Below are 55406 nucleotides of genomic sequence, written 5' to 3' on the forward strand. Positions count from 1 at the left end.
AACAACGACTCCTGAGTGACGTCTGCACCACGCATCCCACACCCTCACTATGGCTGAGGTCGATATCGCAAACAGAGGGCTTGAAAGCAAGCTCTGGCGCGGGAGAATTTCAACAAGCTGCTAGGCGAAAAACACCGCACAAAGCAGACCGAGCGTCCTCCGGGGCGAACTGCCCTCAGGCCGCCTGGCCGAGCGCGTCCCGGATCAGCAGTTCGATGCTGTCGAGGTCGGGGATCAGCACCGGCTCGTCCTTGTACAACGCGCGCATGCGCACGCCCAGTGGCGGCGACTTGCCGTCGTCGCTGAGCAGCAGCCCGCTTTCGGGCACCGTGACCAGACGCGGAAAGCCCTGGGTCAGCAGGGCGAAGTAAGGCAGCTTGGGATGGCCGCCGAGGGCCTTGATCACCACCACCTTGGCACCGAACTCGCGCTCCTGTCCGGCCAGCCCGGCCAGGCGCGCGAACGACAGCACCGGCAGCCGCCAGCCCTGCCATGGAATGCGGCCGAGCAGCCAGTCGGGCGCGCCGGGCACGGCCTCGGGCTCGGCATAGGTGATCACCTCGGCCACCGAGGCGTTCGGCAGCAACAGGCGGCCCTCGGTGACTGCGATCAGGACGCCACGGATGTCGGCTTGGGTAGCACTCATCGGATTCTCATGCGGACCAATGCTGCACTGCGCGCATGGCCAGCTCGGCCGGCGCGGCGATGACGAAGCCTTGCTGATGCAGCGCCGAGGCGGCCTTGCCGTCGAAGCAGGTGGCCGGGTCCTGCGCCAGCGCCAGCGCGCCGTTCGCGGCCAGTGCAGCGATGGGCCCGACCACGTCCGGGTCGGCGCCGCTGAGCACCACCACCACCACGTCGCGTCCGAACACGGCCAAGGTCTCGACCAGCGAGACCGGCGTCGCCTCGCCCTCGACGAAGGCCGGCGGGTCGCCGTCGACCGCCTCCAGCGCCACCCGCGAAGGCAGGATCGCCACCTCGCCGACCCTCGCCTGCGCACCGGGCTCGGCCAGGTAGACGGGCAGTCGGCTGGCACGCGCCATCTGCGGCGCGAGACGGTCGTGGTTGCCGGCTTCCAGCTGCTGATGCACCAGCACCGGCACCGGCAGGCGCTCGGGCAGGGCGCCGAGGAACTGGCGTACGCCGTCCGGCCCGCCCACCCCCGACACCAGCAGGATGGCGCCGCGCGCCTCGCCGGCGACCACGGGTCCATCGGTGAGGCCAAAGCCGCTGAGCATGTCCTCGAAACTCAGGGCTGGTGCTGGTGCTGGCGCGGCGGCCGGCGCCGAAGCCGACGCCGTACCGGCGGCTGCCGGCGCAGACGTCCCGTTTCCGGCCGGTCGCGCCTGCGTCATCGATTCGCTCTCATCGTCCAGCGGCACCAGTTCGAGCGCGCCGAACAGCGAGGCGCCGTTGCCTGCGCCCGCTGTGTCGCCCGAGGCAGGCGCCGCCTCAGCCTCGCGGGAGGGCGACGGCTCGTCATCGCCGGCAGCGGAGGGATGGCCGCTCGCCGACTGCGCCTCGTCGGCGCCGGGCATGGCGGAAAAATCGACCCGCTCGCCGCTCGCGCCCAGCTCGAGCGCGCGCTCCAGCGCCTGCAGGTCGGCATCAAGCTCGAACGTGGCGGCATCCGCTTCGGCCGACGGTGCCGGCATCGACGCACGCCAGGTCCCGACGCCGACATCGCGACCGAAGGCGCTGTCGATTTCGTCCAGATCGAGCCCGAGCGCCTCGGCGTCCAGCGTCTCGACTTCGAGCCCGGCATCGTCGGGCATCGATCCGTCGCCGTCGTCGCCCAGCTCGGTCAACAGCGGCCCGGACGGCACATCGGCGGCCATCTCGGCGGTGTCGCGGGTGTAGTCCTCCAGGCGCGCATCGGCCATCAGTTCGGCCGGTGTCGGCGGCGCGCCGGGCTGCGGCAGCGGGTAGCGATCCGGTACGCGCTCGGCTTCGGCCGGCGGTGGCGGCAGCAGGTCGCCGGCGCGCATCACCTTGCTGGCGAGGTGTCGCGCCCAGCGTGCCAGATCCCAGCCGGACAGCCGGCGGGTGACCTCGGCCTCGTCGAACACGACGTTGATCGACGGATCGTCGAGCAACCCGTCCCAGCGATCGAGCTGTTCCTCCATCGCCGAGTCGAGGCTGATCACCAGTACGCCGGGGCGGGTGTCTCCCACCGTCCCGGGATCCAGTTCGACCGGATCGCCTTCGACGACGATATCGGCGCCCAGATCGGCCAGCGCTCGGCGGAGATGATCGCGGGCCTCGCCCGCGCGCCCCAGCAGGGCGATCCGCAGACCCTCAGGCATGACCGCGCACCGGTCCGACCAGATCGAACACGTTGCTCATCAGTTCCGCCTCCTGATAGGGCTTGCCGAGGTAACGGTTGACGCCGATCTCGAAGGCGCGCTGACGATGCTTCTCGCCGCTGCGCGAGGTGATCATGACGATCGGCACGGCACGCAACCGCGCGTCGTTGCGCATATGAGTGGCCAGTTCGTAGCCGTCCATGCGCGGCATCTCGATGTCGAGCAGCATCAGGTCGGGCACGCGCTCGGCCATCTTCTCGATCGCGTCGACGCCGTCCTTCGCGGTGACCACCTCGAAGTTGTGGCGTTCGAGCACGCGGCTGGTGACCTTGCGCATGGTGATGGAGTCATCGACCACCATGACCAGGGGCACGCGGCGCACATCGGCCATCGACACCGGTGCCTCGCCGACCGGCGCCAACGCCTGCCGGCGCACCAGCGGCGCGATGTCGAGGATCACCACCACGCTGCCGTCGCCCATCACGGTGGCGCCGAAGATGCCCGGAATCGAGCTGACCTGCGGGCCGACCGGCTTGACCACGATCTCGCGGCTGCCGATCACCTGATCGATGCAGATCGCGGTGCGCACGTCGCCGGAGCGGGTGAGGAGCAGCGGCATCTGCAGGCTCTCCTGCGCCTTGGCGCTGGCGTGGCCGAGCAGACGGCCGAGGTCGTGGATCGCGTAGTCCTCGCCGGCGTAGCGGTACACCGGGCGCTCCTGCACCAGCTGGGCTTCCAGCTCCTGGCGGGAGATGCGGCCGACGCCCTGCACCGAGGCGATCGGCACCGCATAGCTGGTCTCGCCGATGCGCACGAACACGGCCTGGGTGACCGCCAGCGTGAACGGCAGCCGGATCGTGAAGGTGCTGCCCTGCCCCGGCTTGGAGGCGATCTGCAACGAGCCGCCGAGCTGGCGGATCTCGCTGTGCACCACGTCCATGCCGACGCCGCGACCGGCCAGGCGATTGACCGTCTCGGCAGTGGAGAAACCGGTCTCCAGAATGAAGCCGTACAGCTGCTGCTCGCCGACCTGCGCCTCCGGATCGAGCAGACCGCGCTCGACGGCCTTGCGACGGATCGCCTCCGCATCGAGGCCGCGACCGTCGTCGCTGACGCTGATGACGACTTCAGAGCCCTCGCGCGCGACCGTGACCCTGACCGTCCCCTCCTCCGGCTTGCCGGCGCGCCGGCGCTCATTCGGCGACTCCAGGCCATGGGCGACGGCGTTGCGCAGCATGTGCTCCAGCGGCGCGGTCATGCGCTCGAGCACGTTGCGGTCCATTTCGCCCTGCGCGCCCTCGACACGCAGCTGCACCTGCTTGCCGGTCTCGGCGGCGGCCTGGCGCAGCACGCGGCGCAGGCGCGGCACCAGCGCGTCGAACGGCACCATGCGCGTGCGCATGAGGCCTTCCTGCAGGTCGGAGCTGACCCGCGACTGCTGCAGCAGCAGGGTTTCGTGCTGGCGGGTGAGATCGTCGAGCACGTCCTGCAGGCTGGCCAGGTCGGCGGCCGACTCGGCCAGCGCGCGGGTGAGCTGCTGCAGGGTCGAGAAGCGGTCGAGCTCGAGCGGGTCGAAGCTTTCGTCGGTGTCGTCGTGCTCGCGCTGGTAGCGGGCGATGATCTGCGCCTCGGTCTCGATCTCGAGCTTGCGCAGCTGGTCGCGCAGGCGGCCGGTGGTCTGGTCGAGTTCACCGAGGTTGCTGCGGAAGGCGCCGAGCTGCTGCTCCAGCCGGGCGCGGTAGATCGCCACCTCGCCGGCGTAGTTGACCAGGCGGTCGAGCAGGTCGGCGCGGATGCGCACCAGCTCCTGGGGCGCACGGGTGCCGCCGATGTCGTCCTCGTCCGGCAGCGCATCGGCGTGCAGCGGCGCCGACAGCGGCGGCAAGGGCCTGGCCGCCCCGCCCGGCGTCGACAGCGGCGCGGTCGCGGCCGCCGGCGGACGGGCGTGAACCAGGGCCTCGACCTGTCCGATCAGGGTGGCCGGCAGCGCCACGGCCAGGCGGCGGGCGACTCGCTGGACCATGCCGTGAAGCCGGTCGAAGCCGCGCTCGAGCAGGTTCAAGCCATCCTTGTCCAGCTCGCGGCGATTCTCGGCCACGGCCTCCAGCAGCGACTCCATGGCGTGACCGAGCTCGCCGACCGCCTGGATGCCGGCCATGCGCGCACCGCCCTTGAGCGTGTGCAGGTCGCGCTGCAGGGCGATGACCGGCTCGCGCTCGGACGGGTTCTCGCGCAGCAGGGCGAGCTGGCCGTCGGCATGGTCGAGCAGGTCGGCGGACTCCTCCAGGAAGATGTCGAGCAGATCCGGATCGATGTCGCTCATGTCGAGCGGCGCGTCCGGATCCGGGTCGTCGGCATGCACGGCCAGTGCGACGTCCCCCAATGCACTAGCAGCGCGTGCGGGCTCGACCGCTTCGGCTTCGACCGCCTCGGCTTCGACCGCTTCGGCTTCGACCGGCTCGGTTTCGACCGCCTCGGTTTCGACCGCCTCGGTTTCGACCGCCTCGGTTTCGGCCGGCTCGACTTCGGCCGGCTCGACTTCGGCCGGCTCGACTTCGGCCGGCTCGGCTTCGACCGCCTCGGCTTCGACCGCCTCGGCTTCGGCCGCCTCGGCTTCGACCGCTTCGGCTTCGACCGCCTCGGCTTCGGCCGCCTCGGCTTCGACCGCCTCGGCTTCGACCGCCTCGGCTTCGGCCGCCTCGGCTTCGGCCGCCTCGGCTTCGACCGGCTTGGTTTCGACCGCTTCGACTTCGGCCGGCTCGACTTCGGCCGGCTCGGTTTCGACCGCTGCGGTCTCGACGGTCTCGGCCTCGGCCGGCGCTCCGCCGGAAGCGGTGTTCCCGCGCGCCTCCGCAGCGAACAGCGCCGCCAGCTCGGCCGCCTCTTCCTCCGTGTAGCCGGCGAAGGGGTCCGCCTCCGACATCGGCGGCCGGGCCGGCTCGTCGGCTTCGGGCGGCGAACCGGCAAGCTCTTCGCCGGCGCTCATGGCCTCGATCGCGCGCTCGAGATCCTCGTCGCGCGTGGCGCTGTCGTCCGGGGTTTCCGCGACGGCGGCGGTCGATCCGGCGTGCGTCGCGGACCCGGCGCCGGCTTCCGCGGCGACTCCGGAGGCGGCGTCCGGCTCGGCGGCGACCGGCTCCGTCGCAGCCGTGGCCGGCGGCGACATGTCGTCCGCGGGCAGTTCGGGCAAGGCGGAGGTGTCCGGGGCTTCCAGGTCGACCACGCGCGGCAGCAGCGCTTCGGCCTCTTCGTGCTCCTCCGGCTCCCAGCCGGGCAGCGTCGGGCGTTGCGGCTCGGGCAGGGTGTCGCGCTCGGCGGCCATGCGCGCCGGCAGATCGCCCAGTGCCGGCAGTACCGGCCGGGTGCGCTCCAGGGCCGCGATGACCCGCCGGATCGCGTCCGCCGCCTCGGCCACCAGCGCCACCCCCCGCGGCGAGGGCAGGCTGGAATGCGCGAGCAGCCGCTTGATATAGCTCTCCAGCGGCGCGGTGACTTCGGTGATCAGCGGCACCTCGGTCATGGCGAAGGCGCCGTTGGTCGTATGCACGGCGCGCAACAGCGCGTCGCTGGCCGCGACCGGGCCACTCGCGCATTGGTCCAGCCAGCCCTGGATGGTCTGCAGGTGGCCGGCGACCTCGACCTTCAGTATCTCCAGCAGCACCGGATCGACCGCAGCCACGACCCCGCTGGACTCGTCCTCGGCGGCCGCCTCGGGCGCGGGCTCTGCCGCCGCCGTGGCGGGCGACGCCGGCTCGGCGAGCGGCGGCTCGTCGTCCGCGGCGACCTCGACCGGCGGCACCACCATGCCCTCGGGCAGCACTTCTTCACCGGCGACGAAGCGGTCGGCGGCGTCCTGGATGGCGGCGAGGTCGGCAACGAGCGCCTGCTCGCCACGCAGCGCGGCGTGCAGCTGCGGCAGCGCGCGGTGGGCGGCATCCAGCAGCGCGACCATCGCCGGGCTGGCCTGGCGGGTGCCGTCGAGCACCCGGTTGAGCATGTTCTCGATCTTCCAGCTGAATTCGCCCAGGGTGAGCGCGCCGACCAGGCGGCCGCTGCCCTTGAGGGTGTGGAACACGCGCCGGATCGAGCGCAGCAGCTCCAGGTTCTCCGGCTGGCTGCGCCAGGACGGCAGCAGGCGGTCGAGGTTGGCGATCTCCTCCTGGAACTCCTCCAGGAAGACCTCGCGGATCTCGTCGTCGATGTCCTCGATGGCGCTGTCGAAGCCACCGGTGACCGGTGCCGGCACGGGTGTGGCGGGCGGAGCTTCCGCAGAGGCCGCTCGCGTCGGCGCCGCCTGGCTGGATTCGATGGCGGCCGGAGCGGCTTCGCCGGCGACCTCGGCGGCCTCGGCGACCTCGGTGGCCTGGGCGGCCTCGGCGGGCCGATCGGGGACCGCTGCGGCGTCCGCGTCGGCGGCAGGTGCGGGCGCCTCGCGCAGGGCATCATCCGCGGCGGTCGGCGGCGTGAACGTCGCGACCGGCCCGTCGGTCGTCGTCGCGCTCGTCCCATCGGGTGCGGACGCAGCCGGCGACGGCGCAACCGTCGGCGTGGCGGCGCTGGCGGGTGGCGGCGCCTCGGCCCTGGCGGACGCGGGAAGCGGCCAGTAGCCCAGCGAAGCCAGGCTGTCGCGGGCGATCGTCAGGATGCTGTCGCGGCGGGCGCGGTGGTCGCGCAGCGCCTCCAGGTAGTACTCGATGCTGGTCAGCGCATCGGCCAGCGTGTCGAGCTGTCGCGCGTCGGGGACGCGCCTGTGGTCGAGCAGCTCGATGCGGGTGAAACGCTCGATGCCACGCAGGTAGGCCGGCGCCTCTTCCAGCTCGAGGATGCGCAGCGCGCCGGCCACTTCGTCGAGCAGCCGCGGCACGTCGGCCAGCTGGTTGGCATCCCAGCTGGTTTCGACATAGGCGACGAAGGCCTGGCGGACCAGCGAGAAGTCGGAGATGGCCTCCTTGATGACCGCGTCGAGCAGACGCTGCGCCTCCGCGCCCGGCAACGGCGCGCCGGGACCGACGTGGATGTCGGATTCCGGCTGGCCCAGCCGGGCCACCTGGTCGTCCAGCGAGGCCTCGACGTAGAGCAGGGCGCCGGCGATGTCGAGCAGGGTGGTCTCGTCGGCCGGGCGTGATCCGCCCGCGACTGCGGCGATGGCGTCGCGCTGTTCCTGCACCACCCGGCGCGGCACGCCCAGGCCGAGCATGCCGAGGGTGTCGGCCACGCGATCGAGCACCTCGGTCTGGGCGGAAAGGTCGGTATCGGAGCCGCCGCCGCGCAGGTGCAGGTCGAGCACGTCCTTGACCCGCAGCAAATCTTCCTTGATCGCGGCCGACACCGTGTCGAGCAGCTCGCGGTTGTGGCCGGTCATGCTGCTCTGCGCATGCTCCAGTTCGGACTGGCTGGGCACGTAGCGGTTGAGCTGGAATACCTCGCGCATCTCGCCGATGCGGCCGTGGTCGGTCGGGGCGTGGGCGACGAAGTAGAGCAGCTGGCGGGTCAGTTCCAGCGGCGGGTCGCTGCGGAAGGCCGCCTCGCCGCCGTCGGCAAGCCGCTTGATCTCGCGCTCGACACGGGCCAGCGCCTGTTTCAGCGGCTTGGAGGCTTCGAAGGCGCCCGCCTGCAGCGCCTCGAGCGTGCCGGCCGCAACCCAGAACAGCCGGCGCGCGGATTCGGCGCGAACCACGCCGACCAGTCGGTCGCACACGGCGGCCAGGGCGGAGATGGTGTCCGGGTTCTCGCCGTTCTTCAGCCAGCGCAGCAGCGCAGACTGGAACTGCACGCGCAGCACCTCGGCCTGGTCGCGCAGCACCGCCTCGGGCAGCGGCGCATCCGGGCCGCGCGCACTGGCGGGCAGCTCGGCATCCAGCACGGGCGAGAACAGCACGCTTTCCGGGACGCCCTGTTCGCCGCGTGCGGCGCGCAATTCGTTGAGCAGCGGCAGCAGGACGATCGGGACGTCCTTGTGCCCGCTCTGCAGGCGTTCCAGGTAGTCGGGCAGCTGCACGATGCCGCGCATCAGCACGGTGTAGGCCTCATCGCGGTCGGCCACCGCCCCGGCGGCCAGGGCACGGGCGAGATGCTCCATCTCCTCGGCGACCATCGCGGCGCCGTAGAGCTCGACCATGCGCAAGGTGCCGCTGACCTGATGCAGGAAGCCGGCGCAGGCGCGGATCCAGTTCGGATCGCCCGGCGTCTCGACGTGCGCCTCCAGGGCATGCCTGGCCTGGCGCAACGTCTCGTCCAGCTCGGGCTTGACCCAGCCGAGGGTGATGTGATCGATGTCGTCGTGCAGCCTCATGCCAGGATTCCGTCAGCGCACGGTGCCGTACCAGCGGCGCGATCCCGTGCCATGCCCGCCTCCGAAGGTTCCGGTCAGCCCGGCAGTTTGAAGTCGGCCACCGAGCGGCGCAGATCGGCCGCCAGCTGGGCGAGGTTGCCGATCGACTCGGCGGTCTGACTCGCGCCCTGCGAGGTCTGGGTGGTGATCTCCTGGATGACGTTCATCGTCGCGGTGATGTTGGTCGCCGCGGCGGACTGCTGGCGCGCCGCCTCGGAAATGTTCTGGATGAGCTCGGCGAGGTCGTTCGACACTTTCTCGATCTCGCCGAGCGCCAGGCCCGCGTCCTCCGCCAGACGGGCGCCGGCGACCACCTCGGCGGTGGTCTGCTCCATCGAGCTGACCGCTTCGTTGGTATCGGCCTGGATCGTCTGCACCAGCGTCTCGATGCGCTTGGTGGCGTTGGATGCACGCTCGGCGAGCCGCTGCACTTCGTCGGCCACGACCGCGAAGCCGCGGCCCGCCTCGCCCGCCGAGGCCGCCTGGATGGCGGCGTTCAGCGCGAGGATGTTGGTCTGCTCGGAGATGTCGTTGATGAGTTCGACGATCGAGCCGATCTCCTGCGAGCTCTCGCCGAGCCGCTTGATGCGCTTGGATGTCTCCTGGATCTGGTCGCGGATGTTGTCCATGCCCTGGATCGTCTGCCGCACCACCTCGGCACCCTTGGCGGCGATCTGCACCGAGCGCTGCGCCACGTCGGCCGACTCGGCGGAGTTCTTCGACACCTGGTCGATGCTGACCGCGATCTCGTTGATCTTGGCGGAGGCGGAAGAAATCTCCTGCGCCTGGTGCTCGGCCGCCTCGGCGAGGTGCATCGAGGTCGCCTGCGTCTCCTGTGCCGCCGCGGCGACCTGCACCGCGGTCTGGTTGATCGTCTCGACCAGGCTGCGCAGCGCCTCGACGGTGAAGTTGATCGAGTCCGCGATCGCGCCGGTGATGTCTTCGGTGACGGTCGCCTTGACGGTCAGGTCGCCTTCGGCGAGCGAGCCCATTTCGTCCAGCAGGCGCAGGATCGCCTCCTGGTTGCGCTGGTTCAGCTCCTGGGTGGTCTGGTAGCGGCGACTCTGGTCGCGCCACAGGGTGAACAGCAGGCCGACGATGCCGAGGATGGCCAGGGCGCCCGAGACCAGCCCCACCCACAGGCTCGGGAACACGCGCCGCTCCGGCAGCGCGTTGAAGGCGGTCGCCAGGTTGCGCGCACCGTCCAGCAGCAGGGTCGAGTCCTGGAAGATCTGGCCGGAGGCTTCCTTCACCTCGAACAGATCGGTGGAGGCGCCGAGGATGGCGTCCACGTCCTGCTGCACTTCCTGATAGAGCGCATCGACCTCGGCCAGGGCACGCTGGCCGGCGGGGCTGTCGACCCGGCGGATGCCGAGCTCGTTGTTGCCGTTGCGCAGACCGGCGAGCACCTGGGCGAACACCGCCGCGTCGCGCGAGAAGCGGTCGGCCGCGGACACCGCGCCGGCGCCACCCTGCAGGATCTGCGTGACGTAACGCACCATGCGGTCGGCGAGCACGATCTGGCGCACCGCGATGTAGATCTGCGAGCTGGGCGCACCGGCCTCGGACATGAAGCGCACCACCTCGTCCATGCGCGCCTGCAGCTGCGGCACACGGGTCGAGAAGGCGGCGGCCGTCTCGGCCAGGTCCAGGACCAGCTCCTCGCGCTCGAGGATGCGCTGCGCGTTGTCGTTGATCGGCGTCCAGGTCTGGCTCAGCCGGGCCAGCGGTTCGCCGACCACCGCGTCGTCCCGGTAACCGGGCACGCCCTCGGCCGCATTGCCCTCGCGCAGATCGTTCAGGATGGTGTCGATGCGGGTCCGGGTCGCCTGCAGTTCGGCGAAGGCCTCGAAGCCGCCGGCGACCGCCTCGGCCGCGAACTTGGCGATCTGCTGCGACAGCACCTGGACTTCCGCGATCAGCTCGCGCGCCTTGTTCTCCTCGGCGTTGCGCTGGGTCGAGAGATAGAAGTTCAGGGCGAAGACGATCAGCGCGGCCGTCAGGACCAGCACCCAGAAGTTGATCGCCGCGCTGCGTTCCTTGCCGGCGATTGCGCCCAATGCAGTACTCATGACTCGACCTCTGTCCCCAGTGGAAATACCGGCCGCATCACGCCGCGGCCTGGCGGAATTCCGGCGTACGCGTGAGCAGCTCCATGCTGAACACGCCCCAGGTGTCGTCGCCCTGGCGGTAGGCCCGCTGGACGAAGTTGGCGTAGCGACCGGACGCGATCTCCCCCGGCTCGGCGCGCTGCGCGTCGTTGAAGGTGCGCTGCCCGTACAGCTCGTCGATCAGCACGGCGACGTTGCCACCGGTCTGCCGCACCACCAGCACACGGCGCGATTCGAGCAGCGCGGTGCGCTCGCCTTCGAGAAACTGCTTCAGATCCACCACCGGCAGCAGGTTGCCGCGCACGTTGGCGATGCCCAGCATCCATGGCGCGGCGCCAGGCACCGGCGTGACCGTCGGCAGCGGAACGATCTCGATCACCTCGTCGAAGGGGGCCACCAGCCGGCGGGCGCCGAGCCGGAAGCCGACACCTCGCCAATGCCCCGGCGTGTCGACCTGTTCGGGCCGTCCGGCCCGGTGGGCCAGCGAGCGCCGCTCGTAATCGACCAGTACCGCGAAGGGCGAGCGTTCGTCGGACCTCTCCATTCCAGCCCTCAGGCCTGCCCCAGCAGGGCGCCGATCCGGCCGACCAGATCCTTCTCGCTGGGCGGCTTGACGATGTAGTCCTTGGCGCCCTGGCGCAGCCCCCAGACGCGATCGGTCTCCATGCCCTTGGTGCTGACGATGATGACCGGGATGCCGCTGGTGTCCGGGTCCTTGCTGAGCGCGCGGGTGGCCTGGAAGCCGTTCATGCCCGGCAGGATCACGTCCATCAGCACCAGGTCGGGCTTCTCGCGGCGGGCGATCTCCAGCCCGTCCTCGGCATTGCCCGTCGCGATCACCGCATGCCCGTTCTTCTCGAGCATGGTGGTGAAGACCTTGGTGTCGGTCGGCGAGTCTTCGATGATGAGTATGCGTGCCATGTGGATCCCCCCAGGAAAGTGTGCCCGTGCTCAGGCGGCCGGAACGTAGCTCCGGATGGCCGACAGCAGCTCTTCGCGCGTGAACGGTTTGGTGAGGTACTGCTCGGAACCGACGATGCGGCCGCGCGCCTTGTCGAACAGGCCGTCCTTGGAAGACAACATGATCACCGGAGTGGTCTTGAACTGCTGGTTGTTCTTGATCAGCGCGCAGGTCTGGTAGCCGTCCAGGCGCGGCATCATGATGTCGACGAAGATGATCTGGGGCTGGTGGTCCGCGATCTTGGCGAGCGCCTCGAAGCCGTCGGTGGCGGTGACGACATCGCAGCCCTCCTTCCTGAGAAGGGTTTCCGCCGTGCGGCGGATGGTCCTGGAATCGTCGATGACCATGACCCTGAGGCCGGCAAGGCTGCCGGTCCGATTCGCGTCGTCCATCTGCTTCCCCGTAATCCCGTTGCTCTGTGCCGCGGCGCGGCTGCCGCCCGGGCGCATCGCTGCTTATATCCCAGCCCGCCGAAACCATGTCAAGCGCACATTCGTGCGGAAGATCGTTAGCGTGAACCGGTCCACGAAGCCAAGGACGCGCCTGCTACGATAACCGGCCCCGATTGCGGATGCTCGCGCATGCCCCTGGACGTCGCCGTGGTCATGGACCCGATCGGCTCGATCAAGATCGGCAAGGATTCCACTTTCGCCATGCTGCTGGAAGCGCAGCGGCGCGGCCACCGGCTGCACTACGTCCTTCCCGGCGGCCTGGCGGTCCGGGACGGGCGCCCGTTCGCGCGGATGGCGCCGCTCACCGTCCGCGACGACCCGGCCGGCTGGTACAGCCTGGGCGAGCCGGTACGGCGCCCGCTGAACACGGTTCAGGTAGTGCTGATGCGCACCGATCCGCCGGTGGACGCCAATTACCTCCACGACACCCAGATACTCGGGCTGGCCCAGGCCGAAGGCGTGCTGATCGTCAACGATCCGCAGGGCCTGCGCGACCTCAACGAGAAGCTGGCCGCCCTGCTGTTCCCGCAATGCTGCCCGCCCACCCTGGTCAGCCGCAGCGCGGCGGAGCTGCGCGCCTTCATCGCCGAGCACGGCGACACCGTGCTCAAGACGCTCGACGGCATGGGCGGCCGCTCGATCTTCCGCGCCCGCGCCGGCGACCCGAACATCAACGTGATCCTGGAGACCCTCACCCAGGGCGATCGCCACCTGGCGATGGCGCAGCGCTTCATCCCCGAGATCGCCGCCGGCGACAAGCGCATCCTGCTGATCGATGGCGTGCCGGTGGACTATTGCCTGGCGAGGGTACCGCAGGGCGACGAGTTCCGCGGCAACCTGGCCGCCGGCGGCCGCGGCGAGGGGCGCCCGCTGAGCGAGCGCGACCGCTGGATCGCCGCCCAGGTCGGCCCGGAAATGAAACGCCGCGGGATGCTCTTCGTCGGACTGGACGTGATCGGCGACTGGCTGACCGAAGTCAATGTCACCAGCCCGACCTGCATCCGCGAGCTGGACAGGCAGTTCGGCCTGAACATCGCCGGGAGTCTGTTCGATGCCATCGAGGCGCGCCTCGGCAGCCGGGACTGACGTGGCGTCCACGCCGCGCATCACCCCGGACGACCGTTTCGGCGCCACCCTGGCGCTGGCGCTGATCGTCCACGGCATCGTCATCCTCGGCATCGGCTTCAGCGTCGACGACCCGGCGCCGGTGACCCCGACGCTGGACGTGATCCTGGTCCAGACCCACAGCGAAACCCCGCCCGAGCAGGCCGACTTCCTGGCCCAGGCCAGCCAGCAGGGCGGCGGCGAGGCCGAACGCACCGAACGCCCACGCGAGCCGCAGCCGGCGCAGGTGCCCAAACCCGAGCCAGGCATCGCCCCGCGGCCGCTCGACGCCCAGACGCCGCCGCCGCAGCCGGCCGCCCAGGCGCGAGTGCTGACCGGCGCCGACCGCGAGCACCCGGTCCGGTCGCCCGAGGACACGCCGCCCGACGCGCCCCTGCCGTTGCCCACCGGCCGCGAGCTGATCCAGCAGAGCCTGGAAATGGCCCGCCTGAGCGCCGAGATCGAGCGCCAGGCCCAGCTGATAGCCAAGCGCCCCAGACGCAAGTTCGTCTCCGCCAGCACCCGCGAGTACGAATACGCCGCCTACCTGCGTGCCTGGGTGGCGCGGGTCGAGCGGGTCGGCAACCTGAACTACCCGGAGGAGGCGCGCCGTCGCCAGCTCAGCGGGCGGCTGGTGATGACCGTGGCGGTGCGTCGCGACGGCACGGTCGAGGACATCACCATCGTCCAGCCCAGCGGTCACAGCGTGCTCGACCAGGCCGCGATCCGCATCGTCCGCCTCGCCGAGCCCTTCCCCGCCCTGCCGCAGACGCAGGAAAACATCGATGTGCTGCACATCACGCGGACATGGCAGTTCCTGCAGGGCGGCACGCTGAGCGGGGAGTGAGAGAGGCCGGGAACCGGGAAGAGCCTCGCGGAGCGGGTCGCGCATGGCAAAGCCGCCCGCCCGGGCGTGATGGCTAGCGCCCCAGCAGCTCCAGCATCACCGCCATCCGCACCGCCACGCCGTTGGCCACCTGGCGCAGGATCGCCGAGCGCGGGCCATCGGCCAGCGCGGCCTCGATCTCGACACCCCGGTTCATCGGCCCCGGATGCATCACGATCGCGTCGGGCTTCGCCCGTGCCAGCCGTGCGCCGGTCAGGCCGTAGTCGCGGTAGTACGCCTCCAGCGACGGCACCAGCCCGTCCTCCATGCGCTCGCGCTGCAGGCGCAGGGTCATCGCCACGTCGACGCCGTCCAGCGCCGCGTCGAGGTCGTCGGTGACCGTGCAGCCTCGCAGGGTGTCGTCCTGCGGCAGCAGGTTGGCCGGCCCGCAGACGCGGATCTCGCCGCAGCCGAGCGCACGCAGGGCATGCAGGTCGGAGCGGGCGACACGCGAATGCCTGACGTCGCCGACGATGGCGACCTTCAGCCGGGAGAAGTCCGTCCCCTTGTGCTGGCGGATGGTCAGCATGTCCAGCAGCCCCTGCGTGGGATGGGCGCTGCGGCCATCGCCACCGTTGATCAGCACCGTCTGCCCGGCCGCTCCGGCCGCCAGGGCCGCCACCGCGCCGTCCTCGTGATGGCGCACCACGAAGCAATGCACGCCCATGGCCTCGATGGTGCGCAGGGTATCGAGCGCGGTCTCGCCCTTCCTGGTCGACGAGGTGCTGGCGTCGAAGTTCAGCACGTCCATGCCCAGCCGCTGCGCGGCCAGCTGGAAACTGCTGCGGGTGCGGGTCGAAGCCTCGAAAAACAGCGTGCAGAACGCCTGGCCGGCCAGCGCCGCGCGCATCCCGCTGCCACCGTGCGCGTGCGGGACGAGCGCCTCGGCGCGCTCCAGCAGGCGGACCAGCACCGGCGCCGGCAGGCCATCGAGTGTGAGCAGGTGGCGCAGGCGGCCGTCGGAGGCAAGCTGGAGATCGCTCATCGGGGAGAGGCGTCGGGATCGGTGGAGGATGGGATGGGGTCGGTCGGTGCCGCCAGCCAGCGCTCGACGATCACGGCGGCGGCGAGGGCATCGAGCCGGTCGGCATCGCCACGCCGGCGGGTGCCGGCGGCGCGTCCGGCGGCGAAGCGGCGCGCCGCCTCGACCGAACTGGAGCGCTCGTCGACCAGGTGCACGGGCAGGGCGAAACGCTGCCGCAGGCTGTCGGCGAAGCGGCGGGCACGCCGGCGCGCCGGCTGGTCGCCGCCGTCGAGCGTCCGCGGGTCGCCGACCAGCAGCGCATCCGGGCGCCATTCGGCCAGCAGGCGCTGTACCGCCGGCCAGTCCGGCTGGCCGCCGCGCACGTCCAGCACGCTCAGGTCGCGGGCGGTCCCGGACAGGGCGTTGCCGACCGCCACACCGATGCGCTTCGCGCCGACGTCGAAGCCGAGCACGCAGCCGATCGCCATCTCAGGCGCGTCCGGAATAGTCGGCGAGCCGGCCCAGGTCGACGCCGAGCCGCTCGGCCGCAGCCTGCCAGCGCCGCTCCAGCGGCAACGAGAACAGGATGTCGCGGTCGGCCGGAACGGTCAGCCAGACGTTCTCGGCCAGTTCTGCTTCGAGCTGCCCGGCGGTCCAGCCGGCGTAGCCGAGCGCGACCAGCGCGTGTTCCGGCCCTTCGCCGCGCGCCATGGCTTCGAGGATGTCGCGCGAGGTGGTCACTGCCAGGCGGTCGTTGATCCGCAGGGTCGAAACCCAGTCGCGGCCGTCGTCATGCAGCACGAAGCCGCGCTCGGGCTGTACCGGGCCGCCGATCAGCACCGGTTGCGCGGCCAGCGCGGCGTCGTCCGTTTCGATCTTCATCTGCCGCAGCACGTCGCCCAGGCAGTAGTCGGACACCCGGTTCACCAGCAGCCCCATCGCCCCCGCCTCGTCATGCTGGCAGAGCAGGGTGAGCCCCCTGGCGAAATTCGGATCGTCCATCGCCGGCACGGCAATGAGGAAGTGATCGGCCAGGAAGCGGGGAGCGTGCATGCGCCCATTGTAGCCGCTCGTCCGGCGCACCGGCCTGCCGGCGGTGCCCGCCGGCAGGGGCCGGATACCGCCGGCCACGGCCGGTCAAACGCCGGCCGCCACGACACCGGCGCGATCCTGCGACTGACCGGGTCGCGCGGCTCCTCCGCCGCCTGGCTCGACGCCCGCCATCCGCGCGGCGGGGCCGCCATGGCTGCGCTGGTGCCGTGCGCCGGACGCCGGCGCCACACGAAACGAAGGCCGGGCGAACCCGGCCTTCGCGCCCCGCCCCGGATGGGAGCGATCAGCGGTTCTCGACCAGCTCCACGCCATCCAGGCCCTGCGACAGCGTGTGTGCGTCGCCGCCCTGGCTGAGCTTGATCTTCAGCCGCACCTCGTTGCTGGAGTCGGCGTAGCGCAGCGCGTCCTCGTAACTGATCTCGCCGGCCATGTAGAGCTCGACCAGGCTCTGGTCGAAGGTCTTCATGCCCAGGTTGGTGGACTCCTTCATCACGTCCTTGAGCTTGTGGATCTCGCCCTCGCGGATGTAGTCGGAGACCAGCGGCGTGCCGAGCAGGATCTCGACTGCCACCCGCCGCCCCTTGCCGTCCGGGGTCGGCACCAGCTGCTGGGCGACCACGCCCTTGAGGTTCAGCGACAGGTCCATCAGCAGCTGGCTGCGCCGGTCCTCGGGGAAGAAGTTGATGATGCGGTCCATCGCCTGGTTGGCGTTGTTGGCGTGCAGGGTGCACAACACCAGGTGGCCGGTTTCGGCGAAGGCGATGGCATGATCCATGCCCTCGCGGGTGCGCACCTCGCCGATCATGATCACGTCCGGCGCCTGGCGCAGCGTGTTCTTCAGCGCGCTCTCCCAGCTGTCGGTGTCGATGCCGACCTCGCGCTGGGTGATGATGCAGCCCTCGTGCTTGTGCACGAATTCGATCGGGTCCTCGATGGTGATGATGTGGCCGGTCGAGTTCTGGTTGCGGTAGCCGATCATCGCCGCCAGTGAGGTCGTCTTGCCGGTGCCGGTGGCGCCGACGAAGATGATGATGCCGCGCTTGGTCATCGCCAGCGTCTTGATGATCGGCGGCAGATTCAGCTCCTCGATGGTCGGGATGCGCGTCTCGATGCGGCGCAGCACCATGCCGACCTGATTGCGCTGGTAGAAGCACGACACGCGGAAGCGGCCGACGCCGGACACGCCGATGGCGAAGTTGCACTCGTGCGTCTTCTCGAACTCCTCGCGCTGCGCCGGCGTCATCACGTTGAGCACCAGATCGCGGCTCTGCTGCGGCGTGAGCGGATTCTGGGTGATCGGTGCGATCTTGCCGTTGACCTTTATCGACGGTGGCACGCCGGCGGTGATGAACAGGTCCGAGGCCTTCTTGTGGGCCATCAGCTTGAGGTAGCTGGTGAAGTCGATGCTGCTCATGGCTTGACTCCGGTGAGCGGTGAGCGGTGAGTGATGAGCGGTCGAAAATGGGGAGCTCCAGCCGCTCACCGCTGACTGCTCACCGCTGACCCGTCAGTCGAACAACCGCTTGTCCTTCGCGTATTCGCGGGCGCTGACGCGGGTGATCAGGCCGCGCTTGACCAGATCCTGCAGGCACTGGTCGAGCGTCTGCATGCCGTACTGCTGGCCGGTCTGGATGGCGCTGTACATCTGCGCAACCTTGTCCTCGCGGATCAGGTTGCGCACTGCCGGGATGCCGACCATGATCTCGTGCGCGGCGATGCGGCCGCCGCCGACCTTCTTCAGCAGCGACTGCGAGATCACCGCGCGCAGGCTTTCGGACAGCATCGAGCGGACCATCGGCTTCTCGCCGGCCGGGAACACGTCGATGATGCGGTCGATCGTCTTGGCCGCCGAGCTGGTGTGCAGGGTGGCGAACACCAGGTGACCGGTCTCGGCCGCGGTCAGCGCCAGCCGGATGGTCTCGATGTCGCGCATCTCGCCGACCAGGATGTAGTCGGGATCCTCGCGCAACGCCGAACGCAGCGCCTCGTTGAAGCCGTGGGTGTCGCGGTGCACCTCGCGCTGGTTGATCAGGCACTTCTGCGAGGTGTGGACGAACTCGATCGGGTCCTCGATGGTGAGGATGTGCCCGTACTGGTTCTTGTTGATGTGGTCGACCATCGCCGCCAGCGTGGTCGACTTGCCCGAACCGGTCGGTCCGGTGACCAGGATCAGCCCCTGCGGCTGGTCGATCAGTTCACGGAAGACCTTGGGCGCGCCCAGATCGTCCAGGGTCAGCACCTCGGACGGGATGGTGCGGAACACGGCGCCGGCGCCGCGGTTCTGGTTGAAGGCGTTGACGCGGAAGCGCGCCAGGCCGGGGATCTCGAAGGAGAAGTCGACTTCGAGGAATTCCTCGTAATCGCGGCGCTGCTTGTCCGACATGATGTCGTAGACCAGCGCGTGCACCTGCTTGTGGTCGAGCGCGGGGATGTTGATGCGGCGCACGTCGCCGTCGACGCGGATCATCGGCGGCAGGCCGGCCGACAGGTGCAGGTCGGAGGCCTTGTTCTTGACCGAGAAGGCAAGCAGTTCCGCGATGTCCATGCGCGTTCCCCTTGGCGCTGCGACTACAATCCGGGATGTAGCGTTCCCGGGCAGTATAGCCCTAATGCACAGCCGTCAAAGCCCGACATGGACGTGACATGGACGCCTTGAGACAGGCCTTTCGCGACATCGTTCATAGGATAGCCAACGCGAGCCGGGCAGCCGGTCGGCCACAGCCCGCCGGCCTGCTTGCGGTTTCCAAGGCCCAGCCGGCCGGACGGATCCGCGCCCTGGCCGCCTGCGGGCAGCGCGCCTTCGGCGAGAACTACGTCCAGGAGGCGCTGGCCAAGCAGGATGCGCTGGCCGACCTGACCCTGGAATGGCATCTGATCGGCCACCTGCAGTCGAACAAGGCGCGCGAGGCGGCGACCCGCTTCGACTGGGTGCAGACGCTGGACCGGACCAAGCTGGTCGCCGCGCTCGACCGCCACCGTCCGCCCGACCGGCCGCCGCTGAACGTGCTGATCCAGGTCAACATCGACGACGAGGCCAGCAAGTCCGGCTGCCGTCCCGAGGACGTGCTGCCGCTGGCCGAGGCCATCGCCGCCGCGCCGCGGCTGCGCCTGCGCGGACTGATGGCGATCCCCGCGCCGCACCCGGACGCCGGCGCCCGGCGCGCCAGTTTCCGTAAGGTCAAGGCGCTGTACGACCGGCTGGCCACGCGCCATCCGCACATCGACACGCTGTCGATGGGCATGAGCGAGGACTTCGAGCTGGCCATCGCCGAGGGCGCGACGCTGGTGCGGGTGGGGTCGGCCCTGTTCGGGCCGCGGCAACCCCGGGAACCGGAAATCGGCAATCGGAATCCGTAGATGCAGGCGTCCGCCTGCTTGTCCCCTTGGCGAGTGCGACTATGCTTGCCGTCACCTCCCCCGCTCCATCGCTCACCATGCCGGCTCCCGACTCCCGACTCCCGATTCCCGCAAGGATCACCTTCATCGGCGGCGGCAACATGGCCCGCGCACTGATCGGCGGGCTGATCGCGCGCGGCATCCCGGCCGACCGGATCGCGGTGTCCGACCCCAGCGGCGAGGCGCGCGCCGCGCTGGCGCGCGATTTCGGCGTCCCTGTGCATGCGGACAATCTCGCCGCCGCCACGGCGGCGGACGTGTGGCTGCTGGCGGTCAAGCCGCAGGCGATGCGTGCGGTCTGCGAGAGCCTGGCGCCGGCCGCGCAAACGCATGCGCCGCTGATCGTCTCGATCGCCGCCGGCATCGCCACCGCCCAGCTCGACCGCTGGCTGGGCGGAGGGCAGGCGATCGTGCGCTGCATGCCCAACACGCCCGCCCTGCTCGGCGCCGGCGTCACCGGCCTGCATGCCAACGAGCGCGTCGACGCGACGCGACGCGCGCTGACCGAGTCGCTGCTCGGCGCGGTCGGCGCCACCGTGTGGATCCCCGACGAGACGCGGATGGACGCCGTCACCGCCGTTTCCGGCAGCGGCCCGGCCTATGTCTTCCTGCTCGCCGAAGCGATGCAGGCGGCCGGCGTCGCGCAGGGCCTGGCCCCGGACGCGGCACGCACGCTGACGCTGCAGACCGTTCTCGGCGCGGCCAGGATGCTGGTCGAATCGGGCGAGCCGGCCGAGGTCCTGCGCCAGCGCGTCACCTCACCCGGCGGGACCACCCAGGCGGCGCTGGAAACCCTCGAGGCCGGTGGCTTCCGTACGCTGGTCGGCGCGGCCATCGCCGCCGCCACCCGCCGCGGCAGGGAATTGTCAGCCGCCCACGACTGAACAGCCGCGCCATGACGGCCCACCGCCGCCGGCGCGCCGCCGCACCCAGACCTGGAGTTTTCCACCATGCCCCAGCTACGTCGCTTCCTCGCCCTCGCCCTGCTCGCCTTCGCCACCCCGCTGGCGGCCGGGCAGCTGACTTCCGGTGACCTCACCCTGCACTACAGTGCACTGCCGACGACCAGCCTGACCGCCGAGGTCGCCCGCCAGTACGGCATCACCCGCTCCGGCAACCGCGTCCTGCTCAACATCGCGCTGCGCCGCGCGGTCGCCGACGCGGATGTCGCGGTCGCCGCCGACGTCCGCGCCTCGGCCACCAACAGCGCCGGCCAGCGCCAGGAGATCCGCCTGCGCGAGGTGCGCGAGGGCGACGCGATCTATTACCTCGGCGAAGCTCGCGTGAACGATGGGGAGACCCTGGGCTTCGAGATCGAGGCGCGGGTCGACGACCGCCCGCTGCAGGTGCGCTTCCAGCAGCAGTTCTTCGCGCCGCGCTGAGCCGCGGCGCCGCTCGCCGCCCGGGTCAGTCCGTGCGCAGCAGCGCGCGGCAGGATTCGTCGTCGGCGCCGTCGCGGCCGGCCAGTTCGCCCAGGGTCGTCGCCAGCGCCTCGGCCCAGGGCGAATCGTCCGGCAGTGCGGCCGCCACCGGCCGCAACACCCGCTCGCCGGCACGCGGGCAGCCCAGCTCGCCGAGCACGCTGGCGAGGTTGTTGGCCAGCACCGCATCCCCCGGCGCCCGCACCAGCCCCTCGGCATAACGCCGCGCCGCTTCGTGCCGCTCGCCGTCGGCATAGGCGAGATTGCCCAAGCCCAGCCATGGCCGTGGATCCTGTGGCCAGGCCCGCAGTGCCGCTCGCCAGGCCAGTTCGGCCGCCGCAGCGCCGGCCACCGGTTCGAAGGCCGCCACCGTCTCCGCATAGCGGCGCGGGTCGGCCCGCGCCGGCAGCTCGCCCGGCGTCAGCGCGACCAGCGCCCAGCGCTCCGCCCAGTCCCAGGTACGCAGGAAGCTGCGGGCCGGCATGCGCATGCCCTCGCGGGTCCCGCTGTTGAGCACGACGCGGCCGCGCGCCGGGTCGTGCCCGACCACCACGGCGTAGTGCCAGACCGGAAATCCCGGCGTGCGCAGGTTCTGCAGCACCAATACCGGCCGACCGGCGCGAAGTTCGGCGAACAGCGCCTCCGGAGCAGGGTCGATCAGATAGGGGAGGCGGCCGGCGCGCCGTGTGGCCGCCACCAGCTCCAGCTGCAGGCTGCCGCGACGGCCCGGCAGATAGACCTGCGGCGACAGCGCCTCCGGCGTGGCCTCGACGCCGGCGGCGCCGAGCACGCCGGCGAGGGCGGCCGGGCCGCACTGGAACGCGGTCTGCGGAAAGAAGGGAACGCCCGCGAGCCGGGTCGGCTCCGGCGCCAGCGCTTGCAGATCGATGCGCGGCCCGAGCGCACAGCCGCCGGCCAGCGAGACCAGCAGCACGCCAGCCAGCCGCCGGAGCCACGGCCGCGCGCCGGCGGCCGTGGACGCTGCCGCTGCCATCGGCTCAGCGGCGGAAGATCTTCACCACGCCGGTCAGGTCCAGCACGATGAACACGACCAGGATCACCCCGAGCACCGCCAGCACGCCGCCGGCCGGAAGCTCCTGCAGCTGACCGTGCAGCTGCGCCAGCTCGGCATCGCTGAGCGAGGCCACGCGCAGGCGTGCCTGGGCGGGGTCGACACCGAGCTCGACCATCGCCGCCTCGACGTCGGCGCGCGCCAGCATGGTTTGGACCTCGGCGATGCGGGCTTGGCGGGCCTCGGCGGCGAGGGCCTGCTGGGTGCCGATGACGGCCGCCGACACTTGCGCGGTGGTGCCGACCAGGACCAGGGCGACGACCAGAACCGAAGACACGAGCTTGCGAATCATGGGACTCCCTCCTCCGCGGTGACTGCCGGGTTTATGCCACAACCGGACGCTGAATGGGCAGCCGCCGTGCCCCCCGTTCAGCCGGCGTGGCGCTCGGCCCATTGCCGGATGATGCGCGCGATCTCGCCCACCCCCGCGGTCAACGCCGCCGGCCCCGGCTGCAGGATGATCGGCGACTTGATCTCGTGCAGCTCGCCGTCGCGCACCGCCGGGATGCTGTCCCAGCCGGGACGGGCGGCAAGCTTTTCCGGCCGGAACCGCTTGCCGCACCACGAGCCCAGGATGAGATCCGGCGCGCGCCGGACGACTTCGGACGGATCGGCGATGATGCGGTCCTTAGCCAGCGACATGGCTGCATGTTCCGGGAAGATGTCGTCTCCACCGGCGATCCGCACCAGCTCCGCGACCCAGCGGATGCCGGTGATCTGCGGCGCGTCCCATTCCTCGAAATAGACCCGCGGCCGGCGTGGCAACCGCGCGGCCTCGGCGGCGATCGCGTCCAGTCCGGCACGCAGCCCGGCGACCAGCGTCTGCGCCCGCCCGGCGGCGCCGACCAGTGCGCCCAGCCGGCCGATGTAGTCGAGGATGCCGTCCACGCTGCGGTGGTTGGCGATCCACACCTCCACCCCATGCCGCACCAGCTCGGCGGCGATGTCGGCCTGGATGTCGGAGAAGCCGATGGCGAGGTCGGGTTCGAGCTTCAGGATCTCGCCGATCTTCGCGCTGGTGAACGCACTGACCTTGGGCTTCTCCTTGCGCGCCCGCGGCGGCCGCACGGTGAAGCCGGAGATGCCGACGATGCGGTCCTGCTCGCCCAGCAGGTAGAGCGTCTCGGTCGGTTCCTCGGTCAGGCAGACGATGCGCTGCGGCCCGGTCGGACGGGAATGGGACGCGGGGCATCGGAAATCGCCGGACGCAGGCGCGCCGCCACGTGCGGCGCGGCGCCGTTGCGGCTGCGCATTCCCGATTCCCGACGCCCGGCCGTTCACGGATACAGCAACCGCTTGATCCACTTCCCGTCCACCCGCTCGTAGCAATGCCGCTCGTGCAGGCGGAACTCGGCGCCGTACCAGAACTCGATCCGGTCCGGCACCACCCGGAAGCCGCCCCAGTGCGGCGGGCGCGGCACCTCGCCGCCGGCGAATTCGCGTTCGTAGTCGGCCAGCCGCTTCTCGAAGGTCTCGCGCGAATCCAGCGTCTGCGATTGCAGCGAGGCCCAGGCGCCGAGCTGGCTCATGCGCGGACGGCTGGCGAAATAGGCGTCGGCCTCCTCGTCGGAAACGCGCTCGACCCGGCCCTCGATCTTGGCCTGCACCTGGTGGCGCAGCGTTTTCCACAGGAACAGCAGCGCCGCCTGCGGATTCTCGCGCAGATGCTGGCCCTTGCGGCTGTCGAAATTCGTGAAGAAGACGAAACCGCGCGCATCCACGCCCTTGAGCAGCACGGTGCGGGCCGCGGGGCGGCCGTCGCGGCTGGCCGTCGCCAGCGTCATCGCGGTCGGCTCGGGATCGCCGGCGGCGCGCGCTTCGTCGAGCAGTTCACGAAATGTGTCCAGTGCTTCGGTGTAAAGGTCGCTCATGACGTGTTCTTGATCGGACAGTCAGCCATTGTCGCCCGATGAAACGCTCGACGCACCTGCGGCCCGTCAAGACCGAAGCCCCCGCCGGCTTCGCGCCCGCCTTCGTCGCGGCCGTGCTCGACTATGCACTGGCCGTGCCGGGCGCGCCGCCGGTGTTCGCCATCGCCGGCCTGCAGGGCAGCGGCAAGTCCACGCTGGCAGCCCAGCTCGACAGCGCCTGCCGGGCGCGCGGGCGGTCGGCGGTGGTGCTCTCGATCGACGATTTCTACCTCGATCATGACGAGCGCGAACACCTGGGCCGCACGGTGCATCCGCTGCTGGCCACGCGCGGCCCGCCCGGCAGTCATGATGTCGACCTCGCCTGCCGCACCCTCGATGCCCTGCGTGCCCTGCCCGCCGGCGGACCGGTGCGCTTGCCGCGCTTCGACAAACTCGACGACCGCCGCCTGCCCGCCGGGCAGTGGCCGGTGGTCACGCACCGCCCCGACCTGATCGTGTTCGAGGGCTGGTGCCTGTGCGTGCCGCCCGAGGCCGAGTCCGGACTGGTCGAACCGTTGAACGCGCTCGAGCGCGAACAAGACCCGGACCTGACCTGGCGCCGCCACGTCAACCGCGCCCTGGCCTGTTACGGCCCGCTGTGGGCGCGGCTGGACCGGCTGCTGTTCCTGCAAGGGCCGGGGTTCGGGCTCGTGCCCGACTGGCGCTGGGAACAGGAATGCGCGCTGCAGGCCGCCAACCCCGGCCGCCAGGCGATGACCCGCAAGCAGGTCGAGCGCTTCGTGCAGTTCTTCGAGCGGATCAGCCGGCAGGCGTTGCGCACCCTGCCGACGCTCGCCGACCGGGTGGTGCGGATCGACGAAGCGCGGCGCCCGCTGGACGAACTCAAACCCTGAACGCCCTCATTGGCCACGCCCGGCCAGCAGCGCGCCATAGCCCGCGCGAAAATCCGGAAAGCGCGGCTCCCAGCCGCTCGCGCGCAGACGCCGGTTGCTCACCCGCCGTCCGCTTTCCGCCCCGGCCAGCGCGGGCAGCGTCGGCAGGCCGCTGCGAGCGCGGAGCCAGGCGAACAGCTCGTCCTCGCGTGCCGGGCAGTCGTCGCTGCCCAGATACAGCGGCGCCGGCGTCGGCAGATCCAGCAGATGCGACAGCGCCGCCGCCGCGTCGGCAACATGGATGCGGCAGGTCCAGTGTGGCCGCCCGGGCGCGCCGGCCAGGGCACGGCGCAGCAGATGCTCGCGGCCCGGCCCGTAGAGGCCGCTCAGGCGCAGCACCAGCGCGCCGGCGCAATCGGCGGCCAGCGTCTGCTCGGCCTGCAACAGCACGCGCCCGTTGAACGCCGGCGGCCGCGGCGGTGTGTCCTCGTCGACCCATTCACCGCCGTCCTCGCCGTACACCGCCGTCGAGGACACCAGCACGAACCGTGCCGGCGCCTCGGCGAAGGCATCCAGCAGCCGACGGATGCCGTCGACGAACAGGCGGCGATAGGCCACCTCCTCGCGCGCGTCCGGCGCGGCGGCGAACACCACCGCATCGGGACGTTTCGGCAGGCGATCCAGGCCGGCGCCGCCGACCAGATCGGCCGCGACCGCGCGCACCCCGGCTGCCAGCGGCTGCACCCGCCGACGCACGGCGATCACCTCGTCGCCGCGCAGCGCGCGCAAGGCCGCCAACCGTCCGCCGACATCGCCCGCGCCCGCCACCACGATCAGTCGTCCCGCCACCAGAGCCGCTCCCGCATCCGCCGCGCCACCGCGCGGATCGCCCGGATGCTAGCATCCGCGCTGTCATGAACCCCGCTCCCAACCTCGTCTTCGTCGGCCCGATGGGCGCCGGCAAAACCTCGATCGGCAAGCGCGTCGCCGAGCGCCTCGGCCTGCGCTTCGTCGACGCCGACCAGCGCCTGGAGGAGCTCACCGGCGCCAGCGTCGCGCTGATCTTCGAGTGCGAGGGCGAGACCGGCTTCCGTGCCCGCGAGCGGGCGCTGATCGCCGAACTGTGCGCGGGCGAGAACCAGCTGATCGCCACCGGTGGCGGCGCCATCCTCGACCCGGACAACCGCCGCCTGCTGCGCGAGCGCGGCTTCGTCGTGCACCTGCACGCCAGCGTGCCGCAGCAGCTGCAACGCCTGGACCGCGACCGCACCCGCCCGCTGCTGCAGACGCCCGACCGCGAGACGCGGCTGCGGGCGATGGCCGAACAGCGCGGCCCGCTCTACGCCGAGATCGCCGACCTGCGCTTCGAGTCCGACGGCCTCGCCGTCGGCGTCGCCGCCGAGCGCCTGCTCGCCCAGCTCGCCGAACGCTGGCAACGCCCGCAGGCCGCCTGATGACCACCCTGCAGGTCGAACTCGGCGCCCGCCGCTACCCCATCCACATCGACCGCGGCCTGCTGGACCGGCCCGGGCTCATCGCCGGCTGCGCGCCCGGCCGCCACGTGCTGATCGTCACCGACGCCAACGTCGCGCCCTTGTATCTGGCCAAGCTCGAAGCCGCGCTGGCCGGCAAGCTCGTGCGCAGCGTGATCCTGCCGCCGGGCGAGCAGGAAAAGACCCTCGCCCGCTTCGCCGAGCTGATGGACGCGCTGGCCACGCTCGGCGCCAGCCGCGACGCCACCGTGGTCGCGCTCGGCGGCGGTGTGATCGGGGACCTGGCCGGCTTCGCCGCCGCCTGCTGGATGCGCGGCGTGCGCTTGGTGCAGGTGCCGACCACGCTGCTGGCGATGGTGGACTCCTCGGTCGGCGGCAAGACCGCCGTCGACCTGCCGGCCGGCAAGAACCTGGTCGGCGCTTTCCACCAGCCGGCCGCGGTGATCGCCGACACCGACACCCTGCGCACGCTGCCCGAGCGCGAACTGCGCGCCGGCCTGGCCGAAGTGGTCAAGTACGGCGCGCTCGGCGATGCCGATTTCTTCGCCTGGCTGGAAACGCACAGCAAGGACCTGCTGGCCCGTGATGCCGACACACTGGCCGCGGCGATCGAACGCTGCTGCACGCACAAGGCCGCGATCGTCGCCCGCGACGAAACCGAAACCGGCGAGCGCGCCCTGCTCAATTTCGGCCACACTTTCGGCCACGCCATCGAGGCCGAACAGGGCTTCGGCGGCCTGCTGCACGGCGAAGCGGTCGCCGCCGGCATGGTGCTGGCGGCGCGACTGTCGCAGGCGCTGGGTCTGGCCGCGGCCACGGATACCGAGCGTCTCGCCGCGCTGCTGCAAGGCCTCGGCCTGCCCGTCGCGGTCCCGGCCGGCCTCGCCCCGGAGGCACTGCTGGCGCGCATGCGGCTGGACAAGAAGAACCGCTCCGGCCGCCTGCGGCTGATCCTGTGGCGCGGCATCGGCCGGGCCGAGATCGTCGAGGACGTGGCCGAGGACGCCGTGCTCGCCGTCCTCGCCGGCTGATTCTCGCTGCCGCTACAATTCGCCGATGCGTCTTTTCCTCCAGCAACGGCCCGTCGCCGGCGAGGCCCCGCGTTTCGTGCAGCTCGTGCTCCAGCAGGACCTGCTGGGCGGCTGGACGCTGCTGCGCGAAACCGGCCAGATCGGCGGCAAGTCGCAGTTGCGCCGCGAGCAGTACCTCGATCGCGAACCCGCGCTGGCCGCCTTCGAGAAGGCCCGCGACCAGCACCTGAAGAAAGGCTTCCAGGTGATGTTCGCCCAGGGCGCCGGAGCCCCCAAGTAACCGCCGCGCCGCGAAGGAGCGCCAGAGCATGCCCCAGAACGACCGTTTCCTCCGCGCGCTGCGCCGCGAGCCCGTCGATGCCACGCCGGTCTGGCTGATGCGCCAGGCCGGCCGCTACCTGCCCGAGTACCGCGCCACCCGCGCGAAGGCCGGCAGCTTCATGGGCCTGGCGACCAACCCGGCGCTGGCCTGCGAGGTCACCCTGCAGCCGCTCGAACGCTTCGAGCTGGACGCGGCCATCCTGTTCTCCGACATCCTCACCGTGCCCGACGCGATGGGATTGGGGCTGTATTTCGCCGAGGGCGAAGGCCCGAAGTTCGAGCGCCCGATCCGCAGCGAGGCCGACATCGCCAAGCTCGCCGTGCCCGACATGGATCGCGAGCTGCGCTACGTGATGGACGCGGTGGCGCTGATCCGCCGCGAACTCGCCGGCCGCGTGCCGCTGATCGGCTTCTCCGGCAGCCCGTGGACGCTGGCCTGCTACATGATCGAAGGCGGCGGCAGCGACGATTTCGCCCGCATCAAGGCCATGGCCTACGACCAGCCGGCCGCGCTGCACCGGCTGCTGGACGTGGTCACCGACGCCGTCATCGCCTACCTCGCCGCCCAGCGCGCCGCCGGTGCGCAGGCGCTGCAGGTGTTCGATACCTGGGGCGGCGTGCTGGCGCCGCACCTGTACCGCGAGTTCTCGCTGCGCTACCTGCAGCGCATCGCCGCCGAACTGCCGCGCGGCGAAGGCGAGGCGCGCACCCCGCTGATCCTGTTCGGCAAGGGCAACGCGCCATACCTGGAAGACCTCGCCGCCTGCGGCGCGGAAGGGCTGGGCGTGGACTGGACCGTCAGCCTCGGCGACGCCCGCCGCCGCACGGCCGGCCAGGTCGCGCTGCAGGGCAACCTCGACCCGGCCACGCTCTACGCCTCGCCCGAGGCGATCCGCGCCGAGGTGCGCCGCGCCCTCGACGACTACGCCGCCGCCAACGGCGGCTCCCGCTTCGGCCACGTCTTCAACCTCGGCCACGGCCTGTCGCCGGACATGGACCCGGAGCATGTCAGGGTGCTGGTCGACGCCGTGCACGAATTCAGCGCGGCCTGACTTGATACCGGGTTGCGGCCACGCTCACCGAACCGCCCGAGGAGACCGTCCATGAGCACACACCGCCCCCTGCGCCGCTCGCGCAACGACCGCTGGCTGGCCGGGGTGATCGGCGGCCTGGCCGAGCACTTCGGCCTCAGCGCCAACGCCCTGCGGCTGATCTACGTGATCGTCTCGATCGCCTCGGCCGCCTTCCCCGGCATCCTGATCTACCTGGTGCTGTGGCTGGTCATCCCGATGGAAGAGGCCTGATACCCGCCGCACCCGAAGCCCGCACCCAGCGCCAGCCCGACGCCTGCAACGCCCGCGACCCCATCGCCTTCGTCGCCTGCTGCGCCGAGGACGTGACGATCCGGCACCTGCCCGCCACCACGCCCGCGCTGCAGGGCCGCGCCGCGCTGGCCGATTTCCATGCCCGCGAGCGCTTCGACCGCGAAGGGCTGCACGCCGAGCTGGTCGACCGCTTGGCGCTGGGCGACAAGGTGGCCGATCACGAGCGCGTGCGCGGCCTCCGCCCCGAGCCGCACGAGACGGTCGCCGTCCACCAGGTGGCCGACGGCCTGATCCGCGCGGTCCGGTTCCATCCGGCCGGGTGAACGGCCGGCCGGCATCTTTCCCCGGCCCGGTCGAAATCCTCCGCTCCCGTTCGTCGTACCGGCAAGGGCGCGCACTTCCGCGCGTCCGCGACAAGGAGAGACGACGATGCGCTGCATGGTGATGGTCAAGGCCACCGCGAGCACCGAGGCCGGCGAGATGCCGGGCACCGAGCTGCTGGCCGAGATGACGAAGTTCAACGAGGAGCTGGTGAAGGCCGGCGTGATGCTGGCCGGCGAGGGCCTGCAGCCGAGCGCCAAGGGCGCGCGGGTGCGCTTCTCGGGCAATTCGCGGACCGTGGTCGACGGGCCGTTCGCCGAGGCCAAGGAGCTGATCGCCGGCTTCTGGCTGTGGCAGGTGCGCTCGCTGGACGAGGCCATCGAATGGGCCAAGCGCTGCCCCAACCCGACCGGCGTCGAGGGCGAGCTGGAGATCCGCCCGGTATTCGAGGCCGAGGACTTCGGCGAAGAGTTCACCCCCGAGCTGCGCGAGAAGGAAGAACGGCTGCGCGCCCAGGCCGAGGTGCTGGCCCGCGGCAAAGCCTTCTGACGCCGCCAGTCCCGCCCCGTCCCGGCCCTACGTTCGGTCCGCAACAGGCCGGGATACGCTTCCCATTCGCTCGGAGATCGTCATGCTCATCCAGCCCTACCTGTTCTTCAACGGCAACTGCCGGCAAGCCTTCGACTTCTACCGCGACGCGCTCGGCGCGGAGTACGAAACCCTCATGCGCTACCGCGACAGCCCCGAGCCGCCACCGCCCGAGTGCGCCCCGCCCGGCTGGGAGGACAAAGTCATGCACGCCTCGCTGCGCATCGGCAGCCTGCGACTGATGGGCTCGGACGACGGCAGCGGCCAGACGGCACGCCCGCAGGGCTTCTCGCTGTCGCTGAGCGTGCCAGACGCCGACGCCGCCGATCGTGTCTTCGCCGCGCTCGCCGACGGCGGCAGCGTGATCATGCCGCTCGGAGAAACCTTCTGGTCGCCGCGCTTCGGCATGCTCACCGACCGCTTCGGGGTCGGCTGGATGATCGGCGTCGAGGCCTGAGGAGCGTCCCGCATGCGCCGGATCATCATGTGGAACCTGGTCACGCTCGACGGCTACTTCGAGGGCGTCGAGCCGTGGTCGCTGGACTGGCACGAAACCGTGTGGGGCGAGGAACTGGAACGCTTCTCGCTCGACCAGGCACGCACCGCCGACATGCTGCTGTTCGGCCGCCGCACCTTCGAGGGCATGGCGGCGTACTGGAAGACCGCCAGCGGCGAAATCGCCGACTTCATGAACGCGGTGCCGAAGGTGGTCTGCTCACGCACGCTCGAGCAGGCCGACTGGCACAACAGCCGCCTGGTCCGCGACGCCGCCGCCGAGGTCGCCCGTCTCAAGGCCGAGCCCGGCCGCGACATCTACATCTTCGGCAGCGCCGACCTCTGCGATGCGCTGACGGGAGCCGGCCTGATCGACGAGTACCGGCTGTGCCTGGTGCCGCTGCTGCTCGGCAACGGCAACCGGCTGTTCAAACCCGGCGGCGGCCGGCACACAATGGCCCTGCGCGAAGCCCGCCCGCTCGGCAACGGATGCGTCATCCTGCGCTACCGTCCCGCCTGAACCCGAGGAGTTCACCGATGCCCTACGCGCTGCTGATCGTCGAACCCGTCGGCCAACGCGCCACCCGCAGCGAAGAGGAAGGCCGCGACCTGTTCGCACAGATGACCCGCTGGGGCGAATCGCTGCAGCGGCGCGGCCTGCTGCTGGGCGTGCAATCGTTGCGCTCGGACGCCGACGGCGTGCGCGTGCAGGTGCGCGACGGCAAGCGTCGTACCGTCGACGGGCCGTTCTCCGAGGCCAAGGAGATGGTCGGCGGCTTCTTCCTGATCGACTGCGACGACAAAGCGCAGGCGGTCGAGATCGCCGCCGAGTGTCCGGCCGCCGCCTGGGCCACGGTCGAGGTGCGCGAGTTCGGGCCCTGCTTCACCTGAAAGGATCGGGCGCGGCGGCCATGACCCAGGTGCACCGCACCGTCGAAACCGTCTGGCAGATGGAGTCGGCGCGGCTGATCGCCGGCATCGCCCGGATCGTCGGCGATGTCGGCCTGGCCGAGGAATTGGCGCAGGACGCGCTGGTCGCCGCGCTCGAGCACTGGCCGCGCGACGGCGTCCCCGACAACCCCGGCGCCTGGCTGATGGCCACCGCCAAGCACCGCGCCATCGACCACCTGCGCCGCCACCAGCTGCACGCGCGCAAGCACGAGGAGCTCGGCCACACCCTGGAACTCACCGCCGATCCGCACGGCAACGACCCCGCGACCGCCGCCGACGACCCGGTCGGCGACGATCTGCTGCGACTGATCTTCACCGCCTGCCATCCGGTGCTGTCGACCGAGGCGCGTGTGGCGCTGACGCTGCGCCTGCTCGGCGGCCTGACCACCGAGGAGATCGCCCGCGCCTTTCTCGTCCCCGAACCCACCGTCGCGCAGCGCATCGTCCGCGCCAAGCGCACCCTGTCGGAAGCCCGCATTCCCTTCGAGCTTCCGCGCGGCGGAGAACTGGCCGCGCGGCTGGGCTCGGTGCTCGAAGTCGTCTACCTGATCTTCAACGAAGGCTATGCCGCCACCAGCGGCCAGCACTGGGTGCGCCCGGCGCTGTGCGAGGAGGCGCTGCGCCTGGGCCGCATCCTCGCCGGCCTGGCCCCGCGCGAGCCCGAGGTGCACGGCCTGCTCGCGCTGATGGAGATCCAGGCCTCGCGCCTGCGCGCCCGCGTCGGGCCCGACGGCGAACCGGTGCTGCTGCTCGACCAGGACCGTACGCAGTGGGACCGTCTGCTGATCCGCCGCGGCCTGGCCGCGCTCGAACGTGCCGAGGCGCTCGGCGGCGCGCTCGGCCCGTACACGCTGCAGGCCGCCATCGCCGCCTGCCACGCCCGCGCCGGCAGCGCCGCCGACACCGACTGGCCGCGCATCGCCGCGCTCTACGACGCCCTCGCCCAGCTCGCGCCCTCGCCGGTGGTCGAGCTCAACCGCGCGGTCGCGCTGTCGATGGCGTTCGGCCCCGAAGCCGGGCTCGAGATCGTCGATGCGCTGGCCGCCGCCGGTACGCTCAGGGACTACCACCTGCTGCCGAGCGTGCGTGGCGATCTGCTCGCCAGGCTCGGCCGCCTGCGCGAGGCGCATGCCGAGTTCCAGCGCGCCGCCGGCCTCACCCGCAACGCCCGCGAGCGCACCCTGCTGCTGCAACGCGCCGCCGCCTGCGCCGTCCTCCCCGCCAGCGAACCAGGAGACCCGTCATGAGCACCTACCACGGCAGCTGCCACTGCGGCCGCGTCGTCTTCGACGTCGAGGGCGAGATCGATAGCGCGCTGGTTTGCAACTGTTCGATCTGCCACCGCAAGGGCGCGCCACTATGGTTCGTCCCGCGCGAGAAGCTGCACTTGCGCACGCCCGAGGCCGAGCTCGCCACCTACACCTTCAACCAGCACGTCATCCGGCACCGTTTCTGCCCCACCTGCGGCATCCATCCCTTCGGCGAAGGCGTCGGCCCGGACGGCAAGGCGATGGCGGCGATCAACCTGCGCTGCCTGGACGGCGTGGACCTCGACGCGATCCCGGTGCAGCGCTTCGACGGCCGGGCGCTGTAGGAAGCACCCGGCACCCCGCTGCGGCGGCACTCAGGCCGCACCGCCCGACACCCGTGCCGAGCCCGCGACCGCCTCGATCGCTTCGGCCAGCATCACCCCGGTCAGCGGCTTGCGCAGGAAGCCGTCCATGCCGGCCGCCCGCGACTGCGCCTCGGCATCGGGGTCCGAGCGCGCGGTGACGGCAATCAGCGGGAAGCGGTATCCCTGGCTGCGGATCAGCCGCGCCAGTTCGTGGCCGTCGATGCCGGGCAGGTCGAGGTCGAGCAGGCCCACGTCGAAGCCCTGCGACAGCTCGGCCACGGCGGCCAGGCCGTGCGCGACATGGGTGACCTCATGCCCCTGGGTCCGCAGCAACTCGGTCATCACCCGCGCGACGGTGGCATCGTCCTCCACCAGCAGGATGCGCAGACCGCCGTTGGCGGTGGCCTTCGTCCGCTCGCCGCTGGCCGCCAGCTCCGCGGTGGGGAGCGGCAGCTCGACGCGGAAGCGGCTGCCGCTGCCCGCCGTGCTCTCGACGTCGATGCGGCCGCCCATCGCGGCGGCGAGCTCCCGGCTGATCGCCAGACCCAGCCCGCTGCCGCCGTAACGGGCGGCGGTGCGTGCACCGTCGGCCTGCTCGAAGCGCCGGAACAGGCGCGCACGCTGCTCGGCGTTGAGGCCGGGACCGGTGTCGCTGACGACCAGCCGCACGCCCTGCGGCGACAACGGCTCGGCCAGCAGCGCGACCTCGCCCTGCTCGGTGAACTTGATCGCGTTGTTGCCGAGGTTGAGCAGGATCTGGCGCACGCGATGCGCGTCGCCGCGCAGTCCGCGCGGCGTTCCGGGAGCGATGCGGCAGTGGAAGCGCAGGCCCTTCTTTTCCGCCAGCGGCGCCATCAGTTCGGCAACCTCATCGATCAATGCGTGCAGGTCGAACGGCACATCGTCCAGACCGAGCTTGCCGGCCTCGATCCGGGCCAGGTCGAGGGTGTCGTTGACCAGCCGCAGCAGGTGTTCGCCGGCATGACGGATGGCATCGACGTAACTGCGCTGGCGTGGATCCAGCGCGGTGGCCTGCAGCAGCTCGGCCATGCCCAGCACGCCGGTCATCGGGGTGCGCACTTCGTGGCCGAGCGTGGCGAGGAAGCGGGTCTTGGCCTCGGAAGCCTGCTCGGCCAGACGCTGGCGCTCGCGGATCAGCTGGTACTGGTGCCGTCGCAGCAGGCGCAGGCGATAGCTCCGGGCCGCCAGCCAAAGCAGCAGCAGCGCGCCCAGCACGTACAGGGCGAACGCCCACGCGCTGCGCCACCACGGCGGCTGCACCTGGAATGTCAGCATGCGCACCGGCGACCACACGCCATCGGCATCCGCCGCCTGCACCTCGAGGCGATGCGCGCCGGGATCCAGGCGCGAAAACACGCGCTCGCCGCCGGCCCCGACCTCGACCCAGTCCGGATCGTAGCCATGCAGACGGTAGCGGTAGCGATGCGCCGGCGGATCGACGAAGGACAGCAGCCGGGCGACGATGCGCAGATCACGATCGCCCGGCATCAGCAGCGGGGCATGGTGCGCCAGCGCGACCACGCGTTCGCCGCGGCGCACCTCGACCTCCTCGATGACCAGCCGTGGCGGCACGGTCGCGGCCGCGGCCGCGAGATCGAACAGCACCAGCCCGTCGAGGGTGCCGGCCAGGCCGATCCCGTCCACGCCGCGCCGCGGCGGGCGGTTGCCGAACTCCTGGCTGGGCAGGCCGTCGCGCACCCCGAACACGCGCACGCTGCCGCTGCCGGGGAGGTAACGCACCAGACCGCGCGGCGTGGTGATCCAGACCGCCCCGGCACCCAGGACCAGGCCACCGCCTTCGACCGCCGGCAGGCCGGCACGGTCGTCGACGCGGTGCCCCAACCGGAGTTCGCCGTCACTCCAGTCGTAGGCCTCCAGCAGCCCCAGCCGCAACAGCCAGACGCGATGACCGTCGTGGTCGAAGCCGAACACACGCTCGCCGGGCCCGCCCGGCACCGGCACGAAGCGCGCGCTGGCCTCGTCCCAGGCGAGCAGGCCCTGGGCGCCGGCCAGCCACAACCGGCCGTCCGGCCCCAAGGCGAGCTGCTCGGTGTCGGCGGCCACGATACCGCGCCCGTCGCCGGGACGCAGGTCGTGCAGCACGCGGCCATCGGCATCGCGTGCCTGTATGCCGCCGCCATAGGCGGAGAGCCAGAGCCGGCCATCGGCGTCCTCGACCAGCAAATCGACCGGGCCGGCCGGTGGCGCCTCGGTGGCGCCGTGCAGCCAGTGGCGGAGCGCGCCGTCGCGCGGGTCATAACGGGTCAGGCCGCGCTGGTGGCCGATCCAGACGCTGCCGTCGCCGCGCTCGTGCACGCTCCACAGGCGCCGCTCGGGCAGGCCGCGTGCGGTATCGAGCAGGCGCTCGATGCGGCCGCTGCGCGGATCCAGGCGATCCAGCCCGCCGCCGGTACCGACCAGCCAGTAGCTGCCATCGGCGCTGGCAGCGATGCCGCGTACCAGGGCGATGGCGGGCGCGTCGGTCTGGGTCGGGCGCGGCAGCACGGCGAAGTCGCGCCAGCGTGGCGGCAGATGCATCAGGCCGCGACCGTTGGCATGGAACCACAGCCCGCCCTCGTGATCGACGAAGGCACCGAGCAGGCCGAGCGCCATGTCCGCCGGCGGCACGCGCATCACCTCGCCGTCGCGCTCGCGGTCGATGCCGTGCTGGGTGACGATCCAGCGCGCACCGTCGGCGTCGTCGATCACCGCCTGCACCGCACGGTCGGACAGCTTGTCCCGCCAGGCCGGCCTGAGGATGCGGCCGTCACGCTCGCGCAAGTGCAGACCGCCGTTGCTGCCGATCCACAGCCCGCCGCCTGCGGCCGGCGACAGGCTGAGCACCACCGGGCCATCGAGCTCGGTCGCCGGCACGACATCGAACCCGTCGCCGGTCCAGCGCGCCGCGCCGGCGGTGGTGCCGGCCCACAGCGCGCCGTCGGGGGTGACCAGCAGGGTCAGCACGGTGTCGGCCGGCAGGCTGGCCGGGTCGTCGGGGTCGTGAACGAAGCGAAGGATGCGGCCGTCGGCATCCATCCGGTGCAGGCCACCTGCGAAGGTGCCGAACCACAGCGCGCCGTCGGGCGTGGAAGTGATGGCCCAGACATCGTCGCTGCCCAGGTCCGGATGGGTCGCGCGGCGGTAATGACGGAACCGCTCGCGCGTGTGATCGAGCACGCTCAGGCCGCCGCCCTCGGTGCCAACCCAGACGCGGTCGTCGGCGTCGACGTGCAGCGCCTGCACCACATTGCCGGGCAACGCGCCGGGATCGCCCGGCACATACCGCCAGACACGGAACGACACCCCGTCGTAGCGCGCCAGGCCGTCGCCGGTCGCCACCCACAGGTAGCCTTCGCGGTCCTGCGCGAGCGCGTGTACCGCCAGCGACGGCAGGCCATCGGCGACACCGTAACCGCGCGGGCGCGGTGACTCCGGCAGGATTCCCGCGGCCTGTGCCGCGACGGCGAGCCCCCCGGCCAGCATCGATACCCACAGACGCAACATGTCCCTGTCCTCCGCGATGCCGTGCCCTTAATTTCTCCCCAGGTCGTGATCTCGACCTGGCAGACGCAACATGTCCCTGTCCTCCGCGATGCCGTGCCGCTGTCCGCGCGCGGCAGCGACGAACCGTTTGCCTTGGTCCGGCGGGCCGGGATGCCGCCACGGCCGGCACCGCGCCCGATCTTGGCAATGCCACGCCCCACCGGCAAGCATGCGGCGTTCACCCGCAGGCGCCTACAATCGGGGCAGATCGTCACGGAGGCCCGCATGGCGCGCATCGCCCGCCTGCCGAGCGTCCTGCTCGTCGCGTTGTTGCCGGTCACGGCCATTGCTGCGCCGCAGGACTACGAGCTCGATCCGGTGCACACCCGGGTCGTGTTCTTCATCGACCACGCCGGCCTGTCGCAGGCCATCGGCACCTTCTCCGGCATCACCGGCCGGCTGCGTTTCGATCCGGAGGACTGGCGCACGGCGCGGGTCGAGGCGCGTATCCCGGTCGCGCGGCTTGACATGGGCGACGCCGACTGGAACCGGCAGATGCTGGGCCGCCAGTTCTTCGACGCCGCGCGCCATCCCGAGGCGCGCTTCGTGTCGACCTCGGTCGAGCCGCTCGGCGACAACCGCGCCCGCGTCACCGGCCAATTGCGCGTGCGCGACGTCAGCCGGCAGATCACGCTCGACGTCACCCTCAACGCGCTCAAGCGCAACCCGATGACCCATCGCCCCAGCGCGGGCTTTTCGGCCAGCGGCTCGCTGCTGCGCCAAGAGCTCGGACTGCTCGCTTTTCCCACCGTGATCGGCAACCGTGTCGACCTGCGCATCGAGGCCGAGGCGATCCGCGTCCGCGATGCCGGCTTCGACGACACCGACGACCAGGAGACGGACCGATGAGCCTGCACCAACGCCTGGGCCGCTGGAGCGGCCCGAGCATCGCCCTGCACTGGCTGACCGCGCTGCTGGTGCTGGGCCTGCTCGGCGTCGGCCTGTTCATGACCGAACTGCCGAACAACCCGACCAAGGTGAAGATCTACGCCCTGCACAAGTCGCTCGGGCTGACCGTGCTCGCCCTGGTCGCGCTGCGGCTGCTGTGGCGGCTGTATGCCGGCGCGCCGGCGCCGCTGCCCGGCACGCCACGCTGGCAGCACCTGACCGCCACCCTCGTGCACTGGACGATGTATGCGCTGCTGATCGCCGTCCCGCTGGCCGGCTGGGCCTACAACTCGGCCTCCAACTTCCCGCTGCAGTGGTTCGGCCAGTTCAACCTGCCCAGGCTGGTGGCCCCCGACCCGGAGATGCGTGCGTTCTGGCGCGCGCTGCACGGCTGGCTCGCCCTCACCCTGGCGCTGCTGGCGCTGGGCCACGCCGCCGCCGCGCTCAAACATCACTACCTCGACCGCGACGACACCCTGCGTCGCATGCTGCCGCGCTTCGGCCGCCGCACTGCCGGCGGCGGCGCCAACGACAAGGACAAAGGCACCGCATGATCCGCACGCTCGCTCTCGCCCTGCTGCTCGCTTGCTCCGCACACGCCGCCGACTGGCGGATGGACCCGGCCGCCTCCACACTCGGCTTCATCGGCATGACCCAAGGCGAGCGTTTCGAGGGCCGCTTCGGCGAATTCCAGGCGGCGATCCGCTTCGATCCCGACGACCTCGACCACGCCCGCTTCGACGTGACCATTGCCCTCGCCAGCGCCGACACCGCCAACGCCGAGCGCGACGAAGCGCTCCTCGGCAGCGACTTCTTCCACGTCCGCCGCCATCCGCAGGCGCACTACCGCGCCGAACGCTTCCGTGCCCTCGGCGACGGCCGCTACGCCGCCGACGGCGAACTGAGCCTGCGCGGCATCACCCGCCCGGTCACGCTGGAGTTCCGCTGGACCGCCGGCGAGCCGGCCATCCTCGAAGGCGAGGCAACACTGCGGCGCCTGGACTTCGACATCGGTGGCGGCGACTGGGCCGACCTGGACATGATCGCCAACGAGGTGCAGGTGCGGACGCGGCTCGCGTTGCACCGTGCGGAGTGAGCGCCCGCCATGTTCGGCGACGTCCGGGCGTACCGCGTTGCGCCGCCCACCGCGGCGCCTTCCTCGCCGCCAGCGGCCCCGACGGCGACTGGGTGAGGCCGTTCGCCCGCAAAACGCTCACGGCGGAAGAGCGCCACCTTAGCGATTTCGAGCGGCCGGAGCGGGCGTGAGCCACCCCGCCGTGGCCAGTGCCCGGCACCCGGCTGTTGCGGGAACGACGCAGCCGTCTGCCGAAGGCCAACGGCTTCAGCCGCGGCACGGCGAGGCGAGGAAAGCCGCGACGGCGGCAGCATCGAACGGCCAGCCCAGCTCGGTGCCGCTGTCCTCGTCACGCAGCACCGGCACCCGCACGCCGTAGCGCGCCTCCAGTGCCGCATCGCCGTCGATCCATACGCTCTCGTACTCGGGCACCCGCGCGGCCGCCATCACCTCCATGGCCTGGTCGCACAGGTGGCAGTCGTCGCGGGTGTAGAGCGTCAGGCGCATCGTCGGAAGCTGGGCGCAAACAGCGGGAGGCATAGAATAGGCGGCATTCCACCGGATTCCCCAGCATGGCCGTCAGCCTCTTCGACCTGTTCAAGATCGGTATCGGACCTTCCTCCTCGCACACGGTCGGACCGATGCGCGCCGCCGCTCGCTTCATCACCCGCTGGCTGGACGAAAAAGGCGACCTGGAACGCACCGCCCGCGTGCGCGCCGAAGTGTTCGGCTCGCTGGCGCTCACCGGCCGCGGCCACGGCACCGACAAGGCCGTGCTGATGGGGCTGGAGGGCCACTGGCCGGATGCCATCGACCCGGACATCATCCCGTCCGCGCTCGAGCGCATCCGCAGCAGCAAGCGCATCCGCCTGCTCGGCCGCCACGAGATCGGCTTCGACGAGAAGCACGACCTCATCATGAACAAGCGCCAGAAGCTGCCGTACCACACCAACGGCATGCGCTTCACCGCCTACGACGGCGACGGCGCCGTGATCGCCACCCGCGACTACTACTCGGTCGGCGGCGGCTTCGTGGTCAACCAGGACGAGGCCGCCGAAGACCGCATCGTCGCCGACACCACCGAACTGCCGCATCCGTTCCACAGCGGCGACGAGCTGCTCGCGCGCTGCGAACAGACCGGCCTGTCGATCGCGCAGATCATGTTCGAGAACGAGCAGGCCTGGCGCGACGCCGATGCCATCCGCAACGGCCTGCGCCAGCTCTGGCAGGCCATGCAGGACTGCGTGGCGCGCGGCATCCGCGAGGAGGGCACCCTGCCCGGCGGCCTGCACGTCAAGCGTCGCGCGCCGCTGCTGTACCGCGAGCTGGCGGCCAAGCCCGAATCGGCGATGCGCGACCCGCTCACCGTGCTCGACTGGGTCAACCTCTACGCGCTGGCAGTGAACGAGGAGAACGCCGCCGGCGGCCGCGTCGTCACCGCGCCCACCAACGGCGCGGCCGGCATCATCCCGGCGGTGCTGCACTACTACGACCGCTTCTGTCCCAAGTCCGACGAGCAGGGCGTGTTCGACTTCCTGCTCACCGCCGCAGCGATCGGCATCCTCTACAAGGAAAACGCCTCGATTTCCGGCGCCGAGGTCGGCTGCCAGGGCGAGGTCGGGGTGGCCTGCTCGATGGCCGCCGCCGGCCTCACCGCCGCGCTCGGCGGCACGCCGGGCCAGATCGAGAACGCGGCCGAGATCGGCATGGAGCACAACCTCGGCCTCACCTGCGACCCGATCGGCGGCCTGGTGCAGATTCCCTGCATCGAGCGCAACGCGATGGGCGCGGTCAAGGCCATCAACGCCAGCCGCATGGCCCTGCGCGGCGACGGCAAGCACAAGGTCAGCCTCGACAAGGTCATCAAGACCATGCGCGACACCGGCCGCGACATGCAGGACAAATACAAGGAAACCTCGCGTGGCGGGCTGGCGGTGAACGTCATCGAGTGCTGACCAAGCCCGCGCAGCCCCCGGCCCGTGCCTGTGCCACGGGGACCGGCATCTGCTAGCCTGCGTCTCTTGTCGCCCCGGCCTGCTCCCAATGCCGCTGACCAGACGCCTGTCGCTGCTTCTCCTGGTTCTGCTGCTCCTGCTCGTCGCCTGCGCCGGTCCCGGCCCGCGGCCGCCACTGCTCGAAGCCGATGCCCACCGGGAGCGGCCGAGCAGCATCGATCGAAGCTTCGCGACCGTCGCCGAGGCCTTCATCGCCCCCGGCATTCCCGAGGACACGCTGGACTCGCCGGCCGCCTGGCTGGCCGAGGACGGCCGGCTCTGGCTGCTGGTCACCGCCAAGACCACCCACCGGCTGCGCATCTACGACGGCGAGCGCGGCGAGAACCTGCGCACCTTCGGCCGGCGCGGCCCCAACCCCGGCGAGTTCGACCGCCCCAACGGCATCGCCGTGTTCGCCGACCTGCTGTTCGTGGCCGAGCGCGACAACCGCCGCGTGCAGGTGCTGCGCCTTCCCGAGCTGCGACCGCTGGCGACCTTCGGCGAAAGCGAACTGCGCAGCCCCTACGGCCTGTGGCTGCACGAGTTGGCTCCGGGGGAGCTGGAAGTGATCGTGACCGACTCCTACATGGAAGGCGCCGATCACGACACCGTCCCGCCGCTGGACCGGCTCGACGGCCGTCTGCGCCGCTACCGTGTGCTGTACGAGGACGACGCGGTGAGCGCGCGTCACGTCGAGGACTTCGGCGACACCAGCACGGCCGGCGCGATCCGGGTCGCCGAATCGGTTTTCGGCGATCCGCACCATGACCGCCTGCTGGTGGCCGAGGAGCACCTTCCCACCGGCACCGCGCTGCGGGTGTACGAACTGGCCAGCGGCCGCTTCAGCGGCCTGACCCTCGGCCGGGGGCTGTTCGGCGCCCAGGCCGAAGGCATCGCCCTGTGGGCCTGTCCGGACGGCAGCGGCTACTGGCTGGCCACCGACCAGTACCCCGACCGCTCGCTGTTCCATGTCTTCGACCGCGAGAGCCTGACGCACCTGGGCACCTTCGCCGGCGAGACGGTCGCCAATACCGACGGCATCTGGCTGCACGCGGCCGGCTCGCGGCGCTTCCCGGCCGGCGTGTTCTTCGCTGTGCACAACGACGAAGCGGTGGCGGCCTTCGACTGGCGCGACATCGCCGCCGCGCTCGGCCTGCGCGTTCACTGCGAAGACTGATCCGCGTCCGTACACTGGGCCGCATGTACCGCACCCTGGCCGTCACGCTGTGCCTGCTGGCCGCCGCCCCGCTGGCGGCGCAAAAGGTCTACCGCTGGGTGGACGAACGCGGCGTGGTCCACTACACCGACCGCGCACCGCCCGGCCGCGAAGCCGGCCGGGTCGAGGTGCGTCGCCTGCCCGGCGAGCCAGGCACCCTCGCCCGGCTGCGCATCGAACGCACCGACGCCGGCTACATCGCCCTCGCCCGCAATCCGCTGGCGGGGCCGGTCGAGGTGCGGCTGGAATTCAGCGACCGCCAGAACGTCGCCAGCGAGCCCGCGCTGCCATTGACCCGCGTGCTGCCGGCGGCGGCGGAAAGCCGGCTGGCGACCCTGCAGCTGGCCGACCCGGGCCGACCGGGCGGTTTCAGCCTCAAGCTGGCGGCGGTGCCGGGCGATCCGTCGGCCCAGCCGCAGGACGTGGACTACCTGCTGCCGGTGGGCGGCATGTCCTGGCGCATCGACCAGGGTTTCGGCGGCGCTTTCAGCCACGACGACGACCAGAACCGCCACGCGGTGGACTTCGCCGTACCCGAGGGCACGCCGGTGCTGGCGGCGCGCGAGGGCGTGGTGATGCAGGTGGAGTCCGACTTCCACAAGGCCGGCATGGACCGGGAGAAGTTCGCCAGCCGCGCCAACCACATCCGCATCCTGCACCCGGACGGAACGATGGCCGTGTACGCCCATCTCGCGCCCGACGGCGTGCTGGTGCGCGAGGGCCAGCGCGTGCGCGCCGGCCAGCACATCGGCCACTCCGGCAACACCGGCTTTTCCAGCGGCCCGCACCTGCACTTCGTGGTGCAGGTCAACCGCGGAATGAAGCTGGAATCGATCCCGTTCCGCCTCGCCGGCCCACAGGGCACCATCGCCATCCCGGGCCAGTGACTGCCTGGCGAGGCACGGCCAAGTCGCCGCCACTGCTATACTTTCCGCCCTCTCCGCCACCCGCCCCCCGCCACGGCCCGCGCCGCGGCGCGCCCGAGTTCATGTCCGAGCAACGCACCGAAACCCTGCGCCGGCGCACCTTCGCGATCATCTCGCACCCCGACGCCGGCAAGACCACGCTGACCGAAAAGCTGCTGCTGTTCGGCGGCGCCATCCAGATGGCCGGCTCGGTCAAGGGCCGCAAGGCCGCGCGCCACGCCACCTCCGACTGGATGGCGCTGGAAAAGGAACGCGGCATCTCGGTGACCAGCTCGGTGATGCAGTTCCCCTACGCGGGCCGCATCGTCAACCTGCTCGACACCCCGGGCCACGCCGACTTCGGCGAGGACACCTACCGCGTGCTCACCGCGGTGGACTCGGCGCTGATGGTCATCGACGTGGCCAAGGGCGTGGAGGAGCGCACCATCAAGCTGATGGAGGTGTGCCGCCTGCGCGACACGCCGATCATGAGCTTCATCAACAAGCTCGACCGCGAGGGCAAGGAGCCGATCGAGCTGCTCGACGAGATCGAGTCGGTGCTGAAGATCCAGTGCGCGCCGATCACCTGGCCGATCGGCATGGGCAAGCGGCTCAAGGGCGTGGTGCATCTGCTAACCGGCGAAGTGCACCTGTACGAGTCGGGCCGCAACTTCACCCGCCAGGACAGCACCATCTTCGCCTCGCTCGACGACCCGGCGCTGGAGGCGAGCATCGGCGCCGGCATGCTGCGCGAGCTGCGCGAGGAGCTGGAGCTGGTCGAGGGCGCCTCGCACCCGTTCGACAAGGCCGCCTACCTGGCCGGCAGGCAGACCCCGGTGTTCTTCGGTTCGGCGGTGAACAACTTCGGCGTGCAGTTGTTGCTCGACTTCTTCGTCGAGCACGCGCCCTCGCCCAAACCACGCGCCACCACCACCCGCGAGGTGCAGCCGACCGAGGAGAAACTCACCGGCTTCGTGTTCAAGATCCAGGCCAACATGGACCCGCAGCACCGCGATCGCGTCGCCTTCATGCGCGTGTGCTCGGGCTGTTTCAGCGCCGGCATGAAGGCCTTCCACGTGCGCAGCGGCAAGGAAGTCAAGCTCGCCAATGCGCTCACCTTCATGGCCTCAGACCGCGAGATTGCCGCCGAGGCCTGGCCGGGCGACGTGATCGGCATCCACAACCACGGCACGATCTCGATCGGCGACACCTTCACCGAGGGCGAGAACCTGAGCTTCACCGGGATCCCCAACTTCGCCCCGGAACTGTTCCGCCGTGCCCGCCTGCGCGACCCGCTTAAGATGAAACAGCTGCAGAAGGGCCTGGCGCAGCTCAGCGAGGAGGGCGCCACCCAGTTCTTCCGTCCGCTGATGAGCAACGACCTGATCCTGGGCGCGGTCGGCAGCCTGCAGTTCGACGTGGTCGCCTACCGGCTCAAGGACGAGTACGGCGTGGATGCAGGCTTCGAGCAGGTCGGCATCAACACCGCGCGCTGGATCCGCTGCGACAACCCGAAGAAGCTGGAGGAGTTCCGCGAGAAGAACGCGATGAACCTCGCCCTCGACGCCGCCGGCGAGCTGGTCTACCTCGCGCCCACCCGGGTCAACCTGCAACTCACCCAGGAACGCTGGCCCGAGGTGACCTTCGCCGCCACCCGCGAACACGCGCACGCCATCGCCGTGGACTGACGCCCACGGCGATCGAGCAATGGCTCGAAACCGCGTCGGGAAGCTGGCGTAAGCTCTCCGCCATCACGCCATGGACCATGCTCCGATGACCACCACCGACTCGCTGCGCGAAGAGTTGCTCAACGCCCTGACCCACGGCCTGGGGGCGGTGGCCGCGCTGGCCGGCGGCGCGGTGCTGATCACGCTGGCGGCCATCTTCGGCGACGGCTGGCAACTGGCCGGCGCGATCGTGTTCGGCGCCAGCCTGCTGCTGCTCTATCTCGCCTCCACGCTCTATCACGCCATCCCGCACCCGGCGGCGAAATCGCGGCTGAAGGTGTTCGACCACTGCGCGATCTACCTGCTGATCGCCGGCACCTACACGCCGTTCGCGCTGGTCGGCCTGCGCGGGCCGTGGGGCTGGAGCCTGCTGGCGACGGTCTGGACGCTGGCGCTGGCCGGCTGCGTGTTCAAGCTGTTCTTCACCGGCCGGTTCAAGCGACTCTCGACACTGATCTACGTGGCGATGGGCTGGCTGGCGCTGGTTGCCATCGAGCCGATGCTGCGCCTGCTGCCGGGCTGGACGCTGGCCTGGCTGTTCGCCGGCGGCATCGCCTACACGGTGGGCACGCTGTTCTACCTCAGCCGCCGCCTCCCCTATGCGCACGCCATCTGGCACGGCTTCGTCATCGCCGGCAGTGTGTGCCACTTCGTGGCGGTGTATTCGCAGGTGGCCGGGCCTGCGCTCGACTGACTGGCACCGAAACCGGAAACCGGAAACCGGAAACCGGAAACCGGAAACCGGAAACCGGAAACCGGAAACCGGAAAAGCATCCAGCATTTCTCATCCCGGCGAAAGCCGGGGACCGCGGATCGTGACCGCTGCCGCGTCGCGGTCGCGGCCATGGCCGCGACCGTCGGCCCGGGCAACTCGCCGTCGCGACCGCGGCGCCCCTGCGCCGGCGCGCATCAACTCGCGATGTAGCGGTGCAGGTGCTGGATCTCTTCCTGCTGGTCCTCGATCACCGCCTTGACCAGATCGCCGATCGAGACAACACCAACCACGCGCCCGTCCTCGACCACCGGCAGGTGGCGGATGCGCTCGTGGGTGACCAGCTGCATGCAGGCGTCGGAGCTGTGGTCCGGCGTCACGGTGACCACCGGCGCGCTCATCACCTCGCGCACCGTCGTGCTCGACGAAGACCGCCCCTGCAGAATCACCTTGCGGGCGTAATCGCGCTCGGAGAGGATGCCGACCAGCCGCCCGCCCTCCATCACCAGCACCGCGCCGATGCCGTGCTCGGCCATCAGCCGGATCGCATCGAGGACGGCCGCCTCGGGGGCGATCGCGATCAGACGCCGCTCCTTCTCTTCCAGCAGCTGACGGACGGTACGCATGGCAACCCCCTCTGGCTACGGTGACGGGACGATCATAGTCCGGTCGCCGCGACAGCGGGTAATCGGCGCCGGCCCAAGGCACGGCGCGAGCGGCGACCAGCCACCCCGCGGGGAGGCCCGGTCGCGGCTCACGTCCTCCACGGCATCTGACAAGCCAATTCAGTCGGTACGCGCCGGACGCCACTCGTCGACCAGGTACAACGGCCGCTGCTTGGCTTCGTCGTACAGCCGGCCCAGGTACTCGCCGAGGATGCCGAGCGCCATCAGCTGGATGCCGCCGAGGAACAGGATCACCACCATCAGCGAGGGATAGCCCGCCACCGGGTCGCCCCACAGCAGCGTCTTGAGCACGATCCAGACGCCGAACGCGAAGGCCAGCAGCGAGGTCAGCAGGCCGACGTAGGTGGCGACCCGCAGCGGCACGGTGGAGAAACTGGTGATGCCCTCCAGCGCGAAATTCCACAGCCGCCAGTAGCTGAACTTGCTGCGCCCGGCCAGCCGCGCCTGACGGTGGTAGGGGATCGCACACTGGCGGAAACCGACCCAGGCGAACAGTCCCTTCATGAAGCGGTGCCGCTCGCGCAATTTCCCGAGCGCATCCAGCGCGCGCCGCGACAGCAGCCGGAAGTCGCCGGTATCGCGCGGCACCGGCGTGGACGACAGCCGTGCCATCACCCGGTAGAACGCCGCCGCGGTGAGCTTCTTCAGCCAGCTCTCGCCATCGCGTGCCAGGCGGGTGCCATAGACCACATCGAAGCCTTCGCGCCATTTGGCGACGAACGCGGGGATCAGCTCCGGCGGATCCTGGCCATCGGCATCGAGCACCACCACGGCGTCGGCGTCGGCATGATCGAGGCCGGCGGTCAGGGCCAGTTCCTTGCCGAAGTTGCGGCTCAGGCGGATCGCCGACACCCGCGGATCGGCCTCGGCCAGCGCCGTCATCACCTGCCAGGTGTCGTCGCGGCTGCCGTCGTCCACGTACAGGACACGGCCGTCGAGGTCGAGCGTGTCGAGTACGGCAGCGATGCGCGCTTGCAGCGCGGGCAGGGCCTGAGCCTCGTTGAAGGCGGGAACGACGATGCACAGACGTTGACGTGGCGACATGGCGGCGACATTGAAGCGCAGCCGGCATGTTAGCCGGGCATCCGGCGCTTGACATTCTTCCATTTTTCTAGAATTATTTCGACATGGACACTGCCGCCGCCCTGCTCGCCCTCCGCGCCCTCGGCCAGGAACACCGGCTGGAGGCTTTCCGCCGGCTGGTCCAGGCCGGCCAGGCCGGCCTGACCGTCGGCGAACTGCGCGAGCAGCTGGACATCCCGCCTGCCACCCTGAGCGCGCACCTCAACACCCTGCGCGCGGCCGGGCTGGTCCGGGATCGCCGCGAAGGACGCACCATCCACGTCTCGGCGGACTACGCCCGGATGAATGCGCTGCTCGGCTACCTGACCGAGAACTGCTGCGCCGGCGATGCCTGCGCCCCGGCGCCGTCCCGCCACGCCACCAAGTGATCCGAGTGATCGAGGAAACCGCCATGACCTGCCTGCATGTGGACCTGCACGTCACCGACCTGGAAGCGGGCATCCGTTTCTACACCCGGACGCTCGGCAGCGAGCCCTGCTGCCGCGACGACCGGCGTGCGCAGTGGCAACGCTGCAACCCCTGCGTCGGCCTGACGATCGCCACCGACATGCCGCCACGGCTGGGCGCGCTGTGAACCACCCGCTGCGCAAGCGCGTCCTTTTCGTCTGCGTGGAGAATTCCAACCGCAGCCAGATGGCCGAAGCCTTCGCCCGCCTGCACGGCGGCGACCGCATCGAAGCCCACAGCGCCGGCTCGCACCCGTCGGGGCGGATCAACCCCAAGGCGGTGCGCTTCATGGCCGAACTAGGCTACGACCTCAGCACGCACCGCTCCAAGTCGCTCGACGACATCGCCGGCATCGCGTTCGACGCCGTCGTCACCATGGGCTGCGGCGACCACTGCCCGTGGGTGCCGGCCAAGCGCCGCGAGGACTGGGCGCTGCCCGATCCGCGCGACATGGACGACGACGGCTACCGCGCCGTGCGCGACGAGATTTCCGCGCGGGTGAAGGCGCTGCTCGACACGCTCGCGGCCAATGAAGCCTGACGCTTCGCCAGCGCGAGCGGCCATCGCCGCTCCCGCAACGCCCCGCTTCTCTCCGAAATGGCAAATCCGAACCACGCCATGACCCAAGACCGCCCTGCCGGCCGCCTGGCCTTTCTCGACCGCTGGCTGACGCTGTGGATCTTCGCCGCGATGGCGCTGGGCGTACTGCTCGGCGAGCTGTTCCCCGGCCTGCCGGCGCGGCTCGACGCCCTGAGCGTCGGCGGCACCAACCTGCCGATCGCGCTCGGCCTGATCCTGATGATGTATCCGCCGCTGGCGCGGGTGCGTTACGAATCGCTGCCGACGGTATTCCGCGACCGCCGCGTGCTGGCGCTGTCGCTGCTGCAGAACTGGGTGATCGGCCCGACACTGATGTTCGCGCTGGCGGTGATCTTCCTGCGCGACCAGCCCGAGTACATGGCCGGCCTGATCCTGATTGGCCTGGCGCGCTGCATCGCGATGGTGGTCGTCTGGAACCAGCTCGCCCGCGGCGACAACGAATACGTGGCCGGCCTGGTGGCGTTCAACAGCGTATTCCAGGTGCTGTTCTTCAGCGTTTACGCCTGGTTCTTCATGAGCCTGCTGCCTTCGGCGCTGGGGCTGCCTGGCTTCGATGTGGACGTGTCGTTCTGGACCATCGCGCAGGCGGTGCTGGTGTACCTGGGCATCCCGTTCGCCGCCGGCTTCCTGACCCGCCGCTGGCTGCGCCGCGCCAAGGGCGCGGCCTGGTACGACGGCGTGTTCGTGCCGCGCACCGCGCCGATCACCCTGTTCGCGCTGCTGTTCACCATCACGGCGATGTTCACCTTCAAGGGTGGCGCGGTGCTGGCGCTGCCGCTGGACGCGTTGCGCATCGCGCTGCCGCTGGCGCTGTACTTCGTGATCATGTTTTTCGTCAGCTTCTGGCTGTCGCGCCGGACCGGCACCGACTACGGCCGCGCCACCGCGCTGTCGTTCACCGCCGCCAGCAACAACTTCGAGCTCGCCATCGCCGTCGCCATCACCGCCTTCGGGCTGGCCTCGCCGATCGCCTTCGCCACCGTGATCGGGCCGCTGGTGGAGGTGCCGGTGCTGATCGGGCTGGTCGGCGTGGCGCTGTGGTTCAAGCGCCGCTAGTGGCCGGACGCGCCGCATGCGCCGGCGCCGGCCTGCCCCGCTCCCGCCCGCGACTGATCAGCCGCAGCATTCGCGCAGGTAGTCCGGCCCGCCGAGCTGGCGCACCTGTTGCTCGATCCATCGCTGCCGCTGCAGCACATACGGACCCGGCGCCTCGGCCCGGTAGCGGCGCGGGCTGGGCAACACCGCCGCCAGCCGCGCGCTCTCGGTGGGCGTCAGGGCGCTGGCGGGCTTGCCGAAGAAACGTTGCGCAGCGGCTTCGGCGCCATAGATGCCATCGCCGAACTCGGCCAGGTTGGCATAGACCTCCAGAATGCGCCGCTTCGGCCACAGCGCCTCGATCAGGACCGTGTACCAGGCCTCCAGGCCCTTTCGGAGCCAGCTGCGCCCGGACCACAGGTACAGGTTCCTGGCCACCTGCTGGCTGATCGTGCTGGCGCCGCGCAGGCGGCCATCGCCCTGATAGCGCGCCAACGCCGCATCGATGGCATCGAAGTCGAAACCGCGATGGGTCGGGAATTTCTGGTCTTCGGCGGCGACCAGCGCGATCGGCAAATGCGGCGACAACGCGCCCCAGTCGCGCCAGTGGTAGTCGATCCGCAGTGTCTCGCCGGCCGACCAGGCCTCGACGCGCCGGGCCAGCATGAAGCCACTGGTCCATGGATCGACGAAACGCACCGTCGCCACCTGCAGGAGCGTCACCAGTACGAAGCCCGCAGGCAGCCACAGCAGGCGCCGCAGCCGGCGCCACGGCGACGGTCGGCGGCGGAAGATCGCCTGCCGCCTCACCCGCGGGGTGCCTCGCCTGGCGCGACGGCGTCCACCTTGAGTCCGGCTCGGGCTGCCCGCATAGTTGAGTCCCTCCGACGTGACCTCCTCCCGATTATGACCCGATCCCCGGCCGCGCCGCGGCCGGGGACGCGCGCATTGCCATGACCGGACGCAACGACCGCGATGCCCTGACCCGTTTCCTGCTCGAGCGCTCCGGCGTGCGCGGCGTGATCGTCCGCCTGAGCGACACCTGGGCCAGCATCCGCGACCGTGCCGACTACCCGCCCGAGATCGCCGCCCGCCTCGGCGAGACCTGCGCCGCGGCCGGCCTGCTCACCGGCCACGTCAAGGTCGACGGCCGTCTGAGCGTACAGCTGCGCGGCACCGGCGCGCTCAACACGCTGTTCGCCGAGTGCACCCGCACCGGCCAACTGCGCGGCCTGGCACGCTTCAACGCGCCGACCCCCAGCCCGCTGACGCCGCGCCATTTCGGGCCCGGCTCGCTGCTGGCCATCACCATCGAGAACCACCCAGCCGGCAGCCATGAACCGGTCCGCTACCAGGGCCTGGTCGGACTCGACGCCGACACCCTGGCCGAGGCCTTCGAAGGCTATTTCGCCCAGTCCGAGCAGCTGCCGACCCGCCTGGCGCTGGCCGTCCACGGCGATGTCGCTGCCGGCATGATGCTGCAGCTGCTGCCCGAGACGCAGGGCGATGCGGACGGCTGGGACCGTGCCTGCGCCCTGTTCGACACCCTGACCCCCGCGGAGCTGTGCGCCCTGCCGGTCGAGACCCTGCTCTGGCAGCTGTTCCACGAAGAGGGCGTGCGCCTGCTGGGCGCCTCGCCGCTGGACTTCGGCTGCTCCTGCTCGCGCGAGCGGGTGGCCGCGATGCTGCGCAGCCTGGGCCACGACGAGGCGATGGCCACCGCCGCCGGCGGCATGGCCGAGATCACCTGCGAGTTCTGCAACCGGCGCTACGACTTCGACCGGGTCGACATCGAGCAGCTGTTCACCCCGCCGACCGGCCGCGCGCCGGACCGGCTGCAATGAGCCGAAAAGCGACGGACGTGGTCACATTTCGGCCCACCGGTGTTTGTTAGCGTTTCGTAAGCGGCGTAGAATCCAGCCACGCCCCGGCGGGAACTCGACTTCCGCGACCGGGTCCATGTCCCCGTGAACCGAGCCCTCTCCGTGCGCCTTGCCCTGACCGCCAGCCTGTTGCTCGCCCTCGCGGCGCTGCCGGCGCGTGCGCAGGCGCCCGACGGGCCGATCATCCAGGCCGCCCCGGCCAGCAGCGCCGAGTCGACCACGGTCCTGCCGGTCTGGAACCGCGAAAGCGGACGGATCGAGGCGCTGCTGCTGCTCGACGCCTCGCCGCGCAGCCCGCTGGAGCGCGTCATCGGCAGCGGCGACCCCCTGCCCGACCTCGGCTTCGGCGCCCGCGTCCGCCTGGGCGAGGGCCAGCTGCAATCCACACTCAAGCTCGAGGCCAACAGCGGCCTGGCCCTACTGTGCGACCCGCACGGTGGCCTGATGAACACCCTCGGCGCGCTGGCCCAGCACTGCCTGCTCGGTTCGCTGGACGCGGTCGCCGACCCGCTCGGCCCCTACCGCGCCGGCGTGCGCAGCGAAACCCGCTACGACCTGCCGGGCGGCCGCTTCGAGTTCTCGCTCGGCTTCGGCCGCTACGACCTGCCGAGCGTGCAGCCGCTCGCGCAACCGCTCCCGCAATACGCGCCGGTGCAGGCCTGGCAGCAGCAACTGCCGGGGCTGTCGCTGCTCGGCAGCCGGATCGAACGCAACGATCTCGGCCTCGGCGCGCAGTTCGACATCGGCGACAACGGCTGGATCGCGATCGGCGGCACCGTTGCCCGCGCCCGCCTGATCCCGGCCGGCGAGGCGCTCGGACTGCAGCAGTGGGACAGCGCCGAGCTCAGCCTGGGCGCCGGCTACGGTCCGTTCAGCGGCGCCATCAGCAGCCGCGTCATCGACACCGCCGGCCGCGACGGCAGCTGGGGCGGGCTGGACGTCGGCTTCACCTGGCGCACTCCGTGGCGCGCGCGCCTGACCGTCGGCGCGCAGAACCTGGTCAGCCGCGGCAAGAACCCCTGGGGGCTCTCCGACGAAGACCCCGAAACCACCGGCCGCGTGCCTTACGTCCGCTACCAGCAGGACCTGTAAGCGGAAACCGGAAAAGCATCGAATCCGCGCCGCCCCGGCGCAAGCCGGGGGCGATGTCGCGCTGGGATTGGGCGGCGATGGAAATTTGATGCCACCCTGAGCCTCGAAAGGCCGGAATCACGGGCTCTTGCCTGGCTCCCCGGTCTCCGGTCCGCGATCCCGGCTCTCCACTCCCTTCCCCTGTTCACTCAGCGTCAACGCGACCTTCTCGCGCAGGTAGGCCGGTTCGAGCCTTTCCGGCGCGACCGCCTCGCCACGACGGAAGGCGCGCGCGCCCAGCCGCGCCACGGCGGCCGCATGCGGTAGTGCCTCGGCGCGGCATTCGAGCAGGCGCGCGGCGAGGCGTTCGCGCAGCACGCCGCCCTCGGCGGCGAAGCCGGTGCCGACGCCGACCAACGGCACGGTGCCGGGCAGCGCGAGCGTGGCCGGCGCGCCGATCCGCTCCTCACCCAGGGGCGAGACCAGCCCCTCCGCGTCGCGGCCGAACAGGCCGGCGTAGACCTCGCCCATGCGCGCATCGATCGCGGCGAGGATGCTGTCATGCCCTTCGGCTTCGAGCGCCAGCGCGGCCAGTGTGGACACCGCCAGCACCGGGCGATCCAGCGCCAGCGCCAGGCCCTGCGTGATGGCGACCGCCAGCCGCACGCCGGTGAAGGCGCCCGGCCCGCGGCCGCAGGCGATGGCGTCGAGTTGCGAGCGCGCGAGGCCGGCTTCCGCCAGCAGGGCTTGTGCCCACGGCAGCACCAACTCGGTGTGCCGGCGTGGCGCGACCTCATGGCGCTCAAGCACCTCGCCGTCCACCCACAGCGCCACCGAGCAGGCCTCGGTGGCGGTTTCGATGGCGAGCAGGTTCATGCGGACTCCGATAGCACGCGATCGGCGGCGCGGGCGAAAAAGGCTTTCACGTCGTCGAGGCTGCGGGTGCGCGGCAGCGGCGGCAGGCTGTCGAGGAACACCCGGCCGTAGCGCTTGCCGAGCAGGCGCGGGTCGCAGAGCACCAGCACGCCGCGGTCGGCATGGGTACGGATCAAGCGGCCGGCGCCCTGCTTGAGGCCGATCACCGCGCTCGGCAACTGCTCGTCGCGGAAAGCGTTGCCGCCGCCACGGCGCACCGCCTCCAGCCGCGCCTCCAGCACCGGGTCGTCGGGCGCGGCGAACGGCAGCCGGTCGATGACCACCACGCTCAAGGCCTCGCCGGCCACGTCCACGCCCTCCCAGAAACTCGCCGCGCCCAGCAGCACGCCGTTGCCCGAGGCGCGGAACCGTTCCAGCAGCACGTTGCGCGGCGCGCTGCCCTGCACGAACAGCGGCCACGGGCCGTCGGCCAGCCGCTCGGCAGCCTCGCGCAAGGCGCGGTGCGAAGTGAACAGCAGGAAGGCGCGGCCGTGGGAGGCCTCCAGCACCGGCCACACCGCATCGAGCATGGCGGCGGTGTAGTCGCGCGAATTGGGCTCGGGCAGACCGCGCGGCAGGTAGCACAGCGCCTGCGTCGGCCAGTCGAACGGGCTGGGCTCGAGCAGCGTGGCGTGCTCGCCGAGGCCGAGCTTGCGGGCGATGTGGTGGAATTGCCCGCCGACCGCCAATGTCGCCGAGGTGAAGATCCACGCCGCGCCACTGCGCTCGCGGAAGGCACGCAGCGGGCCGGCGACGTCCAGCGGCGTGCGTTGCAGGGTGAAGCCGCGCTGGGTCAGCTCGTACCAGCGCACGTCGAAGTCCCTGCGCGGCGGCGCCTCCTGCTCCTCGCCCGCCGTCTCCTCGCCTGTCTCGACCAAGCGCCAGCGCGCCAGCCGCGCGCCGATGTCGGCGATGCGCTCGCGGCAGGCGGCGAAGCCGGGGCTGGCCTCGGCCAGCGTGGCGAGCGCGTCGTGCAGCGCATGCATCGCGTCGGCCAGCGCATCCAGCCCGTCTTCCAGCCCCGGCTCGGCCAGCAGTCGCCCCTGCGGGCCGCGCGGCGGCAGCGTCTGCATCGCCAGGCGCAGCTCGCGCAATTGCTGCTCCAGCGCACGCACCGGCGCCTGCACGGTGGCGAGCGCGCCGGTCACCGACCTGCATTCGGCCAGGGCGTCGCGCGCCAGGTCGTTCAACATCCGCGCGCTCACCGCCTCGCCGAAGAACTGGCTGGCCAGTTCGGGCAACTGATGCGCCTCGTCGAGCACGAAGCTCTGCGCGCCGGGCAGGATCTCGCCGAAGCCCTCCTGCTTGAGCGCCAGATCCGCCAGCAGCAGATGGTGATTCACCACCACCAGATCGGCCGCCTGCGCCTGCTGGCGCGCGCGCACCACGAAGCACTCGTCCCAGAACGGGCACTCGCTGCCCAGGCAGTTCTCGGTGTTGGAGGTGATCGCCGGCCACAGCGGCGAGTCCTCGGGCAGGTCGGCCAGTTCGGCGAGATCGCCGCGCCGGGTGCCTCGGCTCCACGCCACCACGCGCTGGAACTGCGATGCCTGTTCGCGCGAGGCGAAGCGCGCCTCGCCCTTGGCCTGCTCCATGCGGTACAGGCACAGGTAATTGGCGCGGCCCTTGAGCAGTGCGGTCTTGAGGCCGACACCGAGCGCCTCGCGCACGCGCGGCAGGTCGCGATGGTAGAGCTGGTCCTGCAAGGCCCGGGTGCCGGTGGAGACGATCACACGCTGCCCCGACAACAGCGCCGGCACCAGGTAGGCGTAAGTCTTGCCGGTGCCGGTGCCGGCCTCGGCCACCAGCGTGCCGCGGGTATCCATCGCCTCGCTGATGGCGACGGCGAGCTGCTGCTGCGCCGCACGCGGGACGTAGCCCGGCAGCCTCCCGGCCAGCGGGCCGTCGGCCGCCAGGGCGGCGGCGGTACGGGCGGTGAGGGAGGTCACGGGGGAGCCGGAGTCGGGGATTCGGGATTCGGATTCGGGATTCGAACGCGCCGGCGTGGCGGATGCGTCCGCGCCGGATGGCGGGGAGCGTAACGGGCATCGGGGTGTGGAACAAAACCGCTTTGGCGGGTCCGGCCGCGTGCCGTATGAATCCCGACCCCCGGGCCCGTCACATCCTGACCGGCGGCTCGACCGTGCACTGCGCCAGCTTCTCGCGCGCCAGCGCGGCGTGCTCGTCCTGCGCGTGCAGTTCGTAGATCACCCGCAGCGCGGTCCAGTTGCGCCGACACAGCGGGCCCAGGCGCGGACCGAGATGATACGAGCGACTGGCCAGCTCCACCGCTTCGGTCCAGGCCTGACGGTGGATCGCCAGCTCGGCGGCATGCTGCAGCAGTTCCGGATCGTCGGGCACGATCTCCAGCGCCCGGGCGAGCACGGCGGCCGCCTGCCGGTACTTGCCGGCGCGCTCCAGCCGCTCGACTTCCTCGCGCAGGTCTTCGATCTGCGGGTCACGCAGCGGTGACACCGCCAGTGCGTCGTCGGCCTCGGCGGCGGCGCGCACCTGCGCCACCAGGTCACGCACCGGCGGCGCAGGCGGCTTGGTGGCCTGCTGCGCGGGCGGCGACGACGGGGTGGTGCAGGCCGCCAGCAGCAACGCGCCGGCCAGTGGGGTCCATCGTTTCATCGGTTGCGTTCTCCAAAGCCCAGCCAGTCGC

At 71.0% G+C, this 55406-nt stretch carries 57 protein-coding genes; 32 read left to right on the forward strand and 25 right to left on the reverse strand.

The window, feature by feature from the left end:
* Positions 1-175: 175 nt before the first annotated feature.
* The 7 genes from HNQ58_RS08970 to pilG all read right to left on the reverse strand — a co-directional run bounded on the left by HNQ58_RS08970 (position 176) and on the right by pilG (position 12101).
* Entirely contained in the window at positions 176-646 is a 471-nt protein-coding gene (locus HNQ58_RS08970) for a chemotaxis protein CheW (protein WP_183948577.1), read from the reverse strand.
* Positions 647-653: 7 nt separating this feature from the next.
* On the reverse strand, positions 654-2306 hold the full coding sequence (locus tag HNQ58_RS08975; RefSeq protein ID WP_183948578.1) for a chemotaxis protein CheB: 1653 nt from the start codon (positions 2304-2306) through the stop codon (positions 654-656).
* Positions 2299-8598, reverse strand: a complete 6300-nt coding sequence (locus HNQ58_RS08980) for a FimL-related protein (protein WP_183948579.1) — start codon at positions 8596-8598, stop codon at positions 2299-2301. The genes HNQ58_RS08975 and HNQ58_RS08980 overlap by 8 nt, the downstream gene beginning before the upstream one ends.
* 74 nt (positions 8599-8672) lie before the next feature.
* Positions 8673-10709, reverse strand: a complete 2037-nt coding sequence (locus HNQ58_RS08985; protein WP_183948580.1) for a methyl-accepting chemotaxis protein — start codon at positions 10707-10709, stop codon at positions 8673-8675.
* A 37-nt stretch (positions 10710-10746) separates the two neighbouring features.
* On the reverse strand, positions 10747-11292 hold the full coding sequence (locus tag HNQ58_RS08990) for a chemotaxis protein CheW (protein ID WP_183948581.1): 546 nt from the start codon (positions 11290-11292) through the stop codon (positions 10747-10749).
* Between the two features lie 8 nt (positions 11293-11300).
* On the reverse strand, positions 11301-11669 hold the full coding sequence (locus HNQ58_RS08995; RefSeq protein WP_183948582.1) for a response regulator: 369 nt from the start codon (positions 11667-11669) through the stop codon (positions 11301-11303).
* Between the two features lie 30 nt (positions 11670-11699).
* A complete protein-coding gene (gene pilG, locus HNQ58_RS09000; RefSeq protein WP_183948651.1) occupies positions 11700-12101 on the reverse strand; it encodes a twitching motility response regulator PilG in 402 nt (133 codons plus the stop codon).
* Between the two features lie 189 nt (positions 12102-12290).
* On the opposite strand from pilG, the gene gshB reads away from it, so the two are divergent.
* Both gshB and HNQ58_RS09010 read left to right on the forward strand, forming a co-directional pair.
* Positions 12291-13247, forward strand: coding sequence for a glutathione synthase (gene gshB, locus HNQ58_RS09005; protein WP_183948583.1), 957 nt, complete (start codon positions 12291-12293; stop codon positions 13245-13247).
* Position 13248: 1 nt separating this feature from the next.
* A complete protein-coding gene (locus tag HNQ58_RS09010) occupies positions 13249-14112 on the forward strand; it encodes an energy transducer TonB (RefSeq protein WP_343057254.1) in 864 nt (287 codons plus the stop codon).
* A gap of 73 nt (positions 14113-14185) precedes the next feature.
* Here the strand turns inward: HNQ58_RS09010 and HNQ58_RS09015 are convergent, their stop codons facing one another.
* From HNQ58_RS09015 to HNQ58_RS09035, 5 genes are all read right to left on the reverse strand, one after another.
* Positions 14186-15136 carry an aspartate carbamoyltransferase catalytic subunit gene (locus HNQ58_RS09015; RefSeq protein WP_183948585.1) on the reverse strand — a complete coding sequence of 317 codons (951 nt, stop codon included), beginning with the start codon at positions 15134-15136 and terminating at the stop codon, positions 14186-14188.
* Positions 15133-15621: a Holliday junction resolvase RuvX gene (ruvX, locus tag HNQ58_RS09020; protein ID WP_183948652.1), complete on the reverse strand. Its 489-nt coding sequence runs from the start codon at positions 15619-15621 to the stop codon at positions 15133-15135. Before ruvX ends, HNQ58_RS09015 begins: the two co-directional genes overlap by 4 nt.
* Positions 15605-16168, reverse strand: coding sequence for a YqgE/AlgH family protein (locus tag HNQ58_RS09025; protein WP_183948586.1), 564 nt, complete (start codon positions 16166-16168; stop codon positions 15605-15607). Before HNQ58_RS09025 ends, ruvX begins: the two co-directional genes overlap by 17 nt.
* Positions 16169-16451: 283 nt before the next feature.
* Positions 16452-17582, reverse strand: a complete 1131-nt coding sequence (locus HNQ58_RS09030) for a PilT/PilU family type 4a pilus ATPase (protein WP_183948587.1) — start codon at positions 17580-17582, stop codon at positions 16452-16454.
* Positions 17583-17675: 93 nt separating this feature from the next.
* On the reverse strand, positions 17676-18713 hold the full coding sequence (locus tag HNQ58_RS09035; RefSeq protein ID WP_183948588.1) for a type IV pilus twitching motility protein PilT: 1038 nt from the start codon (positions 18711-18713) through the stop codon (positions 17676-17678).
* A gap of 98 nt (positions 18714-18811) precedes the next feature.
* Here HNQ58_RS09035 and HNQ58_RS09040 point away from each other — a divergent pair, with 98 nt between their 5' ends.
* From HNQ58_RS09040 to HNQ58_RS09050, 3 genes are all read left to right on the forward strand, one after another.
* Positions 18812-19525, forward strand: a complete 714-nt coding sequence (locus HNQ58_RS09040; protein ID WP_183948589.1) for a YggS family pyridoxal phosphate-dependent enzyme — start codon at positions 18812-18814, stop codon at positions 19523-19525.
* A gap of 77 nt (positions 19526-19602) precedes the next feature.
* Positions 19603-20448 (forward strand): pyrroline-5-carboxylate reductase, encoded by an 846-nt coding sequence (gene proC, locus HNQ58_RS09045; RefSeq protein WP_183948590.1) that lies wholly within the window; start codon positions 19603-19605, stop codon positions 20446-20448.
* A gap of 66 nt (positions 20449-20514) precedes the next feature.
* Positions 20515-20946 carry a DUF4426 domain-containing protein gene (locus HNQ58_RS09050; RefSeq protein ID WP_183948591.1) on the forward strand — a complete coding sequence of 144 codons (432 nt, stop codon included), beginning with the start codon at positions 20515-20517 and terminating at the stop codon, positions 20944-20946.
* A gap of 25 nt (positions 20947-20971) precedes the next feature.
* Here the strand turns inward: HNQ58_RS09050 and HNQ58_RS09055 are convergent, their stop codons facing one another.
* The 4 genes from HNQ58_RS09055 to pdxH all read right to left on the reverse strand — a co-directional run bounded on the left by HNQ58_RS09055 (position 20972) and on the right by pdxH (position 23928).
* On the reverse strand, positions 20972-21979 hold the full coding sequence (locus tag HNQ58_RS09055) for a PA2778 family cysteine peptidase (RefSeq protein ID WP_183948592.1): 1008 nt from the start codon (positions 21977-21979) through the stop codon (positions 20972-20974).
* Between the two features lie 4 nt (positions 21980-21983).
* Complete coding sequence (locus HNQ58_RS09060; protein WP_183948593.1) at positions 21984-22349, reverse strand: PA2779 family protein; 366 nt, start codon at positions 22347-22349, stop codon at positions 21984-21986.
* A gap of 77 nt (positions 22350-22426) precedes the next feature.
* Positions 22427-23209, reverse strand: a complete 783-nt coding sequence (locus tag HNQ58_RS09065; RefSeq protein ID WP_343057264.1) for an ABC transporter substrate-binding protein — start codon at positions 23207-23209, stop codon at positions 22427-22429.
* 125 nt (positions 23210-23334) lie between these two features.
* Positions 23335-23928 carry a pyridoxamine 5'-phosphate oxidase gene (gene pdxH, locus HNQ58_RS09070; protein ID WP_183948594.1) on the reverse strand — a complete coding sequence of 198 codons (594 nt, stop codon included), beginning with the start codon at positions 23926-23928 and terminating at the stop codon, positions 23335-23337.
* A 38-nt stretch (positions 23929-23966) separates the two neighbouring features.
* Here pdxH and HNQ58_RS09075 point away from each other — a divergent pair, with 38 nt between their 5' ends.
* Positions 23967-24821 (forward strand): kinase, encoded by an 855-nt coding sequence (locus tag HNQ58_RS09075; RefSeq protein ID WP_246417276.1) that lies wholly within the window; start codon positions 23967-23969, stop codon positions 24819-24821.
* 6 nt (positions 24822-24827) lie between these two features.
* Here HNQ58_RS09075 and HNQ58_RS09080 read toward each other — a convergent pair whose 3' ends face one another.
* A complete protein-coding gene (locus tag HNQ58_RS09080; protein WP_343057256.1) occupies positions 24828-25649 on the reverse strand; it encodes an NAD-dependent epimerase/dehydratase family protein in 822 nt (273 codons plus the stop codon).
* A 65-nt stretch (positions 25650-25714) separates the two neighbouring features.
* On the opposite strand from HNQ58_RS09080, the gene HNQ58_RS09085 reads away from it, so the two are divergent.
* The 12 genes from HNQ58_RS09085 to HNQ58_RS09140 all read left to right on the forward strand — a co-directional run bounded on the left by HNQ58_RS09085 (position 25715) and on the right by HNQ58_RS09140 (position 32919).
* Positions 25715-26254 (forward strand): shikimate kinase, encoded by a 540-nt coding sequence (locus HNQ58_RS09085; RefSeq protein WP_183948595.1) that lies wholly within the window; start codon positions 25715-25717, stop codon positions 26252-26254.
* On the forward strand, positions 26254-27324 hold the full coding sequence (gene aroB, locus HNQ58_RS09090) for a 3-dehydroquinate synthase (RefSeq protein ID WP_183948596.1): 1071 nt from the start codon (positions 26254-26256) through the stop codon (positions 27322-27324). Before HNQ58_RS09085 ends, aroB begins: the two co-directional genes overlap by 1 nt.
* Before the next feature lie 25 nt (positions 27325-27349).
* Entirely contained in the window at positions 27350-27604 is a 255-nt protein-coding gene (locus HNQ58_RS09095) for a WGR domain-containing protein (RefSeq protein ID WP_183948597.1), read from the forward strand.
* A gap of 28 nt (positions 27605-27632) precedes the next feature.
* Positions 27633-28697: a uroporphyrinogen decarboxylase gene (gene hemE / locus HNQ58_RS09100; RefSeq protein ID WP_183948598.1), complete on the forward strand. Its 1065-nt coding sequence runs from the start codon at positions 27633-27635 to the stop codon at positions 28695-28697.
* Positions 28698-28748: 51 nt separating this feature from the next.
* Positions 28749-28949, forward strand: coding sequence for a PspC domain-containing protein (locus tag HNQ58_RS09105; RefSeq protein ID WP_183948599.1), 201 nt, complete (start codon positions 28749-28751; stop codon positions 28947-28949).
* Positions 28919-29293 carry a nuclear transport factor 2 family protein gene (locus tag HNQ58_RS09110; protein WP_221301235.1) on the forward strand — a complete coding sequence of 125 codons (375 nt, stop codon included), beginning with the start codon at positions 28919-28921 and terminating at the stop codon, positions 29291-29293. Before HNQ58_RS09105 ends, HNQ58_RS09110 begins: the two co-directional genes overlap by 31 nt.
* 106 nt (positions 29294-29399) lie before the next feature.
* On the forward strand, positions 29400-29840 hold the full coding sequence (locus HNQ58_RS09115; protein WP_183948600.1) for a YciI family protein: 441 nt from the start codon (positions 29400-29402) through the stop codon (positions 29838-29840).
* Between the two features lie 82 nt (positions 29841-29922).
* The gene (locus tag HNQ58_RS09120) at positions 29923-30336 is read left to right on the forward strand and encodes a VOC family protein (protein WP_183948601.1); all 414 of its coding nucleotides are present in this window, start codon (positions 29923-29925) and stop codon (positions 30334-30336) included.
* Between the two features lie 12 nt (positions 30337-30348).
* Complete coding sequence (locus HNQ58_RS09125) at positions 30349-30894, forward strand: dihydrofolate reductase family protein (RefSeq protein WP_183948602.1); 546 nt, start codon at positions 30349-30351, stop codon at positions 30892-30894.
* 17 nt (positions 30895-30911) lie between these two features.
* Positions 30912-31265 carry a YciI family protein gene (locus HNQ58_RS09130; protein WP_183948603.1) on the forward strand — a complete coding sequence of 118 codons (354 nt, stop codon included), beginning with the start codon at positions 30912-30914 and terminating at the stop codon, positions 31263-31265.
* A 20-nt stretch (positions 31266-31285) separates the two neighbouring features.
* Positions 31286-32572, forward strand: coding sequence for an RNA polymerase sigma factor (locus HNQ58_RS09135; RefSeq protein WP_183948604.1), 1287 nt, complete (start codon positions 31286-31288; stop codon positions 32570-32572).
* Complete coding sequence (locus HNQ58_RS09140) at positions 32569-32919, forward strand: GFA family protein (protein WP_183948605.1); 351 nt, start codon at positions 32569-32571, stop codon at positions 32917-32919. The genes HNQ58_RS09135 and HNQ58_RS09140 overlap by 4 nt, the downstream gene beginning before the upstream one ends.
* A gap of 30 nt (positions 32920-32949) precedes the next feature.
* Here the strand turns inward: HNQ58_RS09140 and HNQ58_RS09145 are convergent, their stop codons facing one another.
* Entirely contained in the window at positions 32950-36465 is a 3516-nt protein-coding gene (locus HNQ58_RS09145) for a hybrid sensor histidine kinase/response regulator (RefSeq protein WP_183948606.1), read from the reverse strand.
* Positions 36466-36729: 264 nt separating this feature from the next.
* On the opposite strand from HNQ58_RS09145, the gene HNQ58_RS09150 reads away from it, so the two are divergent.
* From HNQ58_RS09150 to HNQ58_RS09160, 3 genes are read left to right on the forward strand one after another with little or no spacing between them, the layout of a single operon-like run.
* Complete coding sequence (locus HNQ58_RS09150) at positions 36730-37353, forward strand: YceI family protein (RefSeq protein ID WP_183948607.1); 624 nt, start codon at positions 36730-36732, stop codon at positions 37351-37353.
* On the forward strand, positions 37350-37946 hold the full coding sequence (locus tag HNQ58_RS09155) for a cytochrome b (protein WP_183948608.1): 597 nt from the start codon (positions 37350-37352) through the stop codon (positions 37944-37946). Before HNQ58_RS09150 ends, HNQ58_RS09155 begins: the two co-directional genes overlap by 4 nt.
* On the forward strand, positions 37943-38488 hold the full coding sequence (locus HNQ58_RS09160) for a YceI family protein (protein ID WP_183948609.1): 546 nt from the start codon (positions 37943-37945) through the stop codon (positions 38486-38488). Before HNQ58_RS09155 ends, HNQ58_RS09160 begins: the two co-directional genes overlap by 4 nt.
* 246 nt (positions 38489-38734) lie before the next feature.
* Here HNQ58_RS09160 and HNQ58_RS09165 read toward each other — a convergent pair whose 3' ends face one another.
* The gene (locus HNQ58_RS09165) at positions 38735-38974 is read right to left on the reverse strand and encodes a glutaredoxin family protein (protein ID WP_183948610.1); all 240 of its coding nucleotides are present in this window, start codon (positions 38972-38974) and stop codon (positions 38735-38737) included.
* Positions 38975-39039: 65 nt separating this feature from the next.
* Between HNQ58_RS09165 and HNQ58_RS09170 the strand changes: the two genes are divergently transcribed.
* The 5 genes from HNQ58_RS09170 (at position 39040) to trhA (ending at position 45003) form a co-directional block, all read left to right on the forward strand.
* On the forward strand, positions 39040-40422 hold the full coding sequence (locus HNQ58_RS09170; RefSeq protein WP_183948611.1) for an L-serine ammonia-lyase: 1383 nt from the start codon (positions 39040-39042) through the stop codon (positions 40420-40422).
* Between the two features lie 88 nt (positions 40423-40510).
* The gene (locus HNQ58_RS09175; RefSeq protein WP_183948612.1) at positions 40511-41638 is read left to right on the forward strand and encodes a phytase; all 1128 of its coding nucleotides are present in this window, start codon (positions 40511-40513) and stop codon (positions 41636-41638) included.
* Between the two features lie 23 nt (positions 41639-41661).
* A complete protein-coding gene (locus tag HNQ58_RS09180) occupies positions 41662-42564 on the forward strand; it encodes a peptidoglycan DD-metalloendopeptidase family protein (RefSeq protein WP_183948613.1) in 903 nt (300 codons plus the stop codon).
* A 101-nt stretch (positions 42565-42665) separates the two neighbouring features.
* Entirely contained in the window at positions 42666-44270 is a 1605-nt protein-coding gene (locus HNQ58_RS09185; RefSeq protein WP_183948614.1) for a peptide chain release factor 3, read from the forward strand.
* An 85-nt stretch (positions 44271-44355) separates the two neighbouring features.
* A complete protein-coding gene (gene trhA, locus HNQ58_RS09190; RefSeq protein WP_183948615.1) occupies positions 44356-45003 on the forward strand; it encodes a PAQR family membrane homeostasis protein TrhA in 648 nt (215 codons plus the stop codon).
* Between the two features lie 215 nt (positions 45004-45218).
* Here the strand turns inward: trhA and HNQ58_RS09195 are convergent, their stop codons facing one another.
* Positions 45219-45647: a CBS domain-containing protein gene (locus HNQ58_RS09195; protein ID WP_183948616.1), complete on the reverse strand. Its 429-nt coding sequence runs from the start codon at positions 45645-45647 to the stop codon at positions 45219-45221.
* A 159-nt stretch (positions 45648-45806) separates the two neighbouring features.
* Positions 45807-46751, reverse strand: a complete 945-nt coding sequence (locus HNQ58_RS09200) for a glycosyltransferase family 2 protein (protein WP_183948617.1) — start codon at positions 46749-46751, stop codon at positions 45807-45809.
* Between the two features lie 83 nt (positions 46752-46834).
* On the opposite strand from HNQ58_RS09200, the gene HNQ58_RS09205 reads away from it, so the two are divergent.
* The 4 genes from HNQ58_RS09205 to arsB all read left to right on the forward strand — a co-directional run bounded on the left by HNQ58_RS09205 (position 46835) and on the right by arsB (position 48893).
* Positions 46835-47158: an ArsR/SmtB family transcription factor gene (locus tag HNQ58_RS09205; protein WP_183948618.1), complete on the forward strand. Its 324-nt coding sequence runs from the start codon at positions 46835-46837 to the stop codon at positions 47156-47158.
* A gap of 23 nt (positions 47159-47181) precedes the next feature.
* A complete protein-coding gene (locus HNQ58_RS13425) occupies positions 47182-47364 on the forward strand; it encodes a VOC family protein (RefSeq protein WP_246417277.1) in 183 nt (60 codons plus the stop codon).
* Positions 47361-47777 carry an arsenate reductase ArsC gene (locus HNQ58_RS13430; RefSeq protein WP_343057261.1) on the forward strand — a complete coding sequence of 139 codons (417 nt, stop codon included), beginning with the start codon at positions 47361-47363 and terminating at the stop codon, positions 47775-47777. Before HNQ58_RS13425 ends, HNQ58_RS13430 begins: the two co-directional genes overlap by 4 nt.
* A gap of 78 nt (positions 47778-47855) precedes the next feature.
* Positions 47856-48893 carry an ACR3 family arsenite efflux transporter gene (gene arsB, locus HNQ58_RS09215; protein WP_183948620.1) on the forward strand — a complete coding sequence of 346 codons (1038 nt, stop codon included), beginning with the start codon at positions 47856-47858 and terminating at the stop codon, positions 48891-48893.
* 57 nt (positions 48894-48950) lie between these two features.
* Here the strand turns inward: arsB and mtgA are convergent, their stop codons facing one another.
* Entirely contained in the window at positions 48951-49682 is a 732-nt protein-coding gene (mtgA, locus tag HNQ58_RS09220) for a monofunctional biosynthetic peptidoglycan transglycosylase (RefSeq protein WP_425504167.1), read from the reverse strand.
* A gap of 143 nt (positions 49683-49825) precedes the next feature.
* Here mtgA and hslO point away from each other — a divergent pair, with 143 nt between their 5' ends.
* Together hslO and HNQ58_RS09230 are read left to right on the forward strand one after the other, a co-directional pair.
* A complete protein-coding gene (hslO, locus tag HNQ58_RS09225) occupies positions 49826-50716 on the forward strand; it encodes an Hsp33 family molecular chaperone HslO (protein ID WP_183948621.1) in 891 nt (296 codons plus the stop codon).
* A 141-nt stretch (positions 50717-50857) separates the two neighbouring features.
* Positions 50858-51847, forward strand: coding sequence for an XOO1806 family protein (locus tag HNQ58_RS09230; protein WP_183948622.1), 990 nt, complete (start codon positions 50858-50860; stop codon positions 51845-51847).
* Positions 51848-51964: 117 nt separating this feature from the next.
* Here HNQ58_RS09230 and tsaB read toward each other — a convergent pair whose 3' ends face one another.
* The 3 genes from tsaB to HNQ58_RS09245 form a co-directional block, all read right to left on the reverse strand.
* The gene (gene tsaB, locus HNQ58_RS09235; RefSeq protein WP_183948623.1) at positions 51965-52702 is read right to left on the reverse strand and encodes a tRNA (adenosine(37)-N6)-threonylcarbamoyltransferase complex dimerization subunit type 1 TsaB; all 738 of its coding nucleotides are present in this window, start codon (positions 52700-52702) and stop codon (positions 51965-51967) included.
* A complete protein-coding gene (gene yoaA, locus HNQ58_RS09240; RefSeq protein WP_183948624.1) occupies positions 52699-54690 on the reverse strand; it encodes a DNA repair helicase YoaA in 1992 nt (663 codons plus the stop codon). The genes tsaB and yoaA overlap by 4 nt, the downstream gene beginning before the upstream one ends.
* Positions 54691-54859: 169 nt before the next feature.
* Entirely contained in the window at positions 54860-55375 is a 516-nt protein-coding gene (locus HNQ58_RS09245) for a tetratricopeptide repeat protein (RefSeq protein ID WP_183948625.1), read from the reverse strand.
* Positions 55376-55406: the final 31 nt, after the last annotated feature.

This window comes from Rehaibacterium terrae (assembly GCF_014202935.1).
Classification (GTDB): domain Bacteria; phylum Pseudomonadota; class Gammaproteobacteria; order Xanthomonadales; family Xanthomonadaceae; genus Rehaibacterium; species Rehaibacterium terrae.

Coding starts and splice junctions, on each gene's coding strand:
- HNQ58_RS08970 (WP_183948577.1), bottom strand. CDS start 646: ATGAGTGCTACCCAAGCCGACATCCGTGGCGTCCTGATCGCAGTCACC.
- HNQ58_RS08975 (WP_183948578.1), bottom strand. CDS start 2,306: ATGCCTGAGGGTCTGCGGATCGCCCTGCTGGGGCGCGCGGGCGAGGCC.
- HNQ58_RS08980 (WP_183948579.1), bottom strand. CDS start 8,598: ATGAGGCTGCACGACGACATCGATCACATCACCCTCGGCTGGGTCAAG.
- HNQ58_RS08985 (WP_183948580.1), bottom strand. CDS start 10,709: ATGAGTACTGCATTGGGCGCAATCGCCGGCAAGGAACGCAGCGCGGCG.
- HNQ58_RS08990 (WP_183948581.1), bottom strand. CDS start 11,292: ATGGAGAGGTCCGACGAACGCTCGCCCTTCGCGGTACTGGTCGATTAC.
- HNQ58_RS08995 (WP_183948582.1), bottom strand. CDS start 11,669: ATGGCACGCATACTCATCATCGAAGACTCGCCGACCGACACCAAGGTC.
- pilG (WP_183948651.1), bottom strand. CDS start 12,101: ATGGACGACGCGAATCGGACCGGCAGCCTTGCCGGCCTCAGGGTCATG.
- gshB (WP_183948583.1), top strand. CDS start 12,291: ATGCCCCTGGACGTCGCCGTGGTCATGGACCCGATCGGCTCGATCAAG.
- HNQ58_RS09015 (WP_183948585.1), bottom strand. CDS start 15,136: ATGAGCGATCTCCAGCTTGCCTCCGACGGCCGCCTGCGCCACCTGCTC.
- HNQ58_RS09025 (WP_183948586.1), bottom strand. CDS start 16,168: ATGCACGCTCCCCGCTTCCTGGCCGATCACTTCCTCATTGCCGTGCCG.
- HNQ58_RS09030 (WP_183948587.1), bottom strand. CDS start 17,582: ATGAGCAGCATCGACTTCACCAGCTACCTCAAGCTGATGGCCCACAAG.
- HNQ58_RS09035 (WP_183948588.1), bottom strand. CDS start 18,713: ATGGACATCGCGGAACTGCTTGCCTTCTCGGTCAAGAACAAGGCCTCC.
- HNQ58_RS09040 (WP_183948589.1), top strand. CDS start 18,812: ATGGACGCCTTGAGACAGGCCTTTCGCGACATCGTTCATAGGATAGCC.
- proC (WP_183948590.1), top strand. CDS start 19,603: ATGCCGGCTCCCGACTCCCGACTCCCGATTCCCGCAAGGATCACCTTC.
- HNQ58_RS09050 (WP_183948591.1), top strand. CDS start 20,515: ATGCCCCAGCTACGTCGCTTCCTCGCCCTCGCCCTGCTCGCCTTCGCC.
- HNQ58_RS09055 (WP_183948592.1), bottom strand. CDS start 21,979: ATGGCAGCGGCAGCGTCCACGGCCGCCGGCGCGCGGCCGTGGCTCCGG.
- HNQ58_RS09060 (WP_183948593.1), bottom strand. CDS start 22,349: ATGATTCGCAAGCTCGTGTCTTCGGTTCTGGTCGTCGCCCTGGTCCTG.
- pdxH (WP_183948594.1), bottom strand. CDS start 23,928: ATGAGCGACCTTTACACCGAAGCACTGGACACATTTCGTGAACTGCTC.
- HNQ58_RS09075 (WP_246417276.1), top strand. CDS start 23,967: ATGAAACGCTCGACGCACCTGCGGCCCGTCAAGACCGAAGCCCCCGCC.
- HNQ58_RS09085 (WP_183948595.1), top strand. CDS start 25,715: ATGAACCCCGCTCCCAACCTCGTCTTCGTCGGCCCGATGGGCGCCGGC.
- aroB (WP_183948596.1), top strand. CDS start 26,254: ATGACCACCCTGCAGGTCGAACTCGGCGCCCGCCGCTACCCCATCCAC.
- HNQ58_RS09095 (WP_183948597.1), top strand. CDS start 27,350: ATGCGTCTTTTCCTCCAGCAACGGCCCGTCGCCGGCGAGGCCCCGCGT.
- hemE (WP_183948598.1), top strand. CDS start 27,633: ATGCCCCAGAACGACCGTTTCCTCCGCGCGCTGCGCCGCGAGCCCGTC.
- HNQ58_RS09105 (WP_183948599.1), top strand. CDS start 28,749: ATGAGCACACACCGCCCCCTGCGCCGCTCGCGCAACGACCGCTGGCTG.
- HNQ58_RS09115 (WP_183948600.1), top strand. CDS start 29,400: ATGCGCTGCATGGTGATGGTCAAGGCCACCGCGAGCACCGAGGCCGGC.
- HNQ58_RS09120 (WP_183948601.1), top strand. CDS start 29,923: ATGCTCATCCAGCCCTACCTGTTCTTCAACGGCAACTGCCGGCAAGCC.
- HNQ58_RS09125 (WP_183948602.1), top strand. CDS start 30,349: ATGCGCCGGATCATCATGTGGAACCTGGTCACGCTCGACGGCTACTTC.
- HNQ58_RS09130 (WP_183948603.1), top strand. CDS start 30,912: ATGCCCTACGCGCTGCTGATCGTCGAACCCGTCGGCCAACGCGCCACC.
- HNQ58_RS09135 (WP_183948604.1), top strand. CDS start 31,286: ATGACCCAGGTGCACCGCACCGTCGAAACCGTCTGGCAGATGGAGTCG.
- HNQ58_RS09140 (WP_183948605.1), top strand. CDS start 32,569: ATGAGCACCTACCACGGCAGCTGCCACTGCGGCCGCGTCGTCTTCGAC.
- HNQ58_RS09145 (WP_183948606.1), bottom strand. CDS start 36,465: ATGTTGCGTCTGTGGGTATCGATGCTGGCCGGGGGGCTCGCCGTCGCG.
- HNQ58_RS09150 (WP_183948607.1), top strand. CDS start 36,730: ATGGCGCGCATCGCCCGCCTGCCGAGCGTCCTGCTCGTCGCGTTGTTG.
- HNQ58_RS09155 (WP_183948608.1), top strand. CDS start 37,350: ATGAGCCTGCACCAACGCCTGGGCCGCTGGAGCGGCCCGAGCATCGCC.
- HNQ58_RS09160 (WP_183948609.1), top strand. CDS start 37,943: ATGATCCGCACGCTCGCTCTCGCCCTGCTGCTCGCTTGCTCCGCACAC.
- HNQ58_RS09165 (WP_183948610.1), bottom strand. CDS start 38,974: ATGCGCCTGACGCTCTACACCCGCGACGACTGCCACCTGTGCGACCAG.
- HNQ58_RS09170 (WP_183948611.1), top strand. CDS start 39,040: ATGGCCGTCAGCCTCTTCGACCTGTTCAAGATCGGTATCGGACCTTCC.
- HNQ58_RS09175 (WP_183948612.1), top strand. CDS start 40,511: ATGCCGCTGACCAGACGCCTGTCGCTGCTTCTCCTGGTTCTGCTGCTC.
- HNQ58_RS09180 (WP_183948613.1), top strand. CDS start 41,662: ATGTACCGCACCCTGGCCGTCACGCTGTGCCTGCTGGCCGCCGCCCCG.
- HNQ58_RS09185 (WP_183948614.1), top strand. CDS start 42,666: ATGTCCGAGCAACGCACCGAAACCCTGCGCCGGCGCACCTTCGCGATC.
- trhA (WP_183948615.1), top strand. CDS start 44,356: ATGACCACCACCGACTCGCTGCGCGAAGAGTTGCTCAACGCCCTGACC.
- HNQ58_RS09195 (WP_183948616.1), bottom strand. CDS start 45,647: ATGCGTACCGTCCGTCAGCTGCTGGAAGAGAAGGAGCGGCGTCTGATC.
- HNQ58_RS09200 (WP_183948617.1), bottom strand. CDS start 46,751: ATGTCGCCACGTCAACGTCTGTGCATCGTCGTTCCCGCCTTCAACGAG.
- HNQ58_RS09205 (WP_183948618.1), top strand. CDS start 46,835: ATGGACACTGCCGCCGCCCTGCTCGCCCTCCGCGCCCTCGGCCAGGAA.
- HNQ58_RS13425 (WP_246417277.1), top strand. CDS start 47,182: ATGACCTGCCTGCATGTGGACCTGCACGTCACCGACCTGGAAGCGGGC.
- arsB (WP_183948620.1), top strand. CDS start 47,856: ATGACCCAAGACCGCCCTGCCGGCCGCCTGGCCTTTCTCGACCGCTGG.
- hslO (WP_183948621.1), top strand. CDS start 49,826: ATGACCGGACGCAACGACCGCGATGCCCTGACCCGTTTCCTGCTCGAG.
- tsaB (WP_183948623.1), bottom strand. CDS start 52,702: ATGAACCTGCTCGCCATCGAAACCGCCACCGAGGCCTGCTCGGTGGCG.
- HNQ58_RS09245 (WP_183948625.1), bottom strand. CDS start 55,375: ATGAAACGATGGACCCCACTGGCCGGCGCGTTGCTGCTGGCGGCCTGC.